This is a genomic window from Olleya sediminilitoris (assembly GCF_016785945.1).
GTDB lineage: Bacteria > Bacteroidota > Bacteroidia > Flavobacteriales > Flavobacteriaceae > Olleya > Olleya sediminilitoris.
Map to the genome: position 1 here is coordinate 1 of NZ_JAEMEF010000005.1, position 57,671 is coordinate 57,671.

General features: G+C 30.5%; 51 protein-coding genes and 1 tRNA gene (1 of these 52 running past the window's edge). 27 read left to right on the forward strand and 25 right to left on the reverse strand.

The window, feature by feature from the left end; translation table 11 throughout:
• The 7 genes from JAO71_RS07190 to JAO71_RS07220 all read left to right on the forward strand — a co-directional run.
• The coding region (locus JAO71_RS07190) for a T9SS type B sorting domain-containing protein (protein ID WP_202999871.1) at positions 1-1,439 on the forward strand (1,439 nt) is incomplete at its 5' end.
• A 70-nt stretch (positions 1,440-1,509) separates the two neighbouring features.
• A complete protein-coding gene (locus tag JAO71_RS07195) occupies positions 1,510-2,445 on the forward strand; it encodes a PorP/SprF family type IX secretion system membrane protein (protein ID WP_028289415.1) in 936 nt (311 codons plus the stop codon).
• A 20-nt stretch (positions 2,446-2,465) separates the two neighbouring features.
• On the forward strand, positions 2,466-4,379 hold the full coding sequence (locus tag JAO71_RS07200) for an OmpA family protein (RefSeq protein WP_202999873.1): 1,914 nt from the start codon (positions 2,466-2,468) through the stop codon (positions 4,377-4,379).
• A 124-nt stretch (positions 4,380-4,503) separates the two neighbouring features.
• Positions 4,504-5,040 (forward strand): isopentenyl-diphosphate Delta-isomerase, encoded by a 537-nt coding sequence (idi, locus tag JAO71_RS07205; RefSeq protein ID WP_028289417.1) that lies wholly within the window; start codon positions 4,504-4,506, stop codon positions 5,038-5,040.
• Complete coding sequence (locus JAO71_RS07210) at positions 5,024-5,434, forward strand: 6-pyruvoyl trahydropterin synthase family protein (RefSeq protein ID WP_028289418.1); 411 nt, start codon at positions 5,024-5,026, stop codon at positions 5,432-5,434. Before idi ends, JAO71_RS07210 begins: the two co-directional genes overlap by 17 nt.
• 95 nt (positions 5,435-5,529) lie before the next feature.
• Entirely contained in the window at positions 5,530-5,799 is a 270-nt protein-coding gene (locus JAO71_RS07215; protein WP_028289419.1) for a hypothetical protein, read from the forward strand.
• A gap of 59 nt (positions 5,800-5,858) precedes the next feature.
• Positions 5,859-5,932 (forward strand) — tRNA-Thr (locus JAO71_RS07220).
• 112 nt (positions 5,933-6,044) lie between these two features.
• Here the strand turns inward: JAO71_RS07220 and JAO71_RS07225 are convergent.
• From JAO71_RS07225 to JAO71_RS07245, 5 genes are all read right to left on the reverse strand, one after another.
• Entirely contained in the window at positions 6,045-6,743 is a 699-nt protein-coding gene (locus tag JAO71_RS07225) for a DUF4369 domain-containing protein (protein ID WP_028606983.1), read from the reverse strand.
• 51 nt (positions 6,744-6,794) lie between these two features.
• Positions 6,795-8,102 carry a DUF819 family protein gene (locus JAO71_RS07230; protein WP_202999875.1) on the reverse strand — a complete coding sequence of 436 codons (1,308 nt, stop codon included), beginning with the start codon at positions 8,100-8,102 and terminating at the stop codon, positions 6,795-6,797.
• A 627-nt stretch (positions 8,103-8,729) separates the two neighbouring features.
• Positions 8,730-9,740: an alpha/beta hydrolase gene (locus JAO71_RS07235; RefSeq protein WP_236011203.1), complete on the reverse strand. Its 1,011-nt coding sequence runs from the start codon at positions 9,738-9,740 to the stop codon at positions 8,730-8,732.
• 304 nt (positions 9,741-10,044) lie between these two features.
• The gene (locus JAO71_RS07240; protein WP_202999877.1) at positions 10,045-10,638 is read right to left on the reverse strand and encodes an alpha-ketoglutarate-dependent dioxygenase AlkB family protein; all 594 of its coding nucleotides are present in this window, start codon (positions 10,636-10,638) and stop codon (positions 10,045-10,047) included.
• 3 nt (positions 10,639-10,641) lie between these two features.
• On the reverse strand, positions 10,642-11,001 hold the full coding sequence (locus JAO71_RS07245) for a DoxX family protein (RefSeq protein ID WP_028606987.1): 360 nt from the start codon (positions 10,999-11,001) through the stop codon (positions 10,642-10,644).
• Positions 11,002-11,044: 43 nt separating this feature from the next.
• Between JAO71_RS07245 and JAO71_RS07250 the strand changes: the two genes are divergently transcribed.
• On the forward strand, positions 11,045-11,710 hold the full coding sequence (locus JAO71_RS07250) for a M15 family metallopeptidase (protein ID WP_116824283.1): 666 nt from the start codon (positions 11,045-11,047) through the stop codon (positions 11,708-11,710).
• A gap of 4 nt (positions 11,711-11,714) precedes the next feature.
• Here JAO71_RS07250 and JAO71_RS07255 read toward each other — a convergent pair whose 3' ends face one another.
• Together JAO71_RS07255 and JAO71_RS07260 are read right to left on the reverse strand one after the other, a co-directional pair.
• Positions 11,715-12,611 (reverse strand): RluA family pseudouridine synthase, encoded by an 897-nt coding sequence (locus tag JAO71_RS07255; protein WP_317193472.1) that lies wholly within the window; start codon positions 12,609-12,611, stop codon positions 11,715-11,717.
• A gap of 70 nt (positions 12,612-12,681) precedes the next feature.
• Positions 12,682-13,332, reverse strand: coding sequence for a YceI family protein (locus JAO71_RS07260; protein ID WP_028289427.1), 651 nt, complete (start codon positions 13,330-13,332; stop codon positions 12,682-12,684).
• A gap of 166 nt (positions 13,333-13,498) precedes the next feature.
• Between JAO71_RS07260 and JAO71_RS07265 the strand changes: the two genes are divergently transcribed.
• From JAO71_RS07265 to JAO71_RS07295, 7 genes are all read left to right on the forward strand, one after another.
• A complete protein-coding gene (locus tag JAO71_RS07265) occupies positions 13,499-14,056 on the forward strand; it encodes a nucleotide exchange factor GrpE (RefSeq protein ID WP_028289428.1) in 558 nt (185 codons plus the stop codon).
• A gap of 8 nt (positions 14,057-14,064) precedes the next feature.
• Positions 14,065-15,186: a molecular chaperone DnaJ gene (dnaJ, locus tag JAO71_RS07270; RefSeq protein ID WP_054852899.1), complete on the forward strand. Its 1,122-nt coding sequence runs from the start codon at positions 14,065-14,067 to the stop codon at positions 15,184-15,186.
• A gap of 517 nt (positions 15,187-15,703) precedes the next feature.
• Positions 15,704-16,627 (forward strand): ABC transporter ATP-binding protein, encoded by a 924-nt coding sequence (locus JAO71_RS07275; protein WP_202999885.1) that lies wholly within the window; start codon positions 15,704-15,706, stop codon positions 16,625-16,627.
• Between the two features lie 5 nt (positions 16,628-16,632).
• Entirely contained in the window at positions 16,633-17,946 is a 1,314-nt protein-coding gene (locus tag JAO71_RS07280; protein WP_054852897.1) for an ABC transporter permease, read from the forward strand.
• A gap of 12 nt (positions 17,947-17,958) precedes the next feature.
• Positions 17,959-18,885 carry a mechanosensitive ion channel family protein gene (locus JAO71_RS07285; protein WP_202999893.1) on the forward strand — a complete coding sequence of 309 codons (927 nt, stop codon included), beginning with the start codon at positions 17,959-17,961 and terminating at the stop codon, positions 18,883-18,885.
• A gap of 35 nt (positions 18,886-18,920) precedes the next feature.
• Positions 18,921-19,805: a DUF6268 family outer membrane beta-barrel protein gene (locus tag JAO71_RS07290; protein ID WP_222829370.1), complete on the forward strand. Its 885-nt coding sequence runs from the start codon at positions 18,921-18,923 to the stop codon at positions 19,803-19,805.
• Entirely contained in the window at positions 19,805-20,968 is a 1,164-nt protein-coding gene (locus tag JAO71_RS07295; protein WP_116824286.1) for a sigma-54-dependent transcriptional regulator, read from the forward strand. The genes JAO71_RS07290 and JAO71_RS07295 overlap by 1 nt, the downstream gene beginning before the upstream one ends.
• 52 nt (positions 20,969-21,020) lie before the next feature.
• On the opposite strand, the gene JAO71_RS07300 is transcribed toward JAO71_RS07295, so the two are convergent.
• Positions 21,021-21,785 (reverse strand): hypothetical protein, encoded by a 765-nt coding sequence (locus JAO71_RS07300; protein WP_116824287.1) that lies wholly within the window; start codon positions 21,783-21,785, stop codon positions 21,021-21,023.
• 216 nt (positions 21,786-22,001) lie between these two features.
• On the opposite strand from JAO71_RS07300, the gene JAO71_RS07305 reads away from it, so the two are divergent.
• From JAO71_RS07305 to JAO71_RS07330, 6 genes are all read left to right on the forward strand, one after another.
• A complete protein-coding gene (locus JAO71_RS07305; RefSeq protein WP_116824288.1) occupies positions 22,002-22,880 on the forward strand; it encodes a PPK2 family polyphosphate kinase in 879 nt (292 codons plus the stop codon).
• Positions 22,881-22,984: 104 nt separating this feature from the next.
• Complete coding sequence (locus JAO71_RS07310) at positions 22,985-24,382, forward strand: M20/M25/M40 family metallo-hydrolase (protein WP_116824289.1); 1,398 nt, start codon at positions 22,985-22,987, stop codon at positions 24,380-24,382.
• Positions 24,383-24,418: 36 nt separating this feature from the next.
• A complete protein-coding gene (locus tag JAO71_RS07315) occupies positions 24,419-24,859 on the forward strand; it encodes a hypothetical protein (protein ID WP_116824290.1) in 441 nt (146 codons plus the stop codon).
• A 19-nt stretch (positions 24,860-24,878) separates the two neighbouring features.
• Complete coding sequence (locus JAO71_RS07320) at positions 24,879-25,442, forward strand: M23 family metallopeptidase (protein WP_236011204.1); 564 nt, start codon at positions 24,879-24,881, stop codon at positions 25,440-25,442.
• Between the two features lies 1 nt (position 25,443).
• Positions 25,444-26,013 carry a hypothetical protein gene (locus tag JAO71_RS07325; protein ID WP_116824292.1) on the forward strand — a complete coding sequence of 190 codons (570 nt, stop codon included), beginning with the start codon at positions 25,444-25,446 and terminating at the stop codon, positions 26,011-26,013.
• A gap of 3 nt (positions 26,014-26,016) precedes the next feature.
• Complete coding sequence (locus JAO71_RS07330) at positions 26,017-26,394, forward strand: glyoxalase/bleomycin resistance/extradiol dioxygenase family protein (protein ID WP_028607001.1); 378 nt, start codon at positions 26,017-26,019, stop codon at positions 26,392-26,394.
• Here the strand turns inward: JAO71_RS07330 and JAO71_RS07335 are convergent.
• The 3 genes from JAO71_RS07335 to lysA form a co-directional block, all read right to left on the reverse strand.
• Entirely contained in the window at positions 26,391-26,789 is a 399-nt protein-coding gene (locus tag JAO71_RS07335) for a response regulator (protein ID WP_116824293.1), read from the reverse strand. The two genes, JAO71_RS07330 and JAO71_RS07335, sit on opposite strands and share 4 nt — an antisense overlap.
• Complete coding sequence (locus JAO71_RS07340; protein WP_116824294.1) at positions 26,782-28,281, reverse strand: sensor histidine kinase; 1,500 nt, start codon at positions 28,279-28,281, stop codon at positions 26,782-26,784. Before JAO71_RS07340 ends, JAO71_RS07335 begins: the two co-directional genes overlap by 8 nt.
• 229 nt (positions 28,282-28,510) lie before the next feature.
• The gene (gene lysA / locus JAO71_RS07345; RefSeq protein ID WP_202999895.1) at positions 28,511-29,749 is read right to left on the reverse strand and encodes a diaminopimelate decarboxylase; all 1,239 of its coding nucleotides are present in this window, start codon (positions 29,747-29,749) and stop codon (positions 28,511-28,513) included.
• Positions 29,750-29,948: 199 nt separating this feature from the next.
• On the opposite strand from lysA, the gene sucC reads away from it, so the two are divergent.
• The gene (gene sucC / locus JAO71_RS07350) at positions 29,949-31,139 is read left to right on the forward strand and encodes an ADP-forming succinate--CoA ligase subunit beta (RefSeq protein ID WP_054852886.1); all 1,191 of its coding nucleotides are present in this window, start codon (positions 29,949-29,951) and stop codon (positions 31,137-31,139) included.
• 35 nt (positions 31,140-31,174) lie between these two features.
• On the opposite strand, the gene JAO71_RS07355 is transcribed toward sucC, so the two are convergent.
• Positions 31,175-31,495 (reverse strand): DUF1456 family protein, encoded by a 321-nt coding sequence (locus tag JAO71_RS07355; protein WP_116824296.1) that lies wholly within the window; start codon positions 31,493-31,495, stop codon positions 31,175-31,177.
• Positions 31,496-31,899: 404 nt separating this feature from the next.
• On the opposite strand from JAO71_RS07355, the gene JAO71_RS07360 reads away from it, so the two are divergent.
• Positions 31,900-32,301 carry a TerB family tellurite resistance protein gene (locus JAO71_RS07360; RefSeq protein WP_202999897.1) on the forward strand — a complete coding sequence of 134 codons (402 nt, stop codon included), beginning with the start codon at positions 31,900-31,902 and terminating at the stop codon, positions 32,299-32,301.
• Here the strand turns inward: JAO71_RS07360 and uvrB are convergent, their stop codons facing one another.
• The 7 genes from uvrB to JAO71_RS07395 form a co-directional block, all read right to left on the reverse strand.
• On the reverse strand, positions 32,302-34,305 hold the full coding sequence (gene uvrB / locus JAO71_RS07365) for an excinuclease ABC subunit UvrB (RefSeq protein WP_202999899.1): 2,004 nt from the start codon (positions 34,303-34,305) through the stop codon (positions 32,302-32,304). It lies immediately after the preceding gene.
• A gap of 63 nt (positions 34,306-34,368) precedes the next feature.
• The gene (locus JAO71_RS07370) at positions 34,369-36,699 is read right to left on the reverse strand and encodes a T9SS type B sorting domain-containing protein (RefSeq protein WP_202999901.1); all 2,331 of its coding nucleotides are present in this window, start codon (positions 36,697-36,699) and stop codon (positions 34,369-34,371) included.
• Positions 36,700-36,759: 60 nt separating this feature from the next.
• Positions 36,760-41,577, reverse strand: a complete 4,818-nt coding sequence (locus JAO71_RS07375; RefSeq protein WP_202999903.1) for a T9SS type B sorting domain-containing protein — start codon at positions 41,575-41,577, stop codon at positions 36,760-36,762.
• 375 nt (positions 41,578-41,952) lie between these two features.
• Positions 41,953-43,791, reverse strand: a complete 1,839-nt coding sequence (locus tag JAO71_RS07380) for a T9SS type B sorting domain-containing protein (protein ID WP_202999912.1) — start codon at positions 43,789-43,791, stop codon at positions 41,953-41,955.
• A 32-nt stretch (positions 43,792-43,823) separates the two neighbouring features.
• Positions 43,824-47,168, reverse strand: coding sequence for a T9SS type B sorting domain-containing protein (locus JAO71_RS07385; protein WP_202999914.1), 3,345 nt, complete (start codon positions 47,166-47,168; stop codon positions 43,824-43,826).
• An 80-nt stretch (positions 47,169-47,248) separates the two neighbouring features.
• A complete protein-coding gene (locus tag JAO71_RS07390; protein ID WP_202999916.1) occupies positions 47,249-48,073 on the reverse strand; it encodes an ABC transporter permease in 825 nt (274 codons plus the stop codon).
• 20 nt (positions 48,074-48,093) lie between these two features.
• The gene (locus JAO71_RS07395) at positions 48,094-49,002 is read right to left on the reverse strand and encodes an ABC transporter ATP-binding protein (protein ID WP_028289454.1); all 909 of its coding nucleotides are present in this window, start codon (positions 49,000-49,002) and stop codon (positions 48,094-48,096) included.
• Positions 49,003-49,124: 122 nt separating this feature from the next.
• Between JAO71_RS07395 and JAO71_RS07400 the strand changes: the two genes are divergently transcribed.
• On the forward strand, positions 49,125-50,183 hold the full coding sequence (locus JAO71_RS07400; RefSeq protein WP_028289455.1) for a hypothetical protein: 1,059 nt from the start codon (positions 49,125-49,127) through the stop codon (positions 50,181-50,183).
• Here JAO71_RS07400 and JAO71_RS07405 read toward each other — a convergent pair.
• The 5 genes from JAO71_RS07405 to JAO71_RS07425 are packed head-to-tail and all read right to left on the reverse strand — an operon-like array spanning position 50,180 to position 54,218.
• Positions 50,180-50,695 (reverse strand): IS1096 element passenger TnpR family protein, encoded by a 516-nt coding sequence (locus tag JAO71_RS07405; protein ID WP_028289456.1) that lies wholly within the window; start codon positions 50,693-50,695, stop codon positions 50,180-50,182. The two genes, JAO71_RS07400 and JAO71_RS07405, sit on opposite strands and share 4 nt — an antisense overlap.
• A 39-nt stretch (positions 50,696-50,734) precedes the next feature.
• A complete protein-coding gene (locus JAO71_RS07410) occupies positions 50,735-51,751 on the reverse strand; it encodes a COX15/CtaA family protein (protein WP_202999918.1) in 1,017 nt (338 codons plus the stop codon).
• Between the two features lie 24 nt (positions 51,752-51,775).
• Positions 51,776-52,225 (reverse strand): GNAT family N-acetyltransferase, encoded by a 450-nt coding sequence (locus JAO71_RS07415; protein ID WP_054852877.1) that lies wholly within the window; start codon positions 52,223-52,225, stop codon positions 51,776-51,778.
• Between the two features lie 7 nt (positions 52,226-52,232).
• A complete protein-coding gene (locus tag JAO71_RS07420; RefSeq protein WP_202999920.1) occupies positions 52,233-53,648 on the reverse strand; it encodes a CCA tRNA nucleotidyltransferase in 1,416 nt (471 codons plus the stop codon).
• Between the two features lie 9 nt (positions 53,649-53,657).
• Positions 53,658-54,218 carry an L-threonylcarbamoyladenylate synthase gene (locus JAO71_RS07425; protein WP_054852875.1) on the reverse strand — a complete coding sequence of 187 codons (561 nt, stop codon included), beginning with the start codon at positions 54,216-54,218 and terminating at the stop codon, positions 53,658-53,660.
• A gap of 75 nt (positions 54,219-54,293) precedes the next feature.
• Here JAO71_RS07425 and JAO71_RS07430 point away from each other — a divergent pair, with 75 nt between their 5' ends.
• A complete protein-coding gene (locus JAO71_RS07430) occupies positions 54,294-55,298 on the forward strand; it encodes a glycosyltransferase family protein (RefSeq protein WP_202999922.1) in 1,005 nt (334 codons plus the stop codon).
• Here JAO71_RS07430 and JAO71_RS07435 read toward each other — a convergent pair.
• A complete protein-coding gene (locus tag JAO71_RS07435) occupies positions 55,293-56,252 on the reverse strand; it encodes a CgeB family protein (RefSeq protein WP_202999923.1) in 960 nt (319 codons plus the stop codon). The two genes, JAO71_RS07430 and JAO71_RS07435, sit on opposite strands and share 6 nt — an antisense overlap.
• A gap of 97 nt (positions 56,253-56,349) precedes the next feature.
• Between JAO71_RS07435 and JAO71_RS07440 the strand changes: the two genes are divergently transcribed.
• Positions 56,350-57,249 carry a hypothetical protein gene (locus tag JAO71_RS07440; RefSeq protein ID WP_202999925.1) on the forward strand — a complete coding sequence of 300 codons (900 nt, stop codon included), beginning with the start codon at positions 56,350-56,352 and terminating at the stop codon, positions 57,247-57,249.
• A gap of 1 nt (position 57,250) precedes the next feature.
• Positions 57,251-57,671: the 5' portion of a glycosyltransferase family 2 protein gene (locus JAO71_RS07445; protein ID WP_116824308.1), read on the forward strand. Its footprint extends 377 nt past the window's final position; the window shows 421 of its 798 coding nt (coding positions 1-421); its start codon is at positions 57,251-57,253; its stop codon lies beyond the right edge, outside the window.

The window sequence follows — 57,671 nt, forward strand, 5'->3', positions numbered from 1 at the left end:
GAACAGAAGTTACAAACGGAACAGATCCAAACGATGCATGTGATTACAACGTAGCAGATATTACAGAAGTTATTACATCAACAAACGATTGTGATAATGACGGATTAACAGATGCAGACGAAGTAAACGGACCAGATGGAGATCCAACTACAGATGATGGAACAGACCCAACAGATCCAGATACAGATGGAGACGGAGTATTAGACGGAACAGAAGTTACAAACGGAACAGATCCAAACGATGCATGTGATTACAACGTAGCAGATATTACAGAAGTTATTACATCAACAAACGATTGTGATAATGACGGATTAACAGATGCAGACGAAGTAAATGGACCAGATGGAGATCCAACCACAGATGATGGAACAGACCCAACAGATCCAGACACAGATGGAGACGGAGTATTAGACGGAACAGAAGTTTTAGATGATAATACAGATCCAAATGATCCATGTGATTATAATGTTGATAGTATAACTGAAATTCTTGATAACGAATTTCTTAATGCAGATTGTGATGGAGATGGAGTTTCTAATGGTCAAGAGATAATTGATGGTTCAGATCCAGTAGATCCTTGTGATTATTTTGCAACAATTCAAGATCTTACAATAGTAACGGAAGCATGGGAAGCTTTAGATTGTGATGGAGATGGAGTTATTAACGGAACAGAATTAGTTGATGGTACAGACCCTCAAGATCCATGTGATTTCTTGATAACTAGTACAACTGTTTCTCAATCTGAAGATTGGTTTTTAGGAGATTGTGATTCAGATAATGTTCCAAACGGTGAAGAATTTCCTTTAGGAGATACAGATGGAGACGGAACACCAAACTGGTTAGATACGGACGATGATAATGATGGTGTTGATACTATTAACGAAGACTATGCTGACGTAGATGACTCTGATGGAGATATTAATCCTGATGGAGATAATGATCCTACAAACGATGATAGCGATGGTGATGGTGTACCTGATTACTTAGATACTGATGATGACAATGATGGTATCTTAACCGAAGATGAGTATCCTGATCCTAACCTTGACGGAATTGGTTTTGGTGGTGACGCAGTAGATAGTGATGGTGATGGTTTACCTGATTATTTAGATGTTAACAATGCTACACCTTCAGAAGATGAATTAGAGATATTTAATGCTGTAACACCTAATGGAGATGGTGATAATGATGTGTTTGTGATTAGAAACATTGAATTATACCCAGAAAATACAGTTAGGATTTATAACAGATGGGGAGTTATTGTTTATGAAACAACAGGTTATGCTCAAAACGGAAATTTCTTTAAAGGAGAATCTAATGGTAGAGTAAATGTGAAAGTTGAAAAACAATTACCAGTAGGAACTTACTTCTATATAGTTGAATATGAGAATGGAAGTGAAACTAAATCAAGAGCTGGATACTTATATATTCAACGATAGATAATAGTTAATAAAAGAGGTAGCTGTTTAATAGTTACCTCTATTTAAAAAATAATTATACCTTTTTATAATGAAAAATAGAATTTTAATTTTAATAGCTCTTATTAGTACTGTAAGCTTTGTTGAAGTTTCTGCTCAACAAGATGCTCAATACACTCAGTATATGTATAATACTATGAGTGTAAATCCTGCTTATGCAGGTGCAAGAGATGGATTAAGTGCTTTACTATTATACCGTACTCAATGGGTAGGTTTAGATGGTGCTCCAGACACAGCTACTTTTAATATTCATTCTCCATTAGGTGGAGAGGATGGTAAGGTAGGTTTAGGTTTGTCTATTGTTAATGATCGTATTGGTCCAACTCAAGAAACATATGTTGATATTGATTTCTCATATACAATTAATACGTCTGACCAAGGAAGATTGTCTTTAGGATTGAAAGCTGGTGGTCATTTATTAGATATCAAATATTCTGAATTAAGTCAATATAATAGTGGTGACGCTTTATTAAATACAGATATTGATAATAAGTTTTCACCAAATATAGGAGCTGGTATCTATTACCGAAATGCAGATAAATGGTATTTAGGGCTTTCTGTTCCTAATTTATTAGAAACAACACACTTTGATGAAGCTTCATTGTCTGAGGCTAATGAAAGAATGAATGCTTATTTAATGGGAGGTTACGTTTTTGATGTAAATACAGATCTTAAATTAAAACCAGCATTTTTAGTTAAAGCGGTTACAGGTGCACCTCTTCAAGCAGATGTAACATTAAACGCTTTATATCAAGAAAAATTCACTTTTGGTTTAGCTTACCGTTGGGATGCTGCATTAAGTGGTTTATTAGGCTATCAAGTATCAGAAAGTGTAATGTTAGGTTTTGGTTATGATAGAGAAACAACAGACCTTGGTCAAACTCAGTTTAATTCTGGTTCATTTGAAGTCTTCTTAAGATTTGAACCAAGAGATTTAACTAAAATTTTATCACCAAGATTCTTTTAAATACATTCATTATATAGATTATGAAAAACAGATATATACTTTCTACTTTAATACTTGTGCTTTCGTTTACATTCTCATTTGCACAAGATGATGGTATTTCTAGTAGTACAGAAAAAAAATATGATAAACTTTCTTATGTAAAAACAACAAAAGCTTTATTAAAGCTTGTAGAGAAAGGTAACAAAACACCAGAAGTCTATAAAAAACTAGCTAATTCTTACTATTATAATTCTAAAATGGAAGATGCTGCAAAATGGTATGGAGAGTTATTTATGCTTAATGCTGTAATTGAATATGAGTACTATTACAGATACGCCATGAGCTTAAAAGCTATTGGTGATTATGAAGGAGCTAATACAAAAATGAAAGAATTCGCATCACTAAAACCTGATGACTCTAGAGCTATTTTATTCTTAAAATCTCCAAATTATTTAGAGGCAATTGAAGCGATGTCAGCTGATTTTGAATTAGAAAATTTAGACTTTAACTCACGTTTTTCCGACTTTGGAACATCATTTTTTAAAGACGGAATTGTTTTTGCTTCTTCAAGAGGTGATGGTAAGTTATACAAATGGAACGAACAACCATTCTTAGACCTGTATTTTAAGAGTGATGACTCTACAACTGTTAAGGATTTTTCTAATAGCATAAACACTAAATTTCATGAGTCATCAACATCATTTACCAAAGATGGTAAAACAATATATTTTACCAGAAACAATTACTTTAAAGGTAAAGTTAGAAAAAGTGACGAAAAAGTTAATGGTCTTAAAATTTTTAAAGCAGAATTGGTTAATGGTTCATGGACAAATATTGTTAGCATGCCTTTTAATAACAATGAATATAATGTAGCTCATCCAGCTTTAAGTTTGGATGAAACTAAGTTGTTTTTTGCAAGTGATATGCCAGGAACTCATGGTAAATCTGATATTTATTATGTAGATATTTTAGAAGATGGTGCCTATGGAGAACCTGTTAACTTAGGTAGTACTATAAATACAGAAGGTAGAGAGAATTTTCCATATATGAGTAATAACGGAACTCTATATTTCTCATCAGATGGACACCAAGGTTTAGGAGGTTTAGATGTGTTTATGATTAAATTACACGATCCTAGTCATTCAGTTACTAATTTAGGTAAGCCAATTAACAGTTCTAGAGATGATTTTGAGTTTATTATAGACGAATTTTCAAATGAAGGTTATCTAACATCTAATAGGTACAATGGTAAAGGAGATGACGACATTTATAAATTTACTAGAACATTCTGTACTCAATTTGTTTATGGAACTACAGTTGATAAATTAACTAACGTTATTATTCCTTATGCAAGTGTAGTTGTAATTAATGAACAAGGTGTAGAAGTACAAAATTTAACCTCTGATCAAAATGGAGCTTTTAGTTATGAAGGACCTTGTAATAAACAAAAATATAGCATCATTGCATCAAAAGATGGATACATACAATCAGAACAAACATTTGTAGTAAAACCTAGAAAAAAAGAAGATATAGTTTTAAAACTTAATTTGACACCAGCAACTCAACAACCAGCTGAAGTAGGTATGGATTTAGTTGAAGTCTTAAACTTAAACCCAATTTATTTTGATTTTGATAAATCTAATATTAGACCAGATGCTGAAATTGAATTAAAGAAAGTTATTGATTACATGACTAAATACCCTTCTGTTAGAATTGATGTACAATCACACACAGATTCAAGAGCATCAGATGATTATAACTGGGCTTTGTCTAATCGAAGAAATGTGTCTACAAAACAATACATTATCCAAAAAGGAGGTATTGCTGCAGATAGATTGGAAGGAAAAGGCTACGGAGAAACGATGTTGGTTAATAGATGTAGTAATGATGTTAAATGTACTGAAGAAGAACACGATTTAAACAGACGAAGTAATTTTATTATCATAAATAACTAAGCATAAAAATCGTTTAATTTAATAATAAAAAAAGCACCTTTTAAGGTGCTTTTTTTATTAAAATTACTCAAAAATAAAAAAGACAAAATTCTAAGTATTAACTTTGTGTATCATAACGTAATTAATGAAAGAAGAACAAGTAATATTAGTAAATCAGTTTGACGAGCAAATTGGCTTAATGCCAAAAATGGAAGCACATGAAAAAGCCTTACTTCATAGAGCGTTTTCTGTTTTTGTTTTTAATGATAAAAACGAATTGATGCTACAACAAAGAGCTTTAAGTAAATACCATTCTCCTGGACTTTGGACTAATACCTGTTGTAGTCATCAAAGAGAAGGTGAAACTAATTTACAAGCAGGAACCAGACGTTTGCAAGAAGAAATGGGATTTACAACAGCATTAGTTGAAAAAACCTCCTTCATTTATAAAGCACCTTTTGATAACGGTTTAACTGAGCATGAATTAGACCATATTATGGTTGGATACTATCAAGAGGAACCAATAATTAATAAAGATGAAGTCGAAAGTTGGAAATGGATGCCTTTAGAAGACGTTAGGCAAGACATAATTAATCAACCTGAGTTATATACAGCTTGGTTTAAAATTATATTCGATAAGTTTTACCAATTTATAAATATTAGCAATGAAAGTAACAGTTAGTAGAAAAGCACATTTTAATGCAGCACATAGGCTATATCGTAAAGATTGGACCAATGAAAAAAATGACCAGATATTTGGTAAGTGTAACAATGCTAATTTTCATGGACATAATTACGAGCTAATTGCCAGCGTAACTGGTACAATTGACCCAGAAACAGGTTATGTTATTGATGTTAAAATTTTAAAAGACATCATAAAGTCTGAAGTAGAGGATGCTTTTGATCACAAAAATTTAAATTTAGATGTGCCAGAGTTTAAAGATTTAAATCCTACAGCCGAAAATATAGTTGTAGTTATTTATAACAAAGTTAAAGCAAAACTTAATTCAGATTTAGATCTAGAAATAACACTTTATGAGACGCCTAGAAACTTTGTAAAGTATTCAGGAGAATAATTATATAAATTATAAAAGAAGGCTTTAAAATGCATTTAAATAGTTTTAATTCGGAACTTTATATGTAAATTTGCAGCTAAATAAAAATTAATATTATGGCAAATAAAAGAGACCTAAAAAAAGACATAAACTATGTTTTAGGAGATATTATTGAAGCAGTATACGTTTGGGAATTTTCTAACACTGATAAAGATACAAAAGACAGCGAAGCTATCATTGATGATGCAATTAATACGTTTGATGAATTAATAGCAAAGACTAATGATAAAAGTGTCGAGAATAAAAAAGCACACTTTAATGCCATCAAATCAGACCTTGAAACTAAAGGTAGAGCGTTAATTGAAAGAATTAATAAATTAGGATAAAATTTTTTTAAAAAAAGTTTGCAGATATCATAGATAACTCTATATTTGCAAACTCTTTTGCCGATGTAGCTCAGCTGGCTAGAGCAGCTGATTTGTAATCAGCAGGTCGTGGGTTCGAGTCCCTCCATCGGCTCTTAAAAAGCTTCTCAATTTGGGAAGCTTTTTTTATGTCTAATAGTCAACAAAAAAAAAGCCATTTAATTTCTTAAATGGCTTTTTTAATTTGATCTATTTTTTAAATAATCTTATTGTTCAGATTTTTTGATATCTGCGATGTATTTATCTAATTGCTTTCCGTATTTAGAGGCTTTAATCTTAGGTGTTAATACTTTATTTATAGTATCTAAGTATTTCACGTTAGCATCATATATTTCTGATAAAGCTAAATATGGAGCAACTTCGCTATCGTTGTGTGTTACAGCAAAATTAGCAGTGTATAAATACTTTCGTTTTACAAAACTATTTATTGCTAATTGAGTTTTATTTTGCTTTATAGTATCATTATCTCTTGCAGCTTCAAACAACTCTTTAGTTAGATCTAAGTTTCTATCGGTAAATTTACCAATCATTGTTAAATACTCTTCTAAAGTTTCATGTTGCTTAGACCCTTTGATTTTTGCGTCATAAGCAAAGTTTTTTAATGTAGAATTAATTTCAGTTACACCTTTATCTGCAAAAAACGAAATTCTGTCATCTACTTTTGTATTCTTATTTAAATATAAGTAAAACATTTCTGGTTCAGAAATATCAGATTGTAATGTAAATTCAGAATCTCCATTGACGCTAACCGAATCTACAGTTACTAATATAGTATCACTAACTTTTTTTAAATATACAGTTCCTTTTTTTAATCCTTTAATGTTTCCTTTAACGGTAAGTTTGTCGCTATCGCTTCCGCAGGAAAAAATTGAAACTAATAGTAATAATGCAATAATCTTTTTCATCTAAAATTTGGTTTTAAAGTGGGCAAATATCAATTAAAAAAAACAAAAATACTAACCTCCAGATGCTAATTGCATTAAAATAGTACAACCAATGGCTGCTAATGTTCCTACTGCATAACCAAAAACTGCTAATAAAACACCTACAGTTGCTAAAGAAGGATGAAAAGCTGATGCTACAATTGGTGCAGATGCTGCACCACCAACATTAGCTTGACTACCTACAGCTAAAAAGAAATAAGGAGCCTTAATTAATTTGGCTACACCTATTAATAATAATGCGTGAATAGTCATCCAAACTAATCCTATAGCTATTAAACCTACGTTATCAAAAATAGAGGTAATGTCTATTTTCATTCCTATTGTTGCAACTAATATGTAAATAAAAACACTTCCAAATTTACTTGCTCCTGCACCTTCAAAGTTTTTAGCTTTAGTAAAGGATAAAATAATTGCAATAATAGTTGCAATGCTTATCATCCAGAAAAAAGTACTATCTAAAAAGGTAAATGTATTTTTTAATGTTTGAGACTGTATGCCTGAAACAATTTTGCCAAAGAAAGGCGCTAAGTTATCTGCACAGTAGTGTGCAATACTTACAGATCCAAAAGCAATAGCTGCAAGTAACATTAAATCTGTTACTGTTGGATTACGTTTGATACTTTCGGTATAAGATGACACTTTTTCCTTTAAAGCTTCAATAGACGATGTGTCAGCTTTTAACCATTTATTGATTTTAGCTCTTTTTCCTATTCCTATTAATAAAATAGCCATCCAAACATTAGCAACTACAATATCTACAAAAACCATTTTACCATATTCAGCTTGATTATATCCGTAAATTTCTAGCATTGCAGTTTGATTAGCTCCTCCACCAATCCAACTTCCTGCCAATGTAGATAGACCTCTCCATACAGCATCTGGCCCAATACCTCCAACTGTTTCTGGTGATATTGCAGAGATTAATAATATTGCAATTGGACCACCAATTACAATACCTAAAGTACCAGTAAAAAACATAATTAAAGCTTTCCATCCTAAGTTAAAAACCGCCTTAAGATCTATACTTAAGGTCATTAGTACTAAAGCAGCTGGTAATAAGTAACGACTGGCTACATAATACAAATTGGTTTTATGTTTTATAACGTCTCCAGTATTTGATGTGGTTTCCCATTCTGGAGCAATTAATCCAATAGTTGTTAGTATGGCTGGAAGCATGTAAGCCATAAATAATCCAGGGACAATTTTGTAAAACTTTTCCCAGAAACCTCCTTTTAAAGATTCTGTATAAAATATAAAGCCTAATGCAAGCATTAGTACTCCAAAAACGACAGTGTCGTTAGTAAATAGTGGTTCAGTCATAATGTTAGTTTATAGTCAACGCAAAATAATCAAATAAAATGGTTATTAAAAGGTTTAAAATTAAAGTTTGGCACAGGATTTGTTTAGTATGAAATGTAATTATTTATGATGACTTTTTAACACTAGGTGTGGTTACCTAAACAAGAACGAGTAAACAATTACATTTGGTTGGTTAGTATGAAAAAGCATCATTTAAATGATGCTTTTTCTGTTTTACAATATTAATAAATCTTTAACAAGACAAGGTGTTAGTAAATTATAATTGGCACGACAATTGTACTATTAAGTTTGTAGTTATTTATGATGACTTTCTTACACAGGTGTGGTTACCTAAATAGAAACGAGTAATAATTACATTTGGTTGGTTAGTATGAAAAAGCATCATTTTTAATGATGCTTTTTCTGTTTTATTACATTAGTAAATATTTAACAATCAAAAGAGTTAGTTTATAATAATTGGCACGACAATTGTGATATAGTTAATGTAATTATTTACTAAGACTTTCAAAATAGGTGTGGTTACCTATAATAGAAACGAGTAATAATTATCATATTTTTGGTTGGTTAGTATGAAAAAGCATCCTTGTTTAAGGATGCTTTTTCTATTTTAAATATATTGTTATGTCTTTATTCTTTTATAAAAGTAATAATAGCATCAATTAAGCCATTTGCTAATGGACGATGAGATTCATTATACGATTTTGAATTTTCTAAATCACCACCTTCAATGGTTACCAATACATGGTTCATGTTTTCAATAATCTTTAATTGGGCTTTGTTGCTTGCGTTTTTAAGACTTTCAGCTTCAGATTTACTAACTTGTAAGTCTTTACTACCATGAAGTATTAATGACGGAATGTTTAAAGTGCTTAGTATTGAAGTAGGATTGTACTGCATCCAATTCATTATAAAGCGTTGGGTTTCGATATTAAAAATAGAAGATAAAGCTACAGGATAATCAGTTGTTGTTTTTCCTGTTTTCAAAATTTCAAAAATACGTTGTGTATCCTGACTAAACTGAGGCGCAGTTTTGGCAACTTCTTCTGTTATAACGCTATCAATACTTTTTCCAGAACCTGCTAAAGATATAAATCCATTGGCTTTATCTTTTGAGGCTAACATACCAATTAAGCTACCTTGATCATGACCAATCACATATATTTTATTAAACGTGTTTGTTTTAATAAAGTAATCTATAACCGAAGTGGCATCTGTTACAAAATCATCAAAAATAATAGTATTATCAACACTTCTTTCTCGTATTTGCTTAACTATACGTTTGTCATACCTGAATGTTGCAATCTGATTATTACTTAAACTAATGGCTAGTTTTTTTAGATTATTAGTTTTTAAAAAATTTTGATTCCCATCTTTATCTGTCGGTCCTGATCCACCAATAATTATAGCTAAGTTTGGTTTTTGTATTGTTTTAGGAGTTAAAAGTGTACCATTAATGTAATTATTGATTGCAATATCTTTACTTATATATTGTGTGTCTTGTGCCAGAATTATTGTGGAGGTCAATGCAAAAAATAGTAATAGGTAAGATTTCATGTTATAGTATTTTTTATAGTAACTCAAATAGTAAGATATAATTGTATTTAATAATTCAAATTTACGCTTAATTTTTTTGTCCATAAAAGATTGATTTTGGACTTATATCATATCGTTTTTAATCGGTGATATGTTGTGTTTTGTCAATAAGTGTTAAAATTTAATGTATTTCATCGATAAATGGTGTTTTTAAACGTTTTTATTTGAAATAAGTTTTATGTTTGTATTGTGCTAAAAATTACATACTTTTTAGTTCAATGGATTAATTAATTATTATTTGCATAATTAAGTAGGTTTTTAAAATATAAATCTGCGTAAAGTAAAAAATGTTAAATAGCAAGAAGCCAAGGTTGAGGGACCTTGGCTTTTATGTTTTAAATAGTTAAAATTAATTTATAATTCTGTACGTTAAATTAATTCTTGGTTTAATAATTTTTTTTGTCTTAGCAATTTGATGTAGCCAATGTTGTTGCGTGCTTCCTTTCATTACTAATAAACTTCCAGATTGTAATTCTATTTTATGTTTTAAATGTTTATGTACTTTATGTTTTAGGCTAAAAGGTCTTACTTGTCCCAAACTAACCGAAGCTATTATTGGGTTTTCACCCAATTCTTTCTCATTATCAGCATGCCAACCGTTGCTATCTTGACCATCTCTATAAAGATTAGCTAAACAGGTTGTAAATGTATTGTTTTCAATATCTTCTATCTTTTTTTTTATTTCGCTTAAAGCGGAAGAAAAGCCATGAGGCTGCATCGTAATATTAGAATAACTGTAAGGCTTTTTATTATCAGCAAATAAAGCAGTTAATCTTGGTTGCGCATATGTTTTACCAAAAACAGTAATGTCATCCTGTTGCCAAGGTATTTCTTTTAATAAAATTTTAAAATAGTAATCAGCTTCTTCGGGATTTAAAAAATTAGGATAATATGTAATATCCGAATCGGGTAAGTTAAGTTTAAATGCTTCTGAAAATAACATACACTAAAATTTTAAATACCAATAAGCCCAATACATTAACCCAAATTGTAACGGAATACGTAATACTAAAATCCAAGTTGCAATTCCAGCCGAAGCTTTTTTACCTGACAACATATAAAAATGAACCATTAAAAATATAGCTAACATTATTATAATAGCATAAATACTAATGTCTTTTAATAATGGAATACAAACAGTGATACCCAAAAGGATTTCGGCAAAACCACTTAAATGCACAAGTAATTTATGATTAGGTAAATATCTAGGCATAATACGCATATATAATTTTGGTTTAACAAAATGCATAATTCCTGCAAAGATGTACATTAGACTCATTATATAAAGATGCCAAGGATAGTCCATAGTAAGTTTTTATTTTATAAATTTAGCCTATAATTTATATAATATGAAGCTTAGCATAACACTTTTAATAACTTTTTTTTCTACCATTTGTTTAGCACAATTACCAAAAGGATTTGTATATGCACAAGATGTGATTGAAGATTTAGCTGTACAATTAAAATATTGTCAAGATGATAATTTTGTTGGTGAGCAAATTGATGGTTATAACAAAGAAATTGTAATTATGACAAATCAGGCAGCTCAAGCCTTAAAAAAAATACAAGACACCTTAAAAAAGCAAGGTTTAGGTCTTAAAATTTATGATGCATACCGACCACAACGTGCTGTAAATCATTTTGTACGCTGGGCAAAACAAATTAATGATACTTTAAAAAAGCATGATTACTATCCAAATGTAAAAAAACAAAACTTGTTTAAAAAAGGGTATATAGCTTCAAAATCAAGACACAGTAGTGGTAGTACAGTGGACTTAACCATTATAAATTTAGAAACAGGTGAGCCTCTAGATATGGGATCACCTTTTGATTTTTTTGGTCCAGCATCTTGGGTTAAAAATCCTAATTTAACAACACAACAACAATCTAATCGTGATTTGTTACAAAAAGTAATGACTACTAACGGTTTTAGAAATTACTCGCAAGAATGGTGGCATTTTACTTTAAGAGGAGAACCTTTTAGAAATCAATATTTTGATTTTCCAGTAGAGTAGCAGCTTAGGCTTTAAAATCAGGAAATATTTTAGTAAACCGTTTTGGTAACTGAGATGTTAATACTAAATGTGTATTTGTAAAAGGATGTGTAAACGCTAAAGAATATGCGTGTAAATACAACCCTTTCCCTTTTAAGATTAATGACTCAAAACCATAAGTTTGATCACCAAGTATTGGGTGACCTATACTAAATAAGTGTTTTCTTAATTGATGTCTTCTGCCAGTTTTAGGGTTAAGTTTTACTAAATTTAAAGTTTCAAAACGTTTAGAAATTACCGTTTGACACACTTGATAATCAGAGTGTGATGTTTTATCATCAATATTTGTTGTTATGCTTCCATTATTTGACATGTTACCAATAGTGATAGCGTAATAAGATTTGATAATAGCTCTAGTTTTAAATAAATTATTTAAAGCACGAATGCTGCTGCTAGTTTTTCCTATTAATAAAATACCAGTTGTAGCATAATCCAGTCTGTGTACAGGTTGTGGTTGTGTAGCATCATCAAGTGTACTTGGTTTTAAGTTTTGTGATAAAGCATTAGCTATCGTTTTAAAAGTGTTTCCGCTAACTAATATACCTGCAGGTTTATGTATTACAGCTAGATAATTATCTTCAAATAAGACGTCTAATTTTAATTTAAGTTTGTTGTTTATTGTATTGTTTTCTGGTAGATTTAAAACTATTGTTTCTCCTCCTTTGATAAAAGTGGATGTACTTGCAATACTTCCATTTACAGTTATAAATTGTTTTTTTAATACTTTTTTTAAAGCCGATTTTGTAGCTATTGTATCAAAAATTCCAACACCATACTCTTGAAGCCTAATGGTTTGATTTAACGAAGGGACAATATGTGTTTGTGTTGTTTTAATATTGGTGTTGTTTAAGTATTTTAAAATTCAAATCTAAATTAAATAAAAAAAGCCACAACATAAGTTGTGACTTTTAGAGTTATCAATCAAAAGGGTATTAAGCTTTTTTAGCTTTAACCAATATTTTAATTTCTACATCATTTTTAATTAACTTGTCTCCTAATGAAGCAGCTACATCATCACTAGTAGCAGCATTGTACATAATGTTCCATAATGTTCTGTCAATTGTAAATGTATCGCTAGAAATAGTTACATCATCACCATTTACGCTAACTGTAGCAGGAAAAGTAACATTCTTTTTAATACCTTTCATTGTTAAGTTACCACTAATGTTATTTCCATCAACTTTTGTAATTTCAAAAGCAGCAGTACTAAATTTTTCTACATCAAAAAAGTCAACACTCTTTAAGTGTCCAATTAGGTTAGCATTAGCTTCTTCTGTTTCAGGTATATCAGTACATTTAATAGTATTAATATCAAAAATAAAACTTCCACCTACTAATTTATCTCCTTCTAATTCAGCAACACCTTTAGATACATTAATAGTTCCTTCGTGTCCACCAACAATTTTATTAGCTTTCCAGATAATCATAGATTGGTCTGCATCTGCTTTATATTTATTAGCTTCAACATTTTCTACAACAGTTTCTGCTTCACCTGTTTTGGCATCTTTAACATCGCTTTTACAAGCAACAATAGTTGTTCCTACTAAAGCAACAGCAAATAGATTTAATACAATTTTTTTCATGATATAAGTTTTAAGGTTTTTATTATTTTACAATGCAAATATATAAATAATCTTCCATGGAAACTAATTAAATAAATGTTAATAAAAATTGTGACATTTTGACATTGTTGATAGTAATGGCAGTACTTTTGCCTATCAGTAAATGTATTTCAAAATAAGTACAACAATGAGCAAGAAAAGTAAAAAAGAAACAAATATAGAAGAGGAAGTTAAAGCTACTTCTAATCAAACCGAAGCAACGACTGAACAAGAAGAAGTTGTTGAAGAATTAACCGTTGAAGAACAGTTAAAAGCAGATTTGCAACAAGAAAAAGATAAATTTTTACGTCTTTTTGCTGAATTTGAAAATTATAAAAAACGTACATCCAAAGAGCGTATAGAGTTATTTCAAACCGCTAGTAAAGATGTCATGGTGTCATTATTGCCAGTTTTAGATGATTTTGAACGCGCTTTGTTACATATTGAAGATGACAAAGAAGCAGAAGAATTACGTAAAGGTGTCTTGTTAATCTACAATAAACTGGTTCAAGTTTTACAACAAAAAGGATTAGCTAAAATTGAAGTGAATGCTGGAGATGTATTTAATGCAGATCACCATGAAGCAATTACACAAATTGCAGCACCAACTGATGATTTAAAAGGTAAAATTGTAGACGTAATAGAAAAAGGATACAAACTAGGTGAAACTGTAATACGTTTTCCTAAAGTAGTTATCGGACAATAAAAGATAGTATGGCTAAAAGAGATTTTTACGAAATATTAGGTATAAATAAATCGGCTACTCAAGCTGAAATCAAAAAGGCATACCGTAAAAAAGCAATCGAATTTCATCCAGATAAAAATCCAGATGATAAAGATGCTGAATCTAAATTTAAGGAAGCAGCTGAAGCTTATGAAATTTTAAGTGACGAGAATAAAAAAGCACGTTACGACCAATTCGGACACCAGGCATTTGAAGGTGGTGGTGGAGGCTACAGTGGTGGCGGAATGAATATGGACGACATCTTTAGCCAATTTGGTGACATCTTTGGTGGTGGAGGTTTCTCTGGTTTTGGAGGAGGCTTCGGAGGAGGAGGTGGACAACGTCGCGTTAAAGGTAGTAACCTACGTGTACGTTTAAAGCTTACCCTTGAAGAAATTGCCAATGGTGTAGAAAAAAAGATAAAAGTCAAACGTAAAGTTCAGGCGTCTGGTACAACCTACAAAACATGTTCAACATGTAATGGTTCTGGTCAAGTAACCAGAGTAACTAATACCATTTTAGGTCGTATGCAAACAGCATCACCTTGTAATACATGTGGTGGATCTGGACAAATTATAGATAAAAAACCAAGTAATGCAGATGCACAAGGTATGGTTGCTAAGGAAGAAACCATTCCTGTAAATATTCCTGCAGGTGTTGTAGATGGTATGCAACTTAAAGTGTCTGGTAAAGGTAACGAAGCTCCAGGAAACGGAATTTCGGGAGATTTACTTGTAGCTATTGAAGAAGAAGCACACGAGTCACTTCAACGTGAAGGAGATAATTTACACTATGATCTATACGTAAGTTTACCTGATGCAATATTAGGGACTTCTAAAGAAATAGATACTGTAACAGGAAAAGTGCGTATTAAAATTGAAGCAGGTATGCAATCGGGTAAAATTTTACGCTTACGCGGAAAAGGAATACCAAGCATAAATGGTTATGGTAAAGGTGATTTGTTAGTACATGTTAATGTATGGACTCCAAAAACTTTAAATAAAAGCCAAAAAGAGTTTTTTGAAAGTATGAGAGAAGATGAGCATTTTTCACCTAAACCAGAAAGAAGTGATAAATCATTTTTTGAAAAAGTAAAAGATATGTTCTCTTAAATTTGAAAAATAAAAGGCATTCAAGAAATATCAAATCCGTTAGTAATAACGGATTTTTTTGTTTTTAGTCTATTAAATTAAATCATTTAACATCTTAGTTTAATAAATTATACTATATTTGACTTATCACTAGCTTAGCTAGTGGTAATTTTTCTTTTTCATAGCAATTTTTTCCCATCCTTTATTTTTTAAAGGGTGGGTTTTGTTTTTAATGAACCTTTTATTTTGTAATATCAAGAAGCATAATAAAAAAAATAGTTGAATGACACTGAATTAAAACAAAAATATAAAGTGCTATTTCTCTTTACTCTTCAGCTAATAAGCATGATTCATAAAGTTTTAAACGTATTTAATGACCTAATTATCAGTTGCACTTATTTAGCTAATAAATTTATAACTTAAAAATAAAAGTAATCAAGTAGTTAAAAATTAGTAAATCTTTAATGTTACTCTTTTAACATTTTCTATATTTACAAAGCGTGCTATTAGTACTCGCAATAATCAACTAAAAAAACCTATGAGTAACCTTTTAGAGGTGCATAATGTATCCAAAAAATTTGGAGACTTTACTGCATTAAATAATGTGTCTATTACTGTACCTAGAGGCAGTATTTTTGGTCTTTTAGGACCTAATGGAGCAGGAAAAACAACCTTAATCAGAGTCATAAATCAAATAACAATGCCAGATCATGGTCATGTATTGTTAGATGGAGAAGCACTTAAAAATCATCATATTAGAGATATAGGATATTTGCCAGAAGAAAGAGGTTTATATAAATCTATGAAGGTTGGTGAGCAAGCTTTATACCTTGCACAGTTAAAAGGAATGCAAAAATCCGAAGCCAAAAAACGTTTGAAAATGTGGTTTGAGCGTCTTGAAATTGGAGATTGGTGGAATAAAAAAATACAAGAGCTATCTAAAGGTATGGCTCAAAAAATACAATTTGTAGTAACAGTTTTACACGAACCTAAACTGTTGATTTTTGATGAACCCTTTTCTGGTTTTGATCCAATTAATGCTAATTTAATAAAAGACGAAATTTTAAGATTACGTGATGAAGGTGCAACGGTTATTTTTTCGACACATCGCATGGAATCTGTTGAAGAATTGTGTGATCATATTGCATTAATCCACAAATCTAATAAGGTTTTAGACGGAAATTTAATGGATGTTAAACGTCAGTACAAAACCAATACATTCCAGATTGGTATTAAACCTAATAATAGTACTTTAGAACAAGAATTAGCTTCTAAATTTAGTGTGACTCCAGCCGAATTTAAAACTTTAGGTGATGATTTAAAATTGAACATTAAATTGTCCCAAGATGAATCTGCAAACGACTTACTTAGCTATTTAACCAATCAAGGACAAATTTCTCATTTTGTTGAAGTTATTCCAAGTGCCAACGATATTTTTATTCAAACTGTAAAGAATAATTAATTATTATGAACCATCTATCACTAATCATACAACGCGAATATTTAACTAAAGTTAGAAATAAATCGTTTTTAATAATGACTATTCTTAGTCCATTAATAATGATTGCACTTATAACTGTAGTAGTTTATTTATCGCAAATGAATAACAATAAACAACGTACCATTTCTGTTTTAGACGAGTCCGGTTTTGTTACTAACGCGTTTAAAAGTACAGAAAAAACAACGTATAATATTTTAACAGGCGTAACACTAGAAAATGCAAAAACCATTGTTGAAGAACAAGGTGACTACGGCTTACTTCATATTAATAAAATCGAAAATTTTGATTTAGTTGATGGTAGTGTTCAGTTTTATTCTGAAGATTCACCATCACTGTCAGTAATTTCTTCATTAGAAAATAAAATTGAAAAGGAGTTAACTAATCAAAATATGGCTCAAAAAGGTATTGATATTGAAACTATCAATGCTTCAAAAATCAAAATAGATATTTCTCAAGAAAACTTTTCAGGTGTTAAGTCTTCAAAAATCGATAGTGTAGTTAAGTTAGCATTTGGTGGAGCAGCTGGTTATTTACTATTTATGTTTATCATTATATATGGTAACATGATTATGAGAAGTGTTATTGAAGAAAAAACAAGCCGAATTATTGAAGTTATTATTTCTTCTGTAAAACCTGTACAATTAATGTTAGGTAAAATTATTGGGACCTCACTTGCTGGAATTACGCAATTTGTAATTTGGATAATTCTAGGAGGTGTACTATTAACTGTCGTATCTGCTATATTTGGCATTGATTTCGCGCAAGCGCAAACACCACAACAGGAGTTAATGCGTCAAGCTATGGAAAATCCTGATGCTAGTATGAAAGTACAAAGTCTGTTTACTGCTTTTTATAATTTACCATTGGCTAATTTAGTAATAGCATTTTTACTGTTTTTTATAAGTGGTTATTTGTTATACAGTTCGCTTTATGCAGCAATTGGAGCAGCAGTAGATAATGAAACAGATACACAACAATTTATGTTGCCAATTTTAATGCCATTAATATTAGCAGTTTATGTTGGTATGTTTACGGTTATAGAGGATCCTCATGGGACTGTAAGTACTATATTTTCATTTATTCCGTTTACTTCACCCGTCGTTATGTTAATGAGAATTCCGTTTGGAGTGCCTATTTGGCAGCAGATTGTGTCGTTATTATTATTAATAGGTACCTTTTTGTTAACCGTTTGGTTTGCAGCAAAAATATATAGAGTTGGTATTTTAATGTATGGTAAAAAGCCAACTTATAAAGAGTTAATCAAGTGGATTAAGTACTAAAACATGTTACAAATGCAGGATAACAAAGTGTCTACTAAAATTGAGGAAGAAGTAAATAAAGTTAGCGACGCAATTGTTGAAAGCTCTATATGGGAGAAGTTTGTGGAATTTTTAAATTTTAAAATCTACTCTTTTACAGATACTCAAGGTAACATCACTAGTGTTATAAAAATTAAATATGTACTATTAATCATATTAGTATTATTATTGACGACCTACGTATTACGTTGGATAAGAAAAATAATAACCAGAAAACTACCTGAAGATGATAAAGCAAAGTTTGTTACCGTTTTTTCGTTTGCAAGATGGATAATTTATGGCATTGTTTTTTTAGTATCAATAGACTCGTTAGGTATTGATGTAACAGCAGTTTTTGCAGCTTCGGCAGCATTATTAATTGGTGTTGGTTTGGCCTTACAAACGTTATTTCAGGATATTATTTCTGGTGTGTTTATTTTAATAGACCAATCTGTACACGTTGGAGATATTATAGAAATTGACGATAAAGTTGGTCGTATTGAAGAAATTAAACTTCGTACTACAAGAGCAGTTACAATAGACAATAAAGTATTAATTATACCTAATCATTTATACTTAACCAATAGTTTGTATAATTGGACACAAAACGGATCAACTACCAGAGAAAGCGTCGATGTTGGAGTGGCTTATGGAAGTGATGTAGATTTGGTTAAGACATTATTGTTACAAGCAGCAAAATCATGTAAAATGGTGTTTGAACAACCAGCTCCTGCAGTTTTGTTTACAGATTTTGGGGACAGTGCTTTAAATTTTAGAGTTGCATTTACTATTGCGGATAGCTTTAATGCTAGAATCCCTAAAAGCGAAATTAGATTTGCAATAGATAAATTATTTAGAGAAAATAATATATCTATTCCATTCCCTCAAAGAGACATACATATCATACAAGATAATAATTAAAAACAAGAATTAAAGATTAAATAACAAGACACTATATGAGATTATATTTAGGGACTATTTTATTAACGTTAATGCTACTTGGTAGTGTAAATGTTGCCAATGCTCAACTAACAGATTTAGCTAGATTAGAGTATTCCTATGTGCCTAAAAGTAATTCTGAAGATAGTTTTGACAGAGTTAGAGCTCTTTTAAATTACCCAATTAAAACCAGTGAAGACTGTTATTTAATTGTTGGTGCTGAGTATAGTCGATTAACCTTAGATTTAGAAGACAGTTATCCTTTTCCGACCTCTAATTTAAGACGTTTGCATATCTTAGATTTTAATGTTGGTTATACTTTTAAGTTAAATAAAAATTGGAGATTAGGAGCTAAAGTTACACCTAGAATTGCATCTACTTTAAGACATAAAATAACTGGAGATGATATATTTTTAAATGGAGGAATTTATGCCATTAACGATAAAACTAAAGACGCCAACATTAAAAAGCCTTACAGATTAATTTTGGGATTAACCTACAATAGTACAACTGGTATACCATTACCATTACCTTTTGTTAGTTATTTTAGACGTGTCAACGAGAGTTGGTCTTATAACTTAGGAGTGCCAAAAACTAATATCAAGTATTTTTTTAACGAAAAAAACATCGTACAAACCTTTGTTGGTATTGATGGTTATTTTGCTAATACACAAGAGGTTTTTACTATAGATGGTAAACAAGCAGACAGTATTTCTTTATCAGTAATATTAGCAGGTTTAGGTTATGAATATAATTTTACAGATAATTTGGTATGGTATTCGTATGTTGGTCATACAATTAGTATGAGTAATAGATTAAGAGATGAAAATAGAGAAGATGTTTTTAAGTTAGATAACGTAAATGCATTTTATTTAAGAACAGGAATAAAATTTAAAATATAATGCCAAAAATATTAGTAATAGAGGACGAAGCAGCCATAAGAAGGGTTTTAGTAAAAATTCTTTCTGAAGAAAATGATACCTATCAAGTTGAAGAAGCTGAAGATGGATTAGTTGGTATTGGAAAAATTAAAAAAGAAGATTACGACCTTATACTTTGCGATATTAAAATGCCTAAAATGGATGGCGTTGAGGTATTAGAAGCAACTAAAAAAATTAAGCCAGAAATACCAATGGTTATGATTTCTGGTCATGGAGATTTAGATACAGCAGTAAATACAATGCGTTTAGGTGCGTTTGATTATATTTCAAAACCACCAGATTTAAATCGTTTATTAAACACTGTACGTAATGCTTTAGATAGAAAAGAATTAGTAGTAGAAAACAAAATTCTTAAAAAGAAGGTCAGTAAAAAATACGAAATGATTGGAGATAGCGATGCTATTTCTCAAATCAAAGACATGATTGATAAAGTAGCACCAACAGATGCTAGAGTATTAATTACTGGACCAAACGGAACAGGTAAAGAGTTAGTCGCACATTGGTTACACGAAAAAAGTACACGTGCAAAAGCACCAATGATAGAGGTGAATTGTGCTGCAATACCAAGTGAGTTAATTGAAAGTGAATTATTTGGTCATGTTAAAGGAGCCTTTACAAGTGCAGCAAAAGACAGAGCAGGTAAATTTGAAGCAGCTAATGGAGGAACCATTTTTTTAGATGAAATTGGAGACATGAGTTTATCAGCACAAGCTAAAGTTTTACGTGCTTTACAAGAAAGTCGCATACAACGTGTTGGTAGTGATAAAGACATAAAAGTTAATGTACGTGTGGTTGCTGCCACTAATAAAAATCTTAAAAAAGAAATTACAGATGGTAATTTCCGTGAGGATTTATATCACAGACTAGCGGTAATATTAGTTAAAGTTCCGGCTTTAAATGATAGACGAGAAGACATTCCGTTGTTAATTAATCATTTCTCTAAAAAAATAGCCGAGGAGCAAGGGACTGCACACAAATCATTTTCGGCTAAAGCCATAAAATTATTACAAGATTACGATTGGACAGGTAATATTAGAGAGCTGCGTAATGTTATTGAAAGACTAATTATTTTAGGAGGACCAGAAGTTAGCGAAAAAGATGTAAAACTATTTGCTAGCAAATAGTCGTTAATATAAACAAAAAAGCCTCAATATTAATTGAGGCTTTTTTTATGTTTTATTGTTTACAGGTCTTTAATTTTTCAAGATACTGTTGTGTGATTTTAACAGCTTTCTCTAAATAATAAGATTTAATTTCAGGTATAGTTGCTGTTGTGGCATCCATAGTACTTCCAGTATTGTCATTAACTGTAGTGTTGCAATTACAGCTTTGAAGCAAGTTATTGTAACTAGATACATTATTATCAATAGCTTGGTTTTGTTTAATAATAAATTGCTCTTTTTCTAATTGTGCTTTTTTTGCTTTTTGGTCTGCTAACTGTTGTTTTAAAGCATTAGCTTGTTGTTCCAACGCAGCTTGTTGTTGTTTTAATTGAGCTTGTTGTTGCTCTAATTGTGACAAAGCACTACCACCATTATCGGTTGCAACATCAGTAGTTGCTGTAGACTCAGAGCTTGTACAAACATCATATTCGTAAAAAATATCCAAAATCAACTTTTCAGCCATTTGTAAATAAGTACGTCCAGATGCTAAATCATCTGCTAACAAAGCAGTATCCATATACGTGCTAATGCTTCTAGATAAATCTAAAGCTTTAGTACAATCAGAATCTTGAAGGCTAGTTTTAACGTTTTCAATAGCTTTTTTGCACAAATCAGCATGATATTGCAATCCAGCTAAGTTATAGGACTCAATACCAGCAGTAAGGTTTTTACTAACAATACCAAGGTTGGTATGTACGTCTCCAGTTACATAATTTTTTGCATGCGTTAATTGTAACGCAATGATGCACAATAGAATAGTAAAGTAATTTTTTTTCATAAGTAGGGTTTTTTATTGGGAAATGCTAAAATAATAAATTTTCGCAATTAAACGACTTTTTTTGTATTTAAACTGATAAAATTTGTTAAAATATAGTTTAAAACAATGATTTTTGTATTTTTAATAATTATTTTCGATTGTTTTAAGAGTGTTCTAAAAAGTGATTAAACAGCAAGTATTAATAATTACATTATATTTAGTAAATAAATTATTAGCATGAAGGACATAAAAATTAGCGACCATAAAATCACAAAAAAAATTAAATTAAGTGACTTACCAAGCCATATAGATATTAATGCAGATAAAGACCAAACCGAAGACGCTTTGCGTAAAGTAAGACGACAATTAGGTAAACTTCAAGATACCATGTATGCACATGGTAAATACTCTGTTTTAGTATGTTTACAAGGTATGGATACGTCAGGTAAAGATAGTTTAATACGTGAGGTTTTTAAAGATTTTAACGCAAGAGGTGTTGAGGTTATGAGCTTTAAAGTACCAACAGATTTAGAGTTAAAACACGATTATTTGTGGAGGCACTATATACAATTACCAGCAAGAGGTAAATTTGGAGTGCATAATCGTACACACTATGAAAACGTCTTAGTCACACGCGTACATCCAGAATATATTTTAAGCGAGAATTTACCAAACGTAAACAGTGTCAAAGACGTTGATGAAGCCTTTTGGAACAATCGATTTGAGCAAATTAATAATTTTGAAAAACACTTAACAGATAACGGTACTTTAGTCTTTAAGTTTTTTATGAATTTATCAAAAGAAGAACAGCGTAAAAGACTATTACGTCGATTAGATAAAAAAGAAAAAAACTGGAAATTTTCTGCAGGAGACCTAAAAGAACGCAAATTATGGGACCAATACATGAATTGCTATCAAGATGCAATAAACAGGACAAGTACCAAAAATGCACCATGGTATAATATTCCAGCAGACGACAAACCTACAGCACGACTAGCAGTAGCTCAAATTTTGTATGACACATTAAAGCAATACACAGACATACAAGAGCCAGAATTGGATGACAAAACCAAAGCCAATCTACATTTGTATAAACAGCAATTAAATAACGAGTAAAATATATTTGGCGTTACCACAAGGGTCGCGCTTTCCATTATATCTTTTTTTGCCATATATGGCAGCAAAAAAAGGATGCCATTTCAATCGCTAACGCAACTATCATGAAACAACTAGCAATTATTCTAACACTATTACTATCAATAAACGCAACAGCACAAACAGATCAAGAAGTCGTAAAAACCATTTATAGTCAATCCTTAACCAATGGTAAAGCCTACCAATGGTTAGATCATTTATCAAACCAAATAGGAGGACGTTTATCTGGATCTACAAATGCAGAAAAAGCTGTACAATACACAAAACAAGAACTAGAAAAATTAGGATTAGACAAAGTTTGGTTGCAAGAGGTAATGGTTCCAAAATGGGAACGTGGTGCCAAAGAAGTCGCGCATTTTACAACCCAAAATAATACTTTTAATGTTAATATTTGTGCACTAGGTGGCTCTGTGGCAACATCAAAAAAAGGGTTAGAAGCAACAGTAATAGAAGTCAAAAGCTTTGAAGAGTTAGCAACACTAGGTACTAAAGTAAAAGGTAAAATAGTATTTTTTAATGGAGCCATGAATCCAGAATTAATACATACCTTTGAAGCTTATGGTGGATGCTCTAAACAACGTTATGCTGGAGCTTACGAAGCAGGTAAACTTGGAGCTGTTGGCGTAATAGTACGTTCTCTTAATTTAAGGCAAGACGATTTACCACACACAGGAAGTATGGGTTACATGGATTTGCCAAATAACCAACGTGTGCCATCTGCAGCAATAAGTACAAATGATGCTAATAAATTATCTGAAGCCTTAAAAAAGGATGTTAATCTAAAATTCTATTTTAAACAAAGCTGTCAACAATTTGAAGATGTACTGTCATACAATGTAATTGGAGAAATTACAGGAAGTCAATTTCCTGATGAATATATGGTTGTTGGTGGACATTTAGATTCATGGGATTTAGGAGATGGATCTCATGACGATGGAGCAGGAGTAGTGCAATCTATGGATGTTATAAGATTATTAAAAGAAAGTGGTATTAAGCCAAAACGCACTATAAGAGTGGTTCTGTTTATGAATGAAGAAAACGGTTTGCGTGGTGGAAAAAAATATGCAGAAGAGGCTAAACGTAAAAACGAGAATCATGTCTTTGCGCTTGAAAGTGATTCAGGAGGATTTTCACCTCGTGGTTTTAGTTTTGATTGTAGTGAGGCAGCATTAAATAAAGTACTAAGTTGGCAGTCTTTATTTAAACCGTATTTAATTCATTATTTTGAAAAAGGGTATAGTGGTGCAGATATAGGACCACTAAAAAACGACCATATCGTTATGGCTGGTTTAAGACCAGATTCTCAACGTTATTTTGATCATCATCATGCTGCAAACGATACCTTTGATGCAGTCAATAAACGCGAGCTAGAATTGGGTGCAGCAACAATGACAAGTTTAGTGTATTTATTTGATAAATACGGAACAAGTAATATACCACAGGTTAAAGAATTTAAGGACTAGTAGTTGAGTTATTTTGTTTTTATAGCAGAAGTTTTAATGAATATCTATTTGTTTTTTTTAGATTTTAAATTCTGGAAAAAGAAAAGAGCACAACGTAGATATGAAAAGGAAAACAGATTGCCTAAAAAGCGCATGATTTATCCTTCAGATAAAATCCATTTAAAAGTTTTGGTCCTTTTCATTATTTTAATAGTTCCTATTTCTATCATAATATCCTTACTAAATATTAATGATTATGATCTAACAGAAAAGCGAATAGATAAAATTCAAGAGTTATTAACTGCCGAAAAAAAAGCATTCACAATATATCCTAAAGAATTAAAAACTATAATTAGAAATCACCCATTTCGTAAAAACTTAACAAAAGACCAATGGAATAATCTATTTTATTATTCTACCTCAGATGATGGTTTAACTTACAAGTTAGTTTCAAAAGGTCCAGATGGTATTTTAAACACTAAAGATGATATTAAATAAACTTTTATGTGTGATTATAATGTCAATCGTTTTTTTTCAATGTAAAAAAGAAAAACAATTGATTGTCAATGCTACGCAACAAATTGTTGAAAAGGAGAGTGTTAAATTAGATACTTTAAAACTTACAAAGGGTTATGGTTTTCCTGTAGGTAAACCAGATGCTAAACGTTATTATAATGCGCAAAAATTTCAAGAAAACAATCATTTAGGTGATGATTGGAACGGAGTAGGAGGTGGTAATACAGATTTAGGAGATCCAATTTATGCTATAGCTAACGGTTATGTTTCTTTTGCTAAAGATGTCAAAGGTGGTTGGGGAAATATTATTAGGATTATACATCATAATCCTGATGCTACCAAAGTAGAATCTTTGTATGCGCATTGTCAAAAATTATTAGTAAACAAAGGAGATTATGTTACCAAAGGAACTAAAATAGCAACTATAGGTACAGCTGATGGTGCATATTTGGCTCATCTTCATTTTGAAATTAGAGATCAAATTAATTTGCCAATTGGTCCTGGATATTCCAGCGATATAAAAGGGTATTTAAATCCAACAAAGTATATCAATAATAATAGATAAAATGAAAACATTATCAGTCTTACTCCTTTACTTAACAACAACAATTATGATATCTCAAACTAAAACAAATTTACCGTATTTTGAGTTGCCAGAAGCATCAAAAAACTTTACAGCAGGCACTGTTGCAGCAAGACAAATAGATGCGTTGGGTTTTAGGTTTTATCATGCTACGGATGGATTGACTCAACAAGATTTAGAATTTAAACCAGATGATGATGCTAAAACTTCAAGTGAAACCATTAAACATATTTATGAGCTTTCAAAAATAGTTTTAAACTCTACTTTAAAGCAAGATAATATCAAATCTCAAACTGTTCTTGATTTTAAGCAATTACGTACACAAACTTTGCTTAATTTAAAGCAAGCAGCAGATATTTTAAGATCAAGCGATGATATTTCTCAATACGTTATAATATTTGGGGATAATACAATTCCTTTTTGGAATAATATTAATGGTCCAATATCAGATTCTATTTGGCACTGTGGTCAAATTGCTTCTTTTAGACGCATGTCAGGTAATCCAATTAATCCAAAACTTAACCACTTTACTGGAACAGTAAAAAAAGACTAAATTATGAGTAACGCTATAATGCATCAAATTCATCCAGTATTGCCAGTCCAAAATGTTTTGGCAGCTTTATTTTTTTACACTCAAAAATTAGGTTTTGAAATAGCTTTTGCAGACGACCCAAAAGATCCAAAATATGCTGGTGTTAAACGTGATCATATAGAAATTCATTTACAATGGCACGACGAAAAAGAATGGGATTTTAATGCAGATAGACCTATGTTACGGATTGTGACACAGAATGTAGATTACCTATATCAGGAATATAATTTTAAAAGAGTATTTAACGAAAAAACTGTAGTAAAAAGTACAGATTGGGGAACTAAAGAGCTTTCTTTTTATGATTTATTTAAAAACGGATTAACGTTTTACCAAAATATTTAGTTTTTCTGATTAACTAATTTGTTTAAACTATCTAAAGTCAATGGTTTTTCAACATATTCGGTAATCATATCATAGGTTTTTGATTTTTTTTTGTCTTTTTCATCAATAGAAGAACTAGTCATGTATAAAGGCGAGCTAATGTCTAAACTAATGTTTTTACAAGCATCTAAAAACTGCCATCCATCCATGATAGGCATATTTATATCTAATAAAATAAGATCCGGAAATGTAGATTTATTTTTATGTAAATTAGTCAATCCATCCAAAGCTTCTTTTCCATTTTTGAAAATTAAAAATTGCTCAGAAAAGGCATTCATTTTCATTAGCTTTTTAACAGCAAACGTATAAATTAGATCATCATCAATTATACAAACAAGATTGATAGTGTTATTCATAATCAAATAAAATGCTAAATTTTGTGCCAATATCAACAGTACTTTCTACTTCAACAGATCCACCTATAGCTTCTATTTGATTTTTAGTTATAAATAACCCTAGACCACGTGCTTCCTTATGTTTATGAAACATATTATACATCCCAAACAATTTATCTCCATATTTGTCAAGGTCAATACCTAATCCATTATCTTTAATTGTAAGTATAACTTTATTATCTTTTCTAATTGCTTCAATGTTAATTATTGGATTAATATCTGGTTTCCTGTATTTAATAGCATTAGTTAAAAAGTTAATTAATATACTATCAATGTAAGCTGGTATCCCTTTTATTGTAGTTTTTGGGTTGATTTTGACATTGATGGTTGCATGATTTTTAATTGAAAGTGCTTTAATGCTATTTAGTGCATTATCTGTGTATTTAGATAAATTGATAGCTTCTAACGCTTTATTTTCATAGTTGTTATAAATAGCAACTTCATTTAAATTAAGGATAGTTTCATTCAAGTTTTCTACAGCCTTTTCTATTAACGGAAAGTATTCGTTAGTTGTAAAATTTGGATATTCTTCTTTTTTCAACTTAAGTAGCATGTCTAAATTTCCTCCGTGAGACCTTAAGTTATGGGATACGATGTGTGCAAAGTTTAATAATCTATCGTTTTGTTTAGAGCTAACGTCAAGTAATTCGGATATTTTATTTTTACTATCTTTTATTTCAGAAACATTATTAATGTTTGCTATAAAATGTTCTGGTATACCCTTGTAATCTCTAACTATTGTTAAAGATAGTATGCAATGTACGTCAAAACCTTCTTTATGCAGGTATCTTTTTTCTGTTTGGAAATTGTCTATATCTCCAGATAGCATAAGTTTTAACTCCTTTTGCCCAATTAAACGGTCTTCAGGATGTGTCAATTGCAAATAAGTAGACTTTAAAAACTCTGTTTCTGTGTAACCTAGCATTTTACAAATACCAGGATTAATTTTTTTCCAATTACCATTTAAATCTAATACAGCAATACCTGTTATGGAGTGGTTGAATAAGGTGCGTAGTTGTTTTTCTTTTAAAGCTGTAGCATTGGCTTTAACAGTTTTGTCATGAATATCTTGAAAAACACCTCTAATAGCAATACAAGTGTCATTTTCAAATTTTGGATAGCCAATTGCTCTTACCCATTTTTCTTTTCCTGAAGGTGTAATAATAATAAACTCGTCGTCAAAACTGTTCCTTGATTCAAGAGATTGATTAAGTAATAATGTAATCTTATTTCTATTTATACCTTCTTTATAGAAATTTATAGCTGTATTAACATCAGGAATATAATCTTGTGGTACTTCATGAATTTTTTTTGTTACAGAACTCCATTTAAGATTGTTAGACATTAAATCTAATTCCCAAGAGCCAATTGCCAATGAATTTTCAATGAGATTTAAAAAATCATCATCATGAATTTCGTTTGAAATAATTTGGTGAGAATTATTTGGAGTCATATATTATTAATTTAAGGACACCCAAAAGATAACTTTAAAATAATTTTAATTTTTGGATGCTCTAATGTAATATATTTTTTCGACAAAAAGCTTCTTTTTCCGGTTAAAATACAAATTTGCTTTATTGATAAGTTTCTTTTTTTTTCAATACTAAAATTTAACCGAATTTTTATTTTCGTATTTAAACTAATAAAACACTGTTATATAGTGTTTTATTAGTTGTTTTTTTTTATTTTGTAACAAGTTTTTTCTTGTCTTTAGGAGTTAATTCAATTTCTACTTGATTATTAATTATATCCTCAAAAGTTTCTCGTTTTCTAATCAAATGCGCTTGACCATTATAAACCAAGACTTCTGCAGGTCTGTATCTAGAATTATAATTACTAGCCATAGAGTAGCAATAGGCTCCAGCATTACTAAAAGCTAAAATGTCACCTTCATTAATTTCGGTAATACGTCTATTATTAGCAAAAGTATCTGTTTCGCAAATGTAACCAACAACACTATAAAAACGTTCTCTACCTTCTGGATTAGAAATGTTTCTAATCTCATGCTGTGATCCATAAAGCATTGGTCTAATTAAATGATTAAAACCACTATCTACTTGTGCAAAAACAGTTGAAGTTGTTTGTTTAACTGCGTTTACGTTAACTAAAAATTGGCCAGCTTCACTAACTAAAAATTTTCCAGGTTCAAATGCTAAGGTTAGTGGTTTACCATATTCTTTACAAAACTCATTAAAACGTTGACTTAATTTTTGTCCTAATTCTTCAATATTAGTTTCAATATCACCAGTTTTATAAGGTACTTTAAATCCAGAACCAAAATCTATAAATTGTAAATTTTTAAAGTTTTTAGCTGTTTCAAATAAAATCTCGCTAGCATATAAAAACACATCAATATCTAAAATATCACTACCTGTATGCATGTGGATACCGTTAATATTCATTTTAGTATTTTCAACAATCCTTAAGATGTGTGGTATTTGATGTATCGAAATTCCAAATTTACTATCAATATGTCCAACAGATATATTTGTGTTACCTCCAGCCATTACATGTGGATTTATTCTAATACAAACAGGTGTTTCTGGATGTTTAGTTCCAAACTGTTCTAATATTGATAAATTGTCAATATTAATTTGACAACCTAACTTAGCAACTGTTTCAATTTCTAATAAAGACACACCATTTGGTGTGAAAATAATATCCTTTGCTTTGTAGCCAGCAGCTAAACCTAAATGTACTTCTTGTATAGAAACAGTGTCAAGTCCTGCACCTAATTGTTTCATAAACTTTAAAACAGAAATATTAGATAACGCTTTAACAGCATAGTTAATTTTTAATTGTTTAACAGTGTTAAAAGCAGAAGTCAAACGTTTATATTGTGCTTCAATAATATTAGCGTCATAAACGTATACTGGACTTCCAAAGTCTTTAGCTATTTCTAGTAATTGGCTGTTTTGCATGTTGTAATTTTTTGTCAAAGTTATTTTTTTAGAACAAAAAAAAAATTAAAACAATAAGATATTACACATTTGTAACATATTGTTAATTATTTAACAAATTAGAAATTATTTAAATTGTTGGTTTTTTTCATAATTAAATATTAGGGTAAGTTAAAGTGATTATTTACTTTTGTAACTCTAAAATTTTACTCTAAACAAGATGAATTTACACGAATATCAAGGAAAAGAATTATTAAGCAGCTTTGGCGTACGTATCCAACGTGGTATTGTTGCTCAAAATGCTGACGAAGCAGTAGCTGCAGCAAAAAAACTAACTGAAGATACAGGAACAGGATGGCACGTTATTAAAGCGCAAGTTCATGCTGGTGGACGTGGTAAAGGTGGAGGAGTTAAGTTAGCCAAAAATTTAGATGAAGTTAAAGATATAGCTGGTCAAATTATTGGTATGGACTTAGTAACACCTCAAACATCTGCAGAAGGTAAGCGTGTACACCAAGTTTTAGTTTGTGAAGATGTGTATTATCCTGGAGATGAAGAACCAGATGAATTTTATATCTCAGTATTATTAAACAGAGGAACTGGTCGTAACATGATTATGTATTCTACAGAAGGTGGAATGGATATTGAAACTGTTGCTGAAGAAACACCACATTTAATATTTAATGAAGAAATAGATCCTGCTACAGGAATATTACCTTTTCAAGCAAGACGTATTGCTTTTAACTTAGGTTTATCTGGTTTAGCTTTTAAAGAAATGACAAAGTTTGTTACTTCTTTATACACTGCTTATGTAAAATCAGATTCTTCTTTATTTGAAATCAATCCTGTATTAAAAACTAGTGATTCTAAAATAATGGCTGTAGATGCAAAAGTATCTTTAGATGCAAATGCATTATACAGACATAAAGATTTAGCAGCTTTACGTGATTTACGTGAAGAAAACGCAATCGAAGTTGAAGCAGGAGAGCAAGGTTTAAACTATGTTGACTTAGACGGAAACGTTGGTTGTATGGTAAATGGAGCGGGATTAGCTATGGCAACAATGGATTTAATTAAGCAAGCAGGTGGTGAGCCAGCTAACTTTTTAGATGTAGGTGGTACTGCAGATGCTGCAAGAGTTGAAATAGCATTCGAGCTTATTTTAAGAGATCCAGCTGTAAAAGCAATTTTAATTAACATTTTTGGAGGTATTGTACGTTGTGATCGTGTCGCTCAAGGTGTTATAGATGCTTACAAAAACATGGGTAACATTAATGTACCAATTATTGTACGTTTACAAGGGACTAATGCAGATATAGCTAAAAAATTAATTGATGATTCTGGTTTAGATGTAATGAGTGCAACAGAATTCCAAGAAGCAGCAGACAAAGTACAAGCAGTATTAGCTTAGTACATTAACTTATATATAAAAAAAGAGCAACTAAATTAGTTGCTCTTTTTTTTTGGTTTAGAATAGGTTTTATTTAAATCTATTTTTTTAGGTTTCGCTTTCGCGGAAACATGGCCTAATGGTTTCTCTCCCTTTTTAGGCATTGGTCCTCTTAGATGGATCACTAATCCATTTAAAAAATTACGTAAAATCTGATCTCCACACTCTACATAATTAGGATGGTCCTCTCTTCTAAAAAAAGCACTTAATTCGGTTTTAGAAATTCTGAAATCTACTAATTCTAAAATTTCAATAATATCAGTGTCTCTAAAACTATGAGCCACTCTCAGCTTTTTAAAAATATCGTTATTTGTCATGTTCTTAATATAAAGCACAAAAGTACAAATTTGAAAATGGTTAACTAATTATAATGAAAACAATAAAAGAAATACAATTTTTTACTTTATAAATCGTTTTTAGAGTTTAATAAAAAATTAAAACAATTATAAAATTAAATCATTCAATATTAAAGTTAATTAATCTGAAAATAAATATAAAACACTGATAATTATTATTTTAAAATATTTAATTATTTAGACAAATAAAAACAAAAAAACGATAAGTATATATAAATATTGATGTTAATAGCTAGTAAAGAAACATGTAATGCGTTAAAAATCAGTTAAATAACATGTTTTTTTTTCGATGAAATACCAATTTTAAATGATTATTAGATAATAATATTGGTTAACTTTATAATAAATAATAATCCCTTGATATTATGCGTAATAGAAAAGAAAAATTAAGTCTATTATCAGAGATGATTGCATTTGCAAAAAGCGATGATAGTATTAAAACGGTAGAGTATAATTTTTTGTTAGCTGTTGCCAAACAATTAGAAATATCAAGAGTCGATTTTGATTATTTAATTAATAATCCAATAAGTAGAATCAATCTTAAATCCCATAGTCAGCGTATTGTACAATTCCATAGAATGGTATTATTAATGCACGTTGATAAAGCTAGAACACAAAACGAGCTGGCTAAATTATATAATTATGGTCTTAGAATGGGTTTAAACCATAACTCTATTACCAAAGTATTATACTTAATGGAAGGTTTTCCAGATATGATGGTTCCTGCAGATGTATTAATAGATATTTTTAAAGTACAGTATAATTAATTAAGCTTTTAAAGCTTCCAATTTTCCTTGGTAGTCTTTAATCTCGTCACGTAGTTTAGCAGCAACAATAAAGTCTAATTGTTTAGCAGCTTCTTCCATAATTTTTCGCTTTTCTCTAATTTTCTTTTCTAATTCACCTTTAGATAAATATTCACTTTCTGGCTCAGCAGCTTTTGCAGCCTCTAGATCATAACTATATGTACTTACTGAGTTTTGTGACAATGCACTGTCTAAGCTTTTATTTAAAGCTTTAGGTACTAAGTTGTTTTTAGTATTATAATTGATTTGCTTGGTACGTCTATATTCAGTTTCATCAATGGTTTGTTGCATGCTTTTAGTAATCTTATCTGCATACATAATTGCTTTTCCGTTAAGGTTACGTGCTGCACGACCTACAGTTTGAGTTAAAGATCTAGCCGAACGTAAAAAACCCTCTTTATCTGCGTCTAAAATAGCAACTAAAGAGACTTCTGGTAAATCTAATCCTTCACGTAATAAATTAACACCAACTAAAACATCATAAATACCTTTACGTAAATCTTGCATGATTTGGACACGCTCTAAGGTATCTACATCACTATGTATATAATTTACTCTAACATTTATTCGGCTTAAATATTTGGTTAATTCTTCAGCCATACGTTTTGTAAGGGTAGTAACTAATGTACGTTCATCCTTTTCAACACGTTGTTGTATTTCTTCAATTAAATCATCAATCTGATTTAAGCTTGGTCTAACTTCAATTATAGGATCCAAAAGACCAGTTGGACGTATTACTTGCTCTACATAAACACCATCAGTTTTTTGAAGTTCATAATCTGCAGGAGTAGCACTAACGTAAACCACTTGATTTTGTAAAGCTTCAAACTCTTCAAATTTTAAAGGTCTGTTGTCCATTGCAGCAGGTAATCTAAAACCATAGTCAACAAGGTTTTCTTTTCTGCTTCGGTCACCTCCATACATAGCATGTACTTGAGATACCGTTACGTGACTCTCATCCACAACCATTAAATAATCATCTGGAAAATAGTCTAATAAACAGAACGGTCTTGTACCTGGTTCACGACCATCAAGGTAACGCGAGTAATTTTCGATACCAGAGCAATACCCTAATTCTCTGATCATTTCTAAATCAAATTCGGTACGTTCTTTCAGACGTTTTGCTTCTAAATGTTTTCCAATCTCTTTGAAGTAATCGTATTGTTTTACTAAATCGTCCTGAATAGATTTTATAGCGTTTTGTAACACATCAGGAGAGGTTACAAACATGTTTGCTGGATATATGGTAAGTCTGTCGTATTTTTCTACTACTTCGTTAGTTTGAATATTAAAAGCTTCTATTTCTTCAATTTCATCTCCAAAAAAATGAATTCTGAAAGCATCATCAGCATAACTAGGGAAAATGTCTACAGTATCTCCTTTTATTCTAAAATTACCATGTCTAAAATCTGCTTCAGTACGCGAGTATAAACTTTGTACTAATTGATGCAATAATTTTGTGCGTGAGATTTGTTGGTCAACTTCAATAGTAATTACATTTTTCTGAAACTCGACTGGATTACCAATACCATATAAACAAGATACAGAAGCAATAACTATAACATCACGACGTCCTGATAATAGGGAAGAGGTTGTGCTTAATCGCATTTTCTCTATCTCTTCATTGATAGATAAATCTTTTTCAATGTAAACACCAGAAGTTGGTATATAAGCTTCTGGTTGATAATAATCATAGTAAGACACAAAATACTCTACAGCATTTTCTGGAAAAAACTGCTTAAACTCAGAGTACAACTGAGCAGCTAACGTTTTGTTATGTGCTAAAACTAAGGTAGGCTTTTGTGTTTCTTCAATTACATTGGCGACAGTAAAGGTTTTACCAGAACCTGTAACACCTAACAAAGTTTGGTATTTGTCTTGATTGTCCAAACCACCAACTAATTGTTTGATAGCATTAGGTTGATCTCCAGTTGGCTTAAACTCTGAATGTATTTTGAATTTCATAAATACAAAATTACAGAATAATAAGCAGTTTTTTATTTAAAGGAAGGTTAAAGCTTGTGTGGTTTATCTTATTAAACTAAAATGACCTCTTGTAGTTGTTCCGTTAGGGAAAGTCGCTAAATACCAATAATCATTGGTTGGTAATAGTTGTCCGTTTAATGTTCCGTCCCAACCATTAGATTCAGGATTTATTTGATGTAATAATTTACCAAAACGATCAAAAATCTTAATATCCAAATTGGTGTTAAAATTTATTGTCATTCCTGAAGGTTTCCAGTATTGATTATAAATATCTCCATTTGGCGTAAAATATTTAGGAAACCCTAATATGGCAAATGTTTGTTGGGTAACACTACAACCATCAATATTTTTGATATATACAGTGTGTAATCCTGAACTTATATTGGTAAATAGGTTACTGTTTTGATAGCTTCCTTGGTCCAAAGCATACTCAAAATCGCCATTATTTTCAAGTATTACTGTTACAGTATTATTACTAGTAGATTGTGTTTGAATAATGTCTTGGATTATTGGAGCTTGAATAGCAGTAACAGTTATGTCTCTAGTGTTAAAACAGCCATTTGGATCTGTAATGATTACTGTGTAAACACCAATTTGATTAATATCTATAAAAGAAGTGTTGACACCTGTATCTGTTCCGTTTAGTAACCATTGGTAATAATAGTTGCTAGGTGAGTCGTTTAAAACGCCTCCTTGTAAAGTTATGGTTTCAGGATAGTTATTTAAACAATAGTCAACAGTTTCATTTTCTGAAATTTGTGGTGTGTACAATACATTTAATTGTACTTCTGTAATAGCGTAACAATCGATGCTGTTGGTTTTAACTTTTGCAATTATAGTTTGTGTGTCTGGTTGTGTTGTTAAAAATTGTGTTGGCAACGGATTGCTTTCCGCGAAAGCGTCCTCCATTGTATTATAAAAAGTTATTGAAGCATTGGTTGGCACTTGAGGTTGGATTTGTGCAGCGACCTCATCTAAATCAAAAGTTGCTAAACCGTCAATGTCACCAGCATCACAACCGTCAAAACTATAATTAGGCAAAGTATTATTAGATATACTTAATGCTATTTGAGAGATATTTGTACATCCTGATTGATTATTAACCAATAAAGCATAAACGGTTTGATTTATGCTAGTGTTTTCAAAATTTTGAGGTGTAGTAATTGGGTTTGATTGTTGCTCAGCATCTAATTGAGAGGTGTAAAAACCTTGTATAGATAAATCTGGATTTGTTCCTAAAAGCGTTTGGTCTACTGTAAATAAATTATAATTACTATAGCCATCTTGATCAAAATCACATTGTATTATTGAGGTGTTTAATGTTGGAAAATCATCATATTTTTCTATAATAATTTCGCCATAGCTAATACAACCATTGGCCAAAGTGACCTCAACGTTATAGGTTGCTGCATTTTGTACATCTAATGTAGGATTGGTTTGAGCAGCTAATAAGGTATTGTCTTGATACCAGGTGTAAGTATTAATTCCTGGTTGGGTAGCATCTAAAGTAATAACGTCATTTGGACATAAAGCATTATTTGTATCTTCCAATAAATTAGGGCCTAAGTTAGTGGTGACTTGAAAACTTCCAGCTTCTAAAAATACAGCAGAGTCGTATCTGTAATTTTGCTCGTCTGCAATAACAAGCTTTACTTGATAGGTTACATTAGGTGAAGTGTTTGCTGTAGCAGAAAGAACTTTGGTTTGTCCATTAAAATTGATTGGTGCATTGGCACCATTCCAACTTCCAAAATAAAACTGATTTTCTTCTTGACAACCACCTGGTATTTCTGGATGAACGGTTGTAACCTTAACAGGTGTTTGTGTATTAGGTACTAAAGCTATATTTTGGTATTGTTGTTGACCAACTTCGCGAATTAAAAATCCAAATAAATCAGAAAATTGGCATGTATTAGGATTGTTTTCTTGGTACTCTTCAGATGCAAAAATGTAATTGAAGCTAATTTGAGAGGCTATAGTAGTAAATTCAAATTCAAGTATGGTTGCATTTATGGTATTGTTTTCGTTTAAAGCTATTTCTAGATCTTGGTCACCAGACCAATTATTAGCATTATCATCACTTAAAGATGTGTTTGGACCATTAACATTACTTAAGCGTCCAGTACTTAAAACAATTCCATTTTGAAACGGAAACGTAGTACCTGTTGCGTTAAAATAACCATAACTTTGGTCAGAGCCTCCAAAATCGCCACCAACTACGTTTGTTACTTGGATATTTGTAATACAGTTACTGTCAATTAAAACATCTTCTATTAACTGTTGAGGTGTATAAGTTTGTACGTCTGTTGTAACGTTTTGTGCAGTTGTAACATTAACAATCAAAACTAAAACTAAAAGTAATCTACTTTGCATATCAATTTTTAGGGATAGCAAAGGTAAACAACAATTATTTTTAAAATAAAATTTTAAGTGTTAAAGCTTTAGAGCAAAATGACCTTTAACCTGAAACTCAACAGCTCCCTTTTTAACATCAGCAACAAACCAATAATCACTACTTGGCATTAGGTTTCCATTATAACTTCCATCCCATCCCATAGAGCTGTGGTTTAGCGTTTTTAATAACTTACCATAACGATCATAAATATTAACAACAGTACCTTCTAATTGGTTGACACCAGTGATGTGCCAAGTATCAAAATAGCCATCTCCATTTGGAGTAACAAATTTAGGTGTATCAATTATTACTATTTCTTTAGATGTCGAGTTACAGCCATTTAAATCTATAACCGTAATCACATGAGGTCCAATGGGTACATTAGTAAATAGGTTAGATTCTTGAGGAGCTTCGTCGTCAAATTGATATAGGTAATTTCCAATACCAGAAACCTCAACGGTTACATTATTTGGATCTGAAAAATCTACAGTCTCAGTAAAATCTATTGTTGCAGCTTCCGACTCTGACACAGTAAACGTTGTTGAGGTTGTACAACCGTTTTGTGTAGTAACTGTAACGGAATATGTTCCTATTTCTGTTATTTCTATATAACTACTTGTGCTATTAGTTGACCAAGCATAATTATCTGTAGGTATATTAGTCTCGGCAGATACTAATAAAGGTAAGTTTTCTAAACATAATACCTGATCTTGAATATCCAACTCTGGTTTTCTATTTACAATAGTTTTAAAGCTTGTAGTATTGTAACAGCCTGTGGTATTATTTTGAACTCTAATGAAGTATTCAGAATTATTTTCAGAATCTACGTTTAAATCTTCTAGTACATTAGTGTTATTTTCTGCATCAACTAGCGTTTCAAAATAAGAGACAGTAAACTCACTAGGATTTTGACCATTTAAAGCTGTAGCTGTTTGTTGACTAAAATCAAAAATTGCAAAGGTGTCATAATCATTATCACATTGCTCTAAATCTGGAACTGTTCCTGCTGTTGGTATTGGAAAAGCTTGAAGTGTAAAACTACCTATATTATAACAGATGCTATTGGTAAAATTAGCTCTTACAAATAGGGTTTGATTACCAATAGTGTAGTTATAATTGTTGTCTAAAGCATTCTGTTGTGCTTCAGCATCAACTTGTGAAGTATAAAAAGTCGCTTCAATAGATAGTGTTGTGTCTGTAATATTAGGTAAAGCTTCGTTTAAATTGTAAGTATTCGTGCTATCTTCACAGGTGTTTACTACAACATTTGGTGTTATGGTTGGAGGCGTATTAACTGTTAGTAATAACGGAATTTCAGCATAACAATTAGAAACGGTATTTAATACTTTAATATAAACTGTTTGTGGATTTACTGTGTTTGTAAAGTTAGTAGGATCCATGATTCTGTTTGAAGATAATTCTAAATCTCCAGAAGAAGTATAATATTCAACAACAGTGTTATCTTGTCTTATAGAAAGTACTTCAAATTCTGAAACCGTTAAATCAAACGTTGCAAAACCATCCGTATTATCATCACACATTTCTAAACCACTAGCAGAGTTTGTTGAAGGTACAGAAATAACGTTAAACACAAAGCTTTCTATACCTTTACAAAACGTACCATTGTCTATAGTTGCAAATACTTGTTGCGGATTTACAGTGGTTGTAAAACTATCAGGTAAAGGGTTGATTTGTGCTTCTGCATCTGCAAGTGTTAAGTGGTAAGTTATACTTAATGTTTCGGGTGAATTTTGACTGATTTGAGAAGATATTTCTGTTAAATCAAACGTAGAAAACCCATCATTTGAAACATCATCACAAACAAACACATCTGTTGGTGCATCGTAAATTGGGTTAGAACTGACTTCTATTTGAAATGACGATGTGCCATAACAATCTGAATCTGTAGTGTTTTGAACACGAACAAATATAGTCTGAGGATTAGAGATGTTTTCATAAATATTATTTTTGTTAATAGGGTTATTTCCAGAATCAGCATCTACATGAGACGCATAATATAACACTTGCTTACCTGTTTGACCATTAAGTATTTCGGCATCTTTATTAGAGAATAAAAATTCGCCTATTTGGTCTCCATCAGTCTCGCAACTAATATAGGTTTCAATTGCATCAAAGACAGGTAATGTGTTGACATAAATTCTAATATTGTCTACTCTAAAACATCCTGTTGTTGCGTTTTCAACACGACAAAATACCATTTGGGTGTCTGCATTGTAACTAGTATCGTTTAGTATAGGGTTACTGTTAGATTGAGCATCCACTTGTGTGTTGTGAAATGTAATGGTTCTGTTGTTGGTATCTGGTACCATTTGATCTATAGACTGTGTTAAATCTACAATAGAAAAACCATCTTGATCATCATCACAAATAATAATGTCTTCGGCATTATTTACTTGAGGAGCAGGTAATACATTAATAGTTAAAGCAGAAGTTGCACTACAACTATTTTGATTTTGGACTCTAACATATACTGTTAAAGGGTTACTTGTATTATCATAAAAAGGTGGTAATGCATTAACGTTAGCTTCTGCATTAGCTTGAGATGCAAAATATTTTACTGTTCCGCCTTCAACACCAGTTGCAACATAATCGTCAAAGCTAGTTAAGTCTATACTTGTAAACCCATCACTGTTGGTATCACAATAATTTTGTGTTGTTAATGTTTGTATATCAAAACCTTGGTTAATTATTAGTTGTATTGAAGATTTATAAGAGCATGCTGGACTCTGTAATGTAATAAATAATGTTTTAGGAGCATTATTTACTGTATAAGGTTGGTTTTGGTTAATAGCATTGGTGTTTGCTGTTTGGTCTTCAACGGTTTCATAAAAATCAATTGTTAGATCTTCGTTACCATTAATTATCATAATACCAACTTGTAGTAAATCAAAATCTACAATTCCATCATTGGAAGCATCGTCACATTCGTAAAAATCTGTTATTTCGGTACCAGTTTCAAGTAAAAAAGTGTGTAATTCTTGTGGTACTATTGACACGCAACCAGTATCATTGTCTTCAACTCTAATAAATAAGGTTTGTACAAATTGTTGTGTATTTGGATAGTTGGTTGGATTGTTAATCGGGTTTGTGCCTTCATAAGCTTCATCTTCGGTTTCATGATGAGTTACTGTCACATTTGTAAGACCTTGTAATACGTCATCAAGATTTTCGGTTAAATCAAAATTGTCATAACCATTTCCGTCTTGTTCACAAGCATCTAAAGATAATGTGTCCATAATGATATCAGGAAAGTTATTAATCTGAATATCTAAAGTTGTTGTCGTACTACAACCTGAAGTTATATCTAATACACTAACGTAAAGTGTTTCAGTATTACTAGCAGGAGTATAAGGCGACTCTATTTGGTTTTCAATACTGTTTGCATCAGTTTGATTAAAATGATAATTAACATAGTAGTTTGGATTATTGTTAGTGATTTCGTCGTTTTTTACCGTTAAATCAATTGCACTATTATTAGCAGCGCAAATTGTTAAATTAGAAGGGTTAGTTATTGATAAATAAGCGTTTATTATTAAATCAAAACTGCCCATGTATACACAACCAGAACTATTATTTTGTGCTCTAAAATATATTGTTTGTGTAGGGTTTGTACTTAAATACTGTGTGATAGCATTAGTGTTTTCTATTGCTTCGTTTTGATATAAATGAAATGTTGTCGTATAAGTTGCACTTGGTAAAGTCGTTTCTACTTCAGAAATTTTTGTACTTAAATCAAAGATTTCTTCTCCATCATTTGAAGCATCATCACAAACTTCAAAATCTGATATTAAAGTTCCGTCTTGAATGGTGTTTAAAGCAATATTAATTGAATCTTCAAAAGTACAAGTGTCTGTATTTAATGGTACAGTGACTTGCACAGTGTAATTTCCATTTGTATCAACAAATAGAGAGTTTGTATTCTGTCCTGCTATAATTGTATTGTTTACATACCATTGGTAAGTTGCTTGCGGATTATTAGTGTCTGCATTTAATGTAACAGAAGTGTCACAGGTATTAATGTCTTCACCTAAATACACACTATCTGTAAAACTGTTACCTTCAATAAATACAGCAGTATCAAAATTACGATCGGTTTGATCTGCAATTATTAATTTAATATTGTATTGTACGTTTGGCAGTATGTTAGCAGATGCACTTAAAACTGTGGTACGACCATTAAAGTTTGTATCTCCTACGTTATAACCTTCAAAATATTGACCATTTTCTGCAGCACAAAACCCTACAATATCATCATGAATAGTATTTGTATTTACAGGTATACTTGTATTTGGGACAACAGCAATATTTTGATATGCATCACCACTTCCAGCTTCTCTAATTAAAAAAGCAAAACCATCAGAATATAGACATGGATACTCAGCAAAATATTCTTCTGAAGCTAAAATGTAATTAAATTGAACTGTATTTGAAGCTGATATAAAATCAAACTCAATTGATGTTGCATTTAATGTGTTATTTATACCTAAGGCAGCTTCTAAATCTGGATCTGTAGTCCAAGCTGTAGTTCCTTCGTTTAAAGGACTAGTATTTAATGTGTTTCCTGCAGAGTTAGCTTGACCTGTAGATAATATTATTCCGTTTTCAAACGGAAAATCAGATCCAGCTTTTTCAAAATAACCAAAACTTGAAAATCCATCAATATTTCCGTTTACAGTAGAATTTATATTAGATACCTCAACACAGCCTTGTACTAAATTATCCTGAACTAATTGTTGTGCAGAAAACGAATCATCAATAGATATCTGTTGAGCAAAACTTGCTGACGAAAGCACTAAAAGTAGAGTGAAAAATGTTGGTCTTAGGTTAATTTTCATTGCTTTTATTGGTTTTTTGTTAAAACACGATGAAATACATATATTATCGATTAAAGGACAAACATATGTAAAATATCGACTAAACGCAAATTTTGACGATAAAAAGAAATTTTTATTTTCCTGATTTCTAAATTATTAGCAAAAAGTCGCGTTTTTAGACTTGCTAAGCGTATTTTGAGATATAGCTATTTTTTAGAAAAAAATGTTTCTATTGGAGTTTGAGAGGATAGTTTTATTAAATGAAGCTTGGCTAAGTTGTTTTAATAACTCAAAAACATCATTTATTTTGAAGAATACTAATTTTGAATGTTTTATGGGTAGGTAAAAACGGTATAACCTGAAGTATTGATTAATACTAAATATAAAGTCGATTATTTAGTAATTAATATAAACCCACCCTGTTTGGATTTGGTAATTAGGGGCTTTAAGATTTAGTACGTAAAAATATGTGCCTGTAGGAACAATGTCTCCTTGATTAGTTAAGCCTTGATTAACTTGACCATACCATTTTGTATTATTATTACCTATAAAGATTAAAGTGCCATAACGATTATATATCAATAATTCGTGATCTTGAAAGACATTATATAATCCTTGAATATTAAAATAGTCGTTTATGGTATCTTGATTTGGAGAAAATCCATCCGGAATAATAGGAGGGCAGTTAGTTGTGTTTAAGGTAAAAACAAATAAGTCGAAACATAATTGTGTTTGTGCAGCAACATATATTGTTTGTGGAGTTGTATTAGAAATGTAATGATTTGGATTTGTTATGGCATCTTGATTGTTTAAATCATCTAAACTGCTATAAAAAAATAGGTCTTGATACAAGTTTAGGTCTATATTAATTAAAGCATTGTTTAAATTATAAATGCCTGTATTATAACCTTGATCACAAGCTACTAATTCAGCAAGCTGAATAGTTTCAGGAATTGGTATAAGTTGGATGGTCGAGAATGTGTTATTGTTTACTTCATTTGTTTCAGTTACTAAACCATTATTGTTTCCGTCGTTATCAACTTCAATTTCAATAATAAAAGTATCAGGTATAGTATTAGGTATTTCTAAAGTAATTTGACTTGTTTCTTCTTCTCCAATACCAATTATAGTGTTGGTTTGACTTTGCCCTATTAATACGTTGTCTATAAAAAAAGCAATTGGTGTATTGGTTGGTAAAGCAGCTGTGCTATTGTTGTTGTATACAGTATAATCTATAGTAATGCTTCTGGTATTACAGTTTGTTTGGTAAAAATTTTGTGTAACCGTTGCATCTGGTAATTGACTATTTAAAACGGTAATAATATTGTTAAGAATTATTAAATCGGCTCTAAAAATACCGTTACTATCAAAATCACCTGTGGTTAGATTAATAGTAACTTCTGTGTCTCCAATTTGTATATTGTTTTCGATGTTATAAACATCTAAATCAGCATTATAAAAGTTAGTAGAATTTGTAAAACTATTGGTTCCGTTAAAAGCATTGTCAGGTAAATTTAGAGGAGGATTGGATAAGACATTTCCGTTAATTGATAGTGATTCTCCAAAATTTAAAGCATTATCTCCTTCCCAAGCTAAAAAACCAATTTTAGCATTATTGTTATCAAGTACGTTTACGTTTTCTAGAATAATAGTTTTATCTTGAACGTCTGCATTAATAATTTCCAATCCTAAAAATAGATTAACTTGATTTAGCGGTAATGTTGGTTGTTCATAAATAACATATAAGCTCCAACCTGCGTAATTAGTTCTGTTATTACAATAACCTGGAGTGTTTGTTAATGTGTCAGAAATATCTAAATCTGAAAAAATATAATTTGTACTGCCTTCATTATTAATTTGATCAGTGACTTCTGCATAGCTAGCAAAATAGGTAAGCAAACCATTACTACCTGCATTATAGTCTACAGTAAATGTATCTTGGGCATTTATAGATGTAGTGTTAAGCGTAACTTGGTTATCGCCAGTTCCAGAACCAGACCAAAATAAATAGGCAGCAACAATGTTTGTATTGTTTGGTAATGTTAAATTGGCTTGAGAGGATGGAAGTGTTTCGCAAAAGAATTGAGAAAGATTATTTTCTGCTTGATTTAAAGTGTTTCCAATAGCTATATAATCATACCGTCCATTAAATTGTTGAAACAATTCAATGTTTTGTGCACTTGCTTTAGCAAAGCAAAGTCCAATTATTATAATGACGAAAAATACATGTTTCATTAGTTTGTATTCTTGCTTAAATGTACAAGTTACTATCGTTTTAAAGTGAAATGATTTCTATAAATACGTCCATCCTGAAGTTTTACCGTAAACCAATAATCGTTAGTAGGTAATGGTTGTCCGTTAAAAGTACCATCCCAACCTTGGTTGTTAGGAGTGAATTCTTTTAGTAGTTTTCCATATCTATCAAATATTTGAATAATTGAATTAGCTTGAAATTGAGTTGATACACCATATATTTGCCAATAATCATTTTTCCCATCGTCATTTGGTGTGAAAAATAAAGGAAATCCAATGACTGAAAACATTTGATCTACAGTGCCACAATTATTTTTGATATCTGTAATATTAACCTGATAAATTCCTGGTTTTATATTAGTAAAGATGTTATTATTTTGAAACCCTGTTGAAAGTCCTTCAGCATTAATTAATTCAAAAGCGTAGTCTCCTTCACCTGAAGTCAAGATTGTTACGACATTATTATTTAAACTGCCATCAACTACAATAATATCTTCAATAGTTGCAATGTTTGAAGGTTGAACAGTAAAGGTTTTTGTTTTTGGGCAACCTTCTGCAGTTGTTACAGTAACAGTAAATTGACCAATTGTATTAACCTCAATAGAGGCAGTAGTTTCACCAGTTGACCAATTATAGTAATAGTTAGGGTTTGCTGTGTTGGTTGCTGTTAGTTGTATGGTTTCAGGAAATTGATTAAGACAATATAAAACAGTTTCGTCTTCTGTAATTTGTGGTAAAGGATTAATAGTTAACAAAACTTCGCTAATACCGTAACAGGCATTGTTGTTTTCTGCTCTAGCGTAAATGACTTCATTGTAAGGGATTGTATTGTTATATAATAAAGGTAAAGCATTAACTTCCAAAAGGGCATCATCATAGGTACCATAATAGCTAACCGTAATGCCAGCAGGAAGTCCATTTGTTATCTCTGTTGAAAAACTATCTAAATCAAAGGTGTTAATTCCATCTTCAGAGCCAAGTTCGTCACAAACAGGAGGAGCAATATAATCATTAGTTTGTGTAACGCTAACATCTAAAGTTAACTCGGAAAAAGCAATACAGTTTGTTATGGTATCTGTAACAACAACATAAATAGTTTGAGGGTTTGAGATATTACTATAAGCGTCTCCGTTTATAGGATTTGTCTCTGATTGCGCATTGCTGAAAGCTGTATAAAATGCTATAGTATTCTGACTATTGTTATTAGTTATGTTTGCTGAAGCTTCATTTAAATTAAATATAGTCTGACCATCTGGAACTCCATCTTCGTCACATTGAAATAAAATGTCATCATAGGCTTCAGGTACAGGATTAACAGTAATGTTAAAGCTATTGGTAGTAAAGCAATCTGTGTTAATACTATTTTCTAATCTTACAAAAATAGTTTCTGTGATAGGTGTTGTGTTGTAATAATTATTTGGTAAAGGGTTTGCACCTATGTCAGCATCATTTTGTGTGTTGTGATACGTTATATTATAAAGTGTTGTACTTTGTAATCCATAGACTTGCGTATTGTAGCTTGCTAAATCTATAGTTGTTTGTCCATTAGTGTCGTCTCCATCGGTAGAATCATCACAAGTTTCATAGTCGGATAAATTATCTATAATTGGAGTATTATAAATTTCAATATTAAAACTAGTAGTATCATAACAATTGTTATTACCAAAATTGAAAATTCTAGCAAAAATGGTTTCTTGTGAAGCATTTACAAGATAATTATTTGGCAATTCATTTTGCCCCAAATCAGCTTCATTTTGTGTTGAATGATAGGTAATTTCAAATTCTAAAGAATTTTGACCATTTAAGATTGATTCATTTTGATTAGATAGCAATATATCACTACTGGAATCATTATCATCATCACAAATAATAATATCATTTGGTTGAGTAGCAATAGGTATATCATAATAAGTTACAATAGCTTGTCCTTCTTTTGTATCACAGTCACCATTATTTAAATCAATAATAACCTCATAGTTTCCATTTTCATTTATTAATAACTCATTTGGTATTGTTGGAGTTGTAAGGATAGTACCATCTTTATACCAAGTATAAGTTGCTCCATTAATATCTTCAGCTGTTAGCGTATAGTTTTCTCCTGTGCATAATGGTAAGACTACAGAGTTGGAGGTGTCAGTAGGAATGATATCAATTTTTTCTGAAAAGAAAGAAGAAATAAAAGGAGGTAAGCCTTGCCTTGAGACGCGACCATTCAAGCTTATTGCTTCATGTTGGTAATCTGAAAATTGACCTAATTGATTTGGATTATTAATAACACTTAAAAAAGGAGAACCTTGATTATAAGTTGCACTTAATGATCTGTAAATTTTACCGTCAGGACCTAATTGTAAAGCACTTCTATACATGACTCTTTGGTCTAAAACTTGTTCTGATTGGCTTATATTATTAGACGTTAGATCATATTGAAGCAAGGCACCATATTGTGCACTGGTATTTTCAAAATTATCGGAGTCTGTTTCAAAATATGTACTAACGTATAATACTTGATTATTAGGTGAAAATTCTACTCCATAGGCACGTTGTACTTTTCCTAATGGATTGATATTTATTTGTATTTGTTGCGAGTTACTTACCTGTCCAGTATTAGTATCAAAGTCATATAAGAATAAACCACTACCAACGTTTGCAGAAGCTATTTTTGTTCCGTCTGGAGAAAATTTTAAATACCCTCTTCTTTCTGAAATACTGAAAGGTATCGTTGATGTAACTGGAGTAGTGTTTACACCAGTTGAAGAAACTTCAAAAGCATAAAAAGTAGTGTTATTGTTGTCTACAGCAGAAGGGTTTGTTAAAGCATCATTACTTGCAAAAGTCACCACCCAAATATTTTGAGATTGGCAATCTTTAAGTACTGCACTTAATTTTTCTGAAGCTCTAGATAATAAAAATTGATTTTTAATATTAGTTACAGCTCCTAGTCCATTATCTAATGACATGTTGACTTCAGTAAAATTGAAGCCTTGGTCTTGTTGCCCAAAAAACTCTGTACCTTGAGTAAATATGTAATAAATATTTGGGTCACCTGGTTTAGGAATAATTATGGCAGACTGTGTACTTGAAGGGTTACCATCCAGGTTATTACCATTAAGCATAACATTATGGTTTTTATTATACACAGTAATTCCATCTGTGTAAAATAATAAATCACCAGCACTATTTGATATGCTTGTACAGCCTTCATCAGTTGCTAATTGACCATCAGTTAATGCTGTAACAGCATTAGTGTTTGTGTTAAATTGTATTCCAGCATTATCACCAAAATACCAGTTTGCAGCTTCATTTTGCGCCTGTAATATAAAGCTGCAAAGTAGTATTAATACTAAAAATATCTTTTTCATAAAAAAATCTATAATTAGTAAATGTATTATAATAAAATCTTATAAATAAATGTAGTTTGTTAAAAAATAAACAAGGTTTTTTATAAATCTCTTTTTTGTAATAATTTATAAGAGAAAAATACAAATAAGCTAGTCCACCCAAGAACAATAAATATTTCGTACCAATGTACAGCAAAATCATATATAAGTTCTGTTTTTTCTGGAGACTTCATAGCTACAATACGTCTAAAGGGTTCGTCTATTAATTTAGACATGGACTTTAATGGTAAAAAGTTTTGAATTTTAGTCGCTATGTCATCATCGTAATTTTTTAATATTATACCATATATAATCCATTCGATTATAAATAGGATGAATAAAAAAGCTAGTGCAAATGCAGAGCGTTTTATTAATACTGCAGCAAATAAGCATAAACTAAAAAAGCCAATAAGTTTTACTAAATAAGCAAGTAAAAAGATACTTTCACTAAACATATAATAAGCTTCACTGTCACCATTATAGTATAGTCCAATAGCTAGAGTTAAAATACCAACTAATAGTGTCGATACAACAGAGAAAAATACTATAGCATAAAATTTTGACAGTATAAACTCTTTTTTACTAAGACCATCAATTAAGTTTTGCTTGATGGTTTTGTTACTATATTCATTACCAATCATGCTAACCACAACTATAGCAAAAAATAGCTTAAATAATGACGAGAAAAAAGTGGTAATATGCCAAATGTATGGAAAATCAAAAATTCCTACACTACCTAAATCTATTGTAAATAGATCAAAGAAATTGATTTTAAATGAGGATAATAATATGATGAAAAACGGTAATATAAATGAAAAGAAGATTAATATTTTACTAACCCTATTTTCTAAAAGTTTTTGTAATTCTATTTGTAAAAGTCGTAACATGATTTGTGTGTTTTGATGGATTAGTTTTTGTCTTCTAAGTTATCTGTAAGTTGAAGAAATTGTTCTTCTAAACTTTCTTTACGCAATACTAGATGCGACAGTGCAATACCTTTGTCTAATAGCTCTTTGTTAAAAGAGGCTGCAGATGTTGGTGCATTTAAAAAGGCAGTTATTAAATCCTCTGTTACTTTTGTGTTTTTAATATTTGGATGAGTATTTAGATAATCTAAAAGTGCTGTGTTGTTATCACATTTTAATTCAAAAAAGCCATCACTAGAAATCATTTGATCTACTGGACCTTCATATAATTTATTACCCTTTCTGAGTACAACAACATGTGAGCACACTTTTTCAACTTCATCTAATAAGTGAGACGCTAATAAAATAGTTGTACCTTGACTTGCAATATCTTTAATTATAGCTCTAATTTGGTGTATACCCTGAGGGTCAAGACCGTTTGTGGGTTCGTCTAAAATTAAAATTTCAGGATCGTTAAGTAATGCAGATGCTATTGCAAGGCGTTGCTTCATCCCTAAAGAAAAGGTTTTAAACTTACTGTCTTTACGGTCAAGTAAGCCTACTAGTTCTAGTTTTTCGTCTATTTTTTCTTCAGTAATTCCCTTTATTTTACAAACTAATTTTAAGTTTTTGTATGCTGACATGTAAGGGTAAAAGTTTGGACGCTCTATAATTGCTCCAACTTTTTTTAAGGCGTCATGTGTTGAGGTCTGACCATCAAACCAGCTAAAATCTCCGCTGGTTTTATTAACGACGTTTAAGGTAATGCCTAATGTTGTAGATTTACCACTTCCGTTTGGTCCTAAAATACCGTAAACGTTTCCTTTTTTAATGGTAAATGATAAATTGTTGACAGCTGTTAAGTTGCCATATTGTTTAGTAAGATTACTAATGTTAAGAATGGTGTCCAAGATAAATGGTTTTTTAGTACTAATTTATAATTAGTAATGGTTGGTTTAATTGTAAGACGATTGTACTGTAAAAATGTTACAAATTAAAAATTAGTTTTAAATTTGATACACTATATAAAGCTATGAAAGACTTAAAAATTTCTAAAAAAAAGCCATCCTATCCTATAAGTGATAAGTTGAATGATTATTTGTCAGAATATAACCGGAACTCTAAAATCACCATTTTATATGACGATTTACTGCGTTTTCAAGGCGCAATTACGGTTTATGATAAAGATGATAATGATACACTTTGGGTACGTGTTTATTTTAGCGAATTTGATAGAGCAGAAATAGACTTAAGCCTTAAAAAAGTATATACAAGATTACATTCTGATGGAAATGAAACTTCAATTCCGTTTTTAAATGTTGATGCAATTGACTATTGTACCTTTGGTAATTCTAAACCTTTTAGAATAAAAGTTAGAAATATTTTAAATGATAATTACACTTATTTTTATGTCAAAAAAGCTGATGCTTCACGTATTTATGGATTAGAATTAGAGCATATGTTGTCTCCGTACAACTTGAATTTTATGGTGCATGGTAATACTTTAATAGAAGAACATATAGCAGGAATACCTGGAGACGAGTTTATTAAAACCATGCTTAATGATTGTACAGAATCTGAAAAATCTCAAATAGCCAAAGAGTTTGTTAAATTTAACGAGCGTTGTATGATTAGGCTTTTAGGAGATATGAGAGCTTATAATTATGTGATTGTGCCAACACATGATTTTGATCATGTGGTATTTAAAATAAGAGCTATAGATTTTGATCAGCAATCATACGAAGGTAAGTTTAATGTGTACAGACCTCAGTTTTTTAAAGAAAATTTAAAGTTAGTTGAGTTAGTTACAAAAAAGTTTAAAAAAGAATCTATTGATCAATACAAGATAGAAGAACGTTCCATAGTTGCTAAACGTATGATAAGTTACAACGATCGCATTGATCAATTATTAGATTGTATGGTAAATGATACTATATCAAACCCAGAGCATATTAAACTTTTAAAATCTAAAATCTATGATTATACCTTAGATCTAAAGTTTAAGAAAAGCCAAAATATGGGTCAAATAGTAAAAAACGCATTATCGTTTGTAAAACGAAACTATGAGAATGTTAATACTAAAGGGTTTTAATTCCAGTTTTCGTTAAAATCTAAATTGTCGTAGTCATCAATGTTAAAGTCATCATCAAATTCTGCGTCAAATTCATCTTTTTCAGCTTCAAAAACTTTATCAGGAGCTTCAGTTGGAACTTGACCTTGTACATACATTAGGTTTGGATAATCCACACCTTCAGCAGTTTCAACAATTTCTGCTAACTCAACAAAAAAGGTCCACATACTCATAAAATCGTACACATAAATTAGCTTAGTTTGTGCCTCGTGTACTGTGTCTGAGATAGAAGTTTCGTTCATTAACTTGACTTCATTTAGACCATCACTCATGTCAAAAAGACTTATTTCTTCACCTTGATTCCATTCTTCATCACTAATATAAAATGATGCCATTTCAGTACCATCAAAGCCAAAACATTGTGTAATAACGTTGTGTAAGTCTTCCATAGTATCGCTTTCGCGAATTTCAAAATCTCTGAAAATATCTTCTTCTGTATCGTTATCAAGTATAACTCTAAATCTGTAAATCATAATAAAAAAATAAGTGTGTAAAGATACTGTTTTTAGGTGTTATTTGCTAAAACGATGTAACGTAAATGTCATGGCACTTAATAATAAAAAGGCACCAACTTGATGGACAACACCTAACCAAACCGGAACTTGTAATATTAATGTAAATACACCAAGTACAAATTGTAAAAAGACTAAACCTAATAATAAATTTAATGCTTTTTTCTGGTAATGTGAGTTAATATATTTTTGACCTTTAAAATAAATAAAAAGTATAAAAATAACCACAATATAGGCTAATGTACGATGTACAAATTGCACACCACTTTTACCTTCTGTAAAATTGGCAAATAAGGTGTCACGTTCTATATAAGCGCTTTCATGTATAAATTTACCTTCGCTCATCATTGGCCAATGGTTATGTATCCAACCAGCATCCAATCCAGCGACAAAAGCACCATATATAATTTGTATAATAAGCACCAATAAACCTGCTTGAATTAATCTTTTAAATCTAGTGTTTCTAATTTCGGTAAACGGGAACATTAAGTCTAATGCTACCCAAAATGTTGCTGCAAATGTTATAAATGCAGTGGTTAAATGCATTGCTAACCTGTAATGGCTTACGTCAGGTCTGTCTATTAATCCGCTTTTAACCATATACCACCCTAAAAAACCTTGAAAACCACCAAGTATCATTAATCCAATGGATTTTTTTATAGTTGGTTTTGTAAGTTGCTTGGTAATTAAAAAATATAAAAATGGAAAGAAAAAGACCAAACCAATAAAACGTCCAATGACGCGATGGATCCATTCCCAGAAGTAAATATCTTTAAATTCTTCTATACTAAAATGTGTGTTTAGTTTTTGGTATTCTGGGTATTGTTTATAGAGATTAAAAGCTTCTTGCCACTCTACATCGTTCATTGGTGGTATTGTACCAGAAATTAGTTTGTAATTAGAAATTGATAATCCAGAGTGTGTTAAGCGTGTTATACCGCCAACAATAACCATTACAAATATTAGCACACAACCTGTTAGTAGCCAATAAATGACCTTTTTGTTGTCCTTTTTCATAACCTAATGTATTTATAAATTTTCTTACAATTCTTTTTTAAAGCATAAACTTTGGTCTATACCTTTATATTGACCGTAATTATCTGTGATTTTATAATTACAGCTTTTGTAAAGCTGGATAGCTTCAAGTTGTCTAATACCAGTTTCTAAAATACTATATTGATAATCTAATTGTTTTGCCCAAATCTCTAAAAGATTTAGTACAGCTTTTGCAACACCTTGTCCTCTTGCAGCTTTGGTAGTAAACATGCGTTTAATTTCAACTGTTGATTTATCAAAAGGTTTAAAAGCAGCACAACCTACAGGTTTGTTTTTAATGTAAGCAACAACAACATGATTGATTGTATCTAAACCATTGTATTGATTATAAAAATCATGGTCCTCACCATCTGTAATTTTTAAAAAATCATCTAATTGAATGATAAGACTTTTAAAGTCGGAGTTATCAGAATTGGTTTTAATTAATTCTAACATACATCACTTAATTAACGGTTAGACCTAATGCTTTTCCTTTTTCTAACATTAAATTGAAAGCAGCTTCATGATTGTTAGGAATGTCTCCTTCCAAAATAGCTTCTTTTATAGCTTCTTTAATAATTCCAATTTCTTTTGAAGGTTTTAAATTGAAGGTTTTCATAATTTCTTCACCTGAAACAGGAGGTTGAAAGTTACGTACGTGATCTTTTTCTTCTACTTCAATAATTTTTTCTCTAACAATTTTAAAGTTGTTATGGTATTTATTAAACTTTTTAGGGTTTTTGGTCGTAATGTCAGCTTCACAAAGTGTCATTAAATCATCAACATAATCTCCTGCATCAAATACTAAACGTCTTACAGCAGAATCTGTAACAATATCTTGAGCTAAAACAATAGGTCTAGAGCTCATAAATACCATTTTTTGGACAAATTTCATTTTGTCATTTAATGGCATTTTTAACCTTTTAAATAAATGGTATACCATTTTTGAACCTTCAAATTCATGACCATGAAATGTCCAACCTACTTTTTTGCTAAACCGTTTGGTTGGTGCTTTTCCTATATCGTGTAACAATGCAGCCCAACGCAACCAAAGATTATCCGTATGTTTGGATATGTTGTCTACCACTTCTAAAGTGTGGTAAAAATTATCTTTGTGTTTTTGTCCTTCAACCTCATCAATACCTTTAAGGTTTGTTATTTCTGGTAAGAAATGTTTTAAAAGTCCTGTTTTTTCTAATAATAAAAACCCTTTGGAAGGTATTTTACTTTCAATTATTTTATTTAGTTCAACAACAATACGCTCTTTAGTAATAATCTTGATACGGTCGCTATTTCTTGTTATTGCATTTAAAGATTCTGCTTCAATTATAAAATCTAATTGTGTTGCAAATCTAATAGCACGCATCATACGTAAAGGATCGTCGCTGTATGTAATGTCTGGGTTTAAAGGTGTTTTAATTATCTTGTTGTCTAAATCTTCAATACCGTTAAAAGGGTCTAATAAATCACCAAAATTAGTTTCCGATAAGTTTAAGGCTAATGCGTTAATGGTAAAGTCTCTTCGGTTTTGATCGTCTTGTAACGTTCCGTTTTCGACAATTGGATTTCGACTATCTTCGTTATAAGATTCTTTTCTAGCTCCTACAAATTCAATTTCAATGTCATTATAACGTAACATTGCTGTTCCATAGGTTTTAAAAACTTGTACTTTAGGCTTGTTTGGTAATAATTGTGCTACAGCTCTTGCTAGCTCAATACCACTACCAATTGCAACAATATCAATATCTTTTGCAGTGCCACGTTTAAGCAAAAAATCACGTACAAAACCACCAATAACATAGCTGTCTAAGTTTAGATTTTTAGAGGCTTGAGATATAATTTTAAATATAGGGTTTTGTAGTGCTGCTTTGTAATTCATTGGTGCTATTTACTCACGAATAATTTTAACTCCACCATTGTTAGATAACTTAATAATTGTTGATGGTTTTGCGTTTTTATTTTCGTTTTGCAAATTTACGACATAATCCACACCTTTTAAAATAGCTTCGCTTATTTCTTTAAACGAATTTGGTGTAGGTTGACCACTAATATTGGCAGAGGTAGATACAATTGGACGACCAAAATATTTGATTAGTTTTTCGCAAAATTTATGATCAACAATTCTAATAGCTAAAGTATTGTCTTTAGCTACTAAATTTTCTGCAATACCAGCAGGAGAATCATAGATTACTGTTGTAGGTTTGTCTGCAATATCTAAAATAGTATAAGCCATTTTCGGAACATTGTCTACATGTCTTTCAAGCATACTATAATTGTTAACCAAACAGATTAGTGCTTTATTGTCTTCACGTTGTTTTAAATTATATACTTTTCTAACAGCATTAGCATTTGTAGCGTCGCAACCAATTCCCCAAACAGTGTCAGTTGGGTAAAGTATTAAACCACCTTGTTTAAGGGTTTGGATTGCTTTTTCTATTTCTTCTTTCATTGGATTTAATTATGTTACAAAATTAAATTATTTTAATGGATATACTTACTTTTATGCCTCGATATAGTATTTAATATGAATATAAAAAACATTTTAGTAGCAACCAATCATTTAGAAGCTATAGGTGGTACTGAAACTTTTACTTTTACATTGATTGAAGCTTTACTTAAAAAAGGTTTTAATGTAGAGTATTTTACCTTTAAAAAAGGTGAAACATCTAAGAGGATTGAAAACAATCTTGGTGTTAATTTTATGGATAAAGCTAATTATGACTTAATTTTAGCTAATCATAATACCTGTGTAAATTATTTAAGTAGAAGAGGGCTTTTAATACAAACATGTCATGGCATTTTTCCAAAATTAGAGCAGCCTAATAGGTACGCTGATGGCCATGTTGGTATTTCTGATGAGGTTGTTAGCTTTTTGAAAAACAAAGGATTTGTTGCTAAGTTAATTTTTAATGGTATTAATTGTCAGAGATTTGATGCAAAAAAAACAATAAATAAAAAATTGACTAATGTTTTAAGTTTAAGCCAATCAAGTTTAGCTAATGCTAAAATAGAAGCTGCATGTCAAAATTTAAACTTAAACTTTAGAAAGTTTAATAAATACATTAATCCAATATGGAATATTGAGAATGATATTAATGAAGCTGATTTGATTGTAGGTTTAGGAAGATCTGCTTATGATGCTATGGCTTGTGGTAGAACAGTTTTAGTTTATGATGAACGAGAGTATGCTAAAAGTTTTGCCGATGGCTATTTGAAACCTGAAATGGTAGATTTGTGTGTTAAAAATAATTGCTCAGGTAGATTTTTTAAAAAGCAATTTGAAATCGAAGATTTGGTTTTAGAATTTAAAAAATATAACGCTACAGATGGTCAAAAACTAAGGGAAATTGTGTTAAATAAGTTTAACATAGATAATCAAGTTGATGAGTATTTAAATTATGCTAATTCAATTAGTAAAAAGTCTAATGTTATAATCTTACAGGTTTTATATTTATTACAGGAGATAAAAATTAAAAGTAGGAAAATCAGACATTTTAGAAAGAAATTATTCAATTCTAAAAACTCATAAATTAAAAACTTTTTTCACCCAATTTTCTAATGTGTATTTGTAATATATATTTTTTGGTATCGCTTTGTAATTTGACTTAAAAAATGTTTTTTTGATATCAATTTTTTTATCAATTACAACAATATTATTAGAGTCATAAAAATCATAATTTTTACAATTAGAATTATTAGTTATGATTTTTTTTTGAATAGCCATTGCTTCAAAAAATCTGAAACTTAGGCCTGTTTGCTCGTCTCTAATTAAATCTATAATTGTCTCTCCTGACCTGTAAAAATTGATCAATTGCTCTTGTGATAAAGAATTCTGGGTAAACTCTATTACATGCCCATATTCTTCTTTTATGTAATTTAAGGCTTTGTTTTTTCCAACAATAATACATTTGAAACTTATTTTTTGTGCTTTTAAAAATTCTATGATGGGAATGAGTTTTAGTAGCCTTTCATCGAATGACCCTAAATAGACGACATCGAACGACGGTTTTATTTTAGATGTTATTTTTTCTAAATAATTGTAGTTTGAGATGTGATTAAAACCATAATGATTAATGTCGTTTTTGTCAAAAGAAAAAATGGAGTCAAACAATCCATCAAGAAGATGTTCAATTGGGTTTCTAGCTACACTATCGTATAAGTAAGCTATATATCTTTTAGTATGTTTTTTTATTTTTGCATGATGTTTTAAATCAATAACTTCAGGGTTTATAACAAGAATTTGGTCTTGAGGCCCTAATGTATTCAAGCATTCAATAATATAATCCTGTCGTTTTATCTTTTTTAAATTCTTTTTTAAAATTACTTTACTAAAGGAATTTATAACTTGGTCTTTTAAGTTTTTATGTTTGTAATTTCCTATTTTAATGTGTGTTGCTTCATGCCCTAAACTATTTAAAGTAGTAGCAATATGGTAATCATAATTCCAATGGTCAAAACTAATAACACAAATTTTTTGAGGCATAAAATAATTGTCGTTTTTGGGTAAAAATAAATAAAACCAATAGATTGACTAACTTAAGTTTTAATATTTATTAGTTTTGTTTAACTAATTATTTATAATGAAAAATATTGTTGTTGGTTTTTTAATGTCTTATGACTACGAGAAATTAAAACTGTCTATTCCTCCAGTTTATGAACAAGCGGATAAAATTTATCTAGCTTTAGACCATAAACAACGTACCTGGAAAGGTGAAACTTTTGATGTTGATCCTGCTTTTTTTGAATGGCTTTCAAATTTTGATAAGCACAATAAAATTGAAATTTATAAAGACAATTTTTTTGTGCCTGAATTAAACGCTATACAGAATGACACACGTGAACGTCACATGTTGTCATTAAAAATGGGTATAGGTAATTGGTTAGTACAAGTTGATAGTGACGAAATTTTTATTGATTTTTCTCAGTTTGTTAAAACATTACGTCAACATGATCATTTTTTAGATAACCCTAAGAAAAATCCAGTTCAAATTTCTGGTTTTTTAATTAACATTTATAAGTATTTAGAAGACGGAATGCTTTACGTTGATCAGCCTACAAAAGTAATGTTAGCTACTAATTACCCCAATTATAAATACGCCAGAAATAGTAAAGAGCGTGTGATTTATACAAATAATGTATTGTTACACGAGTGTTTGTCTAGAGACGAGGCGTCTTTAAAATTTAAACTAGATAATTGGGGACATTCTCATGAGCTTAACGATCAGTTTTTTCCAAAATGGCAAAAAGCAAATAAAAATAATTACAAAGAATTAAAAAACCTCTTTTATTTAGATCCAGAAATTTGGAAAAGCTTAGGATATTTTCCAACACATGATTTAAGTGAAATTAAAAATTTAGTAGAAAAAGATGAAACTTTGGCACCAACAAAGTCTTTTTTATTGAAGAAAAATTTTGGGCAATGGTTTAAATTTTTAAAGATTTTTAATAAAAGTAAAATCGAATTTGAATCTTATTTTTAATATGAAAGATTTAAAAACAACCTTATTAATAGCTACTTATAATTGGCCAGAAGCATTAGATTTAGTTTTACAAAGTGCATTAAACCAAAGTCAGTTACCTAATGAAGTTATTATTGCAGATGATGGGTCAACTAATAATACTAAAGTTTTAATTGATAGTTTTAAGACAAAATTTGAAATTCCTTTGATTCATATTTGGCAAAAAGACGAAGGATTTAAAAAAGCCCATATTTTAAATAAAGCAATAGCAAAATCATCAGGAGATTATATAATTCAGGTCGATGGAGATTGTATCATGCATCCGCATTTTATTAAAGACCATTTACAGTTTGTTCAAAAAAACACTTATTTATTTGGTTCTAGAGTTAATATTCAAAAAGATTATTTAAAAACGTTGTTTAACACTAAACAAACGTTTTTTA

Coding starts and splice junctions, on each gene's coding strand:
- JAO71_RS07195 (WP_028289415.1), top strand. CDS start 1,510: ATGAAAAATAGAATTTTAATTTTAATAGCTCTTATTAGTACTGTAAGC.
- JAO71_RS07200 (WP_202999873.1), top strand. CDS start 2,466: ATGAAAAACAGATATATACTTTCTACTTTAATACTTGTGCTTTCGTTT.
- idi (WP_028289417.1), top strand. CDS start 4,504: ATGAAAGAAGAACAAGTAATATTAGTAAATCAGTTTGACGAGCAAATT.
- JAO71_RS07210 (WP_028289418.1), top strand. CDS start 5,024: ATGAAAGTAACAGTTAGTAGAAAAGCACATTTTAATGCAGCACATAGG.
- JAO71_RS07215 (WP_028289419.1), top strand. CDS start 5,530: ATGGCAAATAAAAGAGACCTAAAAAAAGACATAAACTATGTTTTAGGA.
- JAO71_RS07225 (WP_028606983.1), bottom strand. CDS start 6,743: ATGAAAAAGATTATTGCATTATTACTATTAGTTTCAATTTTTTCCTGC.
- JAO71_RS07230 (WP_202999875.1), bottom strand. CDS start 8,102: ATGACTGAACCACTATTTACTAACGACACTGTCGTTTTTGGAGTACTA.
- JAO71_RS07235 (WP_236011203.1), bottom strand. CDS start 9,740: ATGGACAAAAAAATTAAGCGTAAATTTGAATTATTAAATACAATTATA.
- JAO71_RS07240 (WP_202999877.1), bottom strand. CDS start 10,638: ATGTTATTTTCAGAAGCATTTAAACTTAACTTACCCGATTCGGATATT.
- JAO71_RS07245 (WP_028606987.1), bottom strand. CDS start 11,001: ATGGACTATCCTTGGCATCTTTATATAATGAGTCTAATGTACATCTTT.
- JAO71_RS07250 (WP_116824283.1), top strand. CDS start 11,045: ATGAAGCTTAGCATAACACTTTTAATAACTTTTTTTTCTACCATTTGT.
- JAO71_RS07260 (WP_028289427.1), bottom strand. CDS start 13,332: ATGAAAAAAATTGTATTAAATCTATTTGCTGTTGCTTTAGTAGGAACA.
- JAO71_RS07265 (WP_028289428.1), top strand. CDS start 13,499: ATGAGCAAGAAAAGTAAAAAAGAAACAAATATAGAAGAGGAAGTTAAA.
- dnaJ (WP_054852899.1), top strand. CDS start 14,065: ATGGCTAAAAGAGATTTTTACGAAATATTAGGTATAAATAAATCGGCT.
- JAO71_RS07275 (WP_202999885.1), top strand. CDS start 15,704: ATGAGTAACCTTTTAGAGGTGCATAATGTATCCAAAAAATTTGGAGAC.
- JAO71_RS07280 (WP_054852897.1), top strand. CDS start 16,633: ATGAACCATCTATCACTAATCATACAACGCGAATATTTAACTAAAGTT.
- JAO71_RS07285 (WP_202999893.1), top strand. CDS start 17,959: ATGCAGGATAACAAAGTGTCTACTAAAATTGAGGAAGAAGTAAATAAA.
- JAO71_RS07290 (WP_222829370.1), top strand. CDS start 18,921: ATGAGATTATATTTAGGGACTATTTTATTAACGTTAATGCTACTTGGT.
- JAO71_RS07295 (WP_116824286.1), top strand. CDS start 19,805: ATGCCAAAAATATTAGTAATAGAGGACGAAGCAGCCATAAGAAGGGTT.
- JAO71_RS07300 (WP_116824287.1), bottom strand. CDS start 21,785: ATGAAAAAAAATTACTTTACTATTCTATTGTGCATCATTGCGTTACAA.
- JAO71_RS07305 (WP_116824288.1), top strand. CDS start 22,002: ATGAAGGACATAAAAATTAGCGACCATAAAATCACAAAAAAAATTAAA.
- JAO71_RS07310 (WP_116824289.1), top strand. CDS start 22,985: ATGAAACAACTAGCAATTATTCTAACACTATTACTATCAATAAACGCA.
- JAO71_RS07315 (WP_116824290.1), top strand. CDS start 24,419: ATGAATATCTATTTGTTTTTTTTAGATTTTAAATTCTGGAAAAAGAAA.
- JAO71_RS07320 (WP_236011204.1), top strand. CDS start 24,879: ATGTCAATCGTTTTTTTTCAATGTAAAAAAGAAAAACAATTGATTGTC.
- JAO71_RS07325 (WP_116824292.1), top strand. CDS start 25,444: ATGAAAACATTATCAGTCTTACTCCTTTACTTAACAACAACAATTATG.
- JAO71_RS07330 (WP_028607001.1), top strand. CDS start 26,017: ATGAGTAACGCTATAATGCATCAAATTCATCCAGTATTGCCAGTCCAA.
- JAO71_RS07335 (WP_116824293.1), bottom strand. CDS start 26,789: ATGAATAACACTATCAATCTTGTTTGTATAATTGATGATGATCTAATT.
- JAO71_RS07340 (WP_116824294.1), bottom strand. CDS start 28,281: ATGACTCCAAATAATTCTCACCAAATTATTTCAAACGAAATTCATGAT.
- lysA (WP_202999895.1), bottom strand. CDS start 29,749: ATGCAAAACAGCCAATTACTAGAAATAGCTAAAGACTTTGGAAGTCCA.
- sucC (WP_054852886.1), top strand. CDS start 29,949: ATGAATTTACACGAATATCAAGGAAAAGAATTATTAAGCAGCTTTGGC.
- JAO71_RS07355 (WP_116824296.1), bottom strand. CDS start 31,495: ATGACAAATAACGATATTTTTAAAAAGCTGAGAGTGGCTCATAGTTTT.
- JAO71_RS07360 (WP_202999897.1), top strand. CDS start 31,900: ATGCGTAATAGAAAAGAAAAATTAAGTCTATTATCAGAGATGATTGCA.
- uvrB (WP_202999899.1), bottom strand. CDS start 34,305: ATGAAATTCAAAATACATTCAGAGTTTAAGCCAACTGGAGATCAACCT.
- JAO71_RS07370 (WP_202999901.1), bottom strand. CDS start 36,699: ATGCAAAGTAGATTACTTTTAGTTTTAGTTTTGATTGTTAATGTTACA.
- JAO71_RS07375 (WP_202999903.1), bottom strand. CDS start 41,577: ATGAAAATTAACCTAAGACCAACATTTTTCACTCTACTTTTAGTGCTT.
- JAO71_RS07380 (WP_202999912.1), bottom strand. CDS start 43,791: ATGAAACATGTATTTTTCGTCATTATAATAATTGGACTTTGCTTTGCT.
- JAO71_RS07385 (WP_202999914.1), bottom strand. CDS start 47,168: ATGAAAAAGATATTTTTAGTATTAATACTACTTTGCAGCTTTATATTA.
- JAO71_RS07390 (WP_202999916.1), bottom strand. CDS start 48,073: ATGTTACGACTTTTACAAATAGAATTACAAAAACTTTTAGAAAATAGG.
- JAO71_RS07400 (WP_028289455.1), top strand. CDS start 49,125: ATGAAAGACTTAAAAATTTCTAAAAAAAAGCCATCCTATCCTATAAGT.
- JAO71_RS07405 (WP_028289456.1), bottom strand. CDS start 50,695: ATGATTTACAGATTTAGAGTTATACTTGATAACGATACAGAAGAAGAT.
- JAO71_RS07410 (WP_202999918.1), bottom strand. CDS start 51,751: ATGAAAAAGGACAACAAAAAGGTCATTTATTGGCTACTAACAGGTTGT.
- JAO71_RS07415 (WP_054852877.1), bottom strand. CDS start 52,225: ATGTTAGAATTAATTAAAACCAATTCTGATAACTCCGACTTTAAAAGT.
- JAO71_RS07420 (WP_202999920.1), bottom strand. CDS start 53,648: ATGAATTACAAAGCAGCACTACAAAACCCTATATTTAAAATTATATCT.
- JAO71_RS07425 (WP_054852875.1), bottom strand. CDS start 54,218: ATGAAAGAAGAAATAGAAAAAGCAATCCAAACCCTTAAACAAGGTGGT.
- JAO71_RS07430 (WP_202999922.1), top strand. CDS start 54,294: ATGAATATAAAAAACATTTTAGTAGCAACCAATCATTTAGAAGCTATA.
- JAO71_RS07435 (WP_202999923.1), bottom strand. CDS start 56,252: ATGCCTCAAAAAATTTGTGTTATTAGTTTTGACCATTGGAATTATGAT.
- JAO71_RS07440 (WP_202999925.1), top strand. CDS start 56,350: ATGAAAAATATTGTTGTTGGTTTTTTAATGTCTTATGACTACGAGAAA.